The following is a 49827-nucleotide window of genomic DNA, read 5'->3' on the forward strand; positions in this document are numbered from 1 at the left end:
GAGCTGCTCGACCTGCACCATCGGCCGCGCTTCGGGAAAGTTCTGCTTGGTCAGAATGCGCTTCTCGGCGAGGGAGACAGTCAGCTTCCAAACGCCCGGCCGGTCACGATGGGAGACGCCAACGCGGGCCACGCGTTCCATCGCTTTGCCGGCGATGTGGTCGCGGAAAATCTCGGGTGTCGGCTCGCGAAGCTCGATCGTCTCGAAGAGCGCGCCTTCGCCAAGTTCGGCATCGGCCTTGACCACGGCCACCACGGCGACGATTTCCGCGGCTGTCAAAGGCGCCAGGGCCTGCAGGTAGGCAGGCGGCGGCGGCGCCGCGAAGCCAGCCTCGGGATATGCCGTCTGATCGATATCGTTCATAGGAATGTCCTTGCCCGCATCACCCTGCTCGTACCGCAACTTTAGCAGGTCTGTGAGTATGTCAACAAACGTTAAATACAGCGCCAGGACTTCATCGAGCGCGACATCCCGCCGCTCGCCGCTCCGCCGCCCTAGCCCTTCACGCCGCCGGTCGTCAGCCCAGCCACCAAGGCCCGTTGCAGGAAAATACCGATGATCACTGGCGGCAAAGCGGCGAGGATCCCGGCCGTCGCCAGCAACCCGTAGTCGGAAACACGGCCATTCGCGAGATCGGCGATCACAACCGTCAGCGTCTGTGCGCTCTGGTCGCTGGTGAAGATCATCGCATAGAGGAACTCATCCCACACGATCAGCACACCAAACAGAATCGTCGTACTGATGATGGGCCGCGCCAGTGGCAGCGTGATCATGATCCAGATCCGCCACAAATTCGCGCCGTCGATTGCCGCGGCCTGTTCGAGCTCGGCCGGAATGGAATCGATGCCGCCCTTGAGGAGCCATGTCGTGAAGGGCAGCACGATGGTGCTGTCAGCGATCATCAGCCCCCAAGGCGAATTCAGCATCGAGAAGCCCGACAAGATGCGATAGAGCGGCACGACGAAAAGCAGCGGCGGCAGCATGTAAGTCGCGACAACAAGCAACAACAGCCGGTCCAGCTTGCCCTCGCGCCGTGAGATCAACCACGCCGCGGGCATCGCCAGCAGGAAAGACACCACGACCGCGCCAGCCGCGACCTCCAGCGTGTTGCGCAGCGCGAATAGAAAGATCTGCCCGTCGCTATTGGTCGCGAGACTCAGTAAGCGATGATACCGCGAAAAATCCAAGCGTTGCGGAATCCAATGCAGCGGCAAGCTGGTAAGATCACGCGTGCTGCTCACGCTCATAATAACGAGCCACAACAGTGGCGTGACGACAACGATACCGACCAGGATCATCGCGAGATAGCCGAGAGCCCGGCCGAGCGGGGTCATCCTCATACGTCAGGCCGTCGCCGGTTGCGCGCGCGAGACGCGCATATAGCCGCCGATCAACACCACGCTGATCGCGACGGAAAGCAAGGCGATGGCGGCGCCATAGCCCGCATTGCCGAACGAAAACGCTTGTTCATAGACCATGATGCTCAGCGACTTGGTGGCATTGGCCGGCCCGCCGCGCGTCATGATCCAGATAATGTCGAAGACCTTGATCGTGTCGATAATCCGCAGCACCGCGGCGATCGTCAGCGGAGTGATGATCGCCGGCAGGATCACCGCGCGGAACCGCCCCCAGGCGTTCGCGCCGTCGATCAATGCGGCTTCCTTCAACTCTCGCGGCACGTTCTGCAGCCCGGCCAGCGTGATGAGTGCGACGAATGGAAAGGTCTTCCAAATATCCGCCGCGGCAATCGCCGTAAGCGCGACCCCTGGTTCGCCAAGCCAGCTGCGATAAGCGCCGATGATCCCGGTCTGCGTCAGAAGCGCGTTCAGCGCGCCGAAGTCGGGATTGTAGATCACCCGCCAGGCCATTGCGTTAATGACGGTCGGGAGCGCCCAGGGAATCAACAACAGCCCGCGGAGAATGTTCCGTCCGCGCAGCGGCAGGTCGAGCAACAGCCCGATCAGCAGCCCCAGGATCATCTCGATAATAACTGTCGAGAGGCTGAAGGTGAGGGTGACTTGCAGGGCATGTCGAAAACCATGCGACCGCAGCGCGTGAGCGTAATTGGCAAGGCCCACGAAGTTGCCGGTCGCGTCACCCAGCTGCGCGTCGGTGAAGCTTAGCCAGACGGTCTGGACCAGCGGCCATCCGATGACGGCGAGCAGGCCCAGACCCAGGGGCAACAGCAGAAGAAGGGTGCGTCGCCCCAGCATCGCCTGCGATCAGTCGCCGTTGATGCTGTCGGCGGCTGCCTGAAGCGCTGCCTTCGGCGTAACCTTGCCGAGCAGAGCCTGCTGGATGTTCTGCTGCAACGCGGCCGAGAACTGCTGGTAGTTCGGCACGAAGGGGCGGGGGAAGAGCTGGCCTTCGGCTTGCTCCATGGCGCGCGCCATCGGACCCTCGTCGCCATCCATCAGCTTCGGATCCTGGAACGACGCCTTCCAAGACGGGATGGCGTCGGCGGTATAGGCGTCCTCGACCGGCTGCGAGGTCAGGTAGGTGATATAGTCCCAGGCGGCATCGGCATTGGTGCTGCTGGTGGGAATGCCGAGACCCATGGCGCCGTTGACCGACGAGATCTTGCTGCGGCCCGGCACGCCCGGACTCACCTCAACGCCGACCTGCCCGGTGACCTTGGATTCCTTGGCATTGTACTGCGCGAGCGACCACATATAGGACCAGTTCAGCGCAAAAGCCGCCTGGCCCGCCGAGAAGACGCGGCGCACATCTTCTTCCAAGTATTCGGTGGAATGCGGATTGGTGGTGCCGTCCTTCATCGTGGCTACCATGAAGTTCAGCGCGTCCAGGCCGCCGCCGGTCTGGAAGGCGGGGGCGCCATCGGCCGTGAGGAAGCTGCCATTATAGGCGGACATCAGCACGGTATAGTCGCAGATCATCGCCTCGGCCTGGCTCCAGCTCCAGACCAGCGGATACTGCAGAATGCCCTTGTCCTTGATGATCTTGGCGTCCTTGATCACGTCTGGCCAAGTCGTCGGCACTTCGGTGATCCCGGCCTTGGCCATGATCGCCTTGTTGTAGAAAAGAAACTTGCTGTCGACGAGCCAGGGAAGACCGTAGCGCTTGTCCTGATAAGTAACGGTGGTCCAGGAGCCAGGCTCGAGCCCATCATTGATCGCGGGCGACACGCGGCTCGTGACATCCATCAGGATGTGCTTCTTCGCGAATTCCGCCGGCCAGATCACGTCGAACAGCACGACGTCATAGCCGTGCGAGGAGCCCTTCGAGAGCACGATTTTGTCGTGCAACGACTCATAGGGAACGAATTCGAGATCGACCGTGACGTCAGGATGCAGCTTGGTATAGGCGTCGGTCATCTTCCGCACGTCGGCTTCGCTGTAACCGGCCTGAGCCATGAAGAGACCATGGAGAACCGTATTGGCGCGGGCGTGCTGCGCTCCGGCGACGGCCAGTCCAACGAGACACGTGCAGGCGAGCCAGGCTGTCCTCGACATTTTCCGGTCCTCTCGGTTTGAGCGGCGATCTGGGCCGCCATTAAATCAATTTGCTTGGCTAAAGGGTGGCGGACCGATCAGGCTTTTGTCAAGGATGTCTTCACCATTTCGCTCTCGACGCCCCTCGACAATACAATCGCCGAAGCGGAGCGTGGCGCAAGCCGGTTGAGCGTCCAGTGAAATGCAGTGTTCTCTCGGACGCAGCGGGCGTTTCACAAACATACGAAACGATTTGGTTAATCGAACAGCTTCTATCGCGAGCCAAGCACGGTCTGAGCCTGGCTCAACTTCGCATTGCCTTCCGTCGGCCGCGATTTCCACAATAGGTCCAAACTCGGTTGCACCATGATCGAAATCGGAAGCGCTGCGGCCCCAAGCGCAGGCATGTCCTGCGCACGAGCGAGCGATAGGCGTGGTAACTGTCGCTGCGCATCGGGATGCACCGATGGCAACAACGGCTCGGTCTCGGAGATCAAGGCGTCCCGTACAGTGTCAGGCAGGTCGCCGCCAATCACCACGGTCTCCGGATCGAACATGACCTCGATATTGTGGATGGCGAGACGCAGATACGGCGCCGCATCGGCGATCCATCCAAGCAGCAGCGGGTCACGCGCGGCCATCCGCTCGGCAAGCTCCTCCATCCGCACGCTATCGGGCACGCGGTCCGGTCCGCTCACCGCCTCGGCGGCCGCGTAGATCGAAACATACTGTTCCAGGCAGCCCCGATTGCCGCAGGAGCAGGGGCGGCCCCCGGGCTTGACGATCATATGCCCGATTTCGCCCGCGCCGCCCGATCCGCCGCGATAATGTTCGCCCGCAACGACCATGCCGCCGCCGGTGCCCAGCCCGAAATGCAAATAGAAGAAATGCCGAGCGACACGCCCGACGCCATGTAGCCGCTCGCCGATGGCCCCGGCGCGCGCGTCGTTTTCGGCGATCACCGGCAGGCCGAGCCGGGCGCTCAGCACCTCGGCGAGAGGGTATTGCAGGTCCTGCACCCCCGCCATCATCGTCTCGACTGTCAGCACGCCATTCCGCACCAAGCCCGGCAAACCACAACCCACGCCCCATAGCTTTGCGCGCGGCAATGCGGCTCGTTGCAGCAGTGTCTCCACCGCCGCCTCCATCTCATCCACCAGAGTCTCCAATGGCAGCACGACCTGTGCCAAAGGACGAGATTCCGTCGCAACAACATCCCCTGCAAGGTCCACGAGCACGCCGCTCAGCGTTTGGTGGCCCAGGTTGAGGCCGATCGCGAATCCGCCCTGGGGATCGAGCGAAATCTCCGTCGCCGGCTGCCCGCGCTGTCCACGCCTCAGAGCCCCCTCGCGGATGAGCCCGGCTTCGGCCAACTCCGCCGAGATATTGGACACCGCCTGAGCCGTGAGCCCCGTCAGCCGCGCGAGATCCGCCCGCGTGATCGGGCCGCTCCGTCGCACAGCCTCCAATATCACGCGGCGATTGAGCGCCTTCGCGTGCTCGATGTTGGTGCCTTGCAGCACGTTTCCCTCTCCCGTGGCGATGACCTCGCCTCTTGGTTAATTCATTCAAATGGATTTATTCTAGGATGAACAGCCCACCCGACAGGGAGATGACGATGAAGATCGACGGCTACATCCGCGAGCAGCCCGCCATTCTCTCGGCGCTGCCCGACCTCGTCGCGCCCAAATTGGCGGCGCTCCCGAGCCTCGCGAGCCGGCCCGAGCGTCTCATCCTCCTCGGCACCGGCTCCTCGATGAATGCGCTCATCGCCGCCGGCCCTGCGCTCGAGCAAGCGACCGGTGCCACGCTCTCCTTCAAAGAGCCTGAGGCCTTCCTGAGATACTCGCCGCGTGCCCAAGGCCCGAAGGCATTGGTTCTCGCCCTTTCCCAATCCGGCCGCAGCACGACGACAGTAGAGGCGGTGCGCCAGTCGGTCACGCTTGGTCTGCCGACCGTCGCCGTCGTCGGTGAGGAGGGCAGTCCGCTCGGCCAAACCGGCGCCGAGATGGTGCTCATGCCGATCGGCGAGGAAAAAGCCGGCCCGAAGACCAAGGGCTATACCGCGAGCGTCCTGACCTTGCTCACCATCGCCGGCCACCTCGGCGGCGAGAAGCCGGACACGGCCGGGCTCGAAGCCACGCTCGAAACCACAGTGCGGCAATCCGAGGCCGCCGCCGTCGATCTCCTCGCCCGCTACGGCGTGCCCGACTACATCCAGGTCGCAGGCCAATTCGGCCATGTCGGCAGTGCCATCGAGGGCGGCCTCAAGATCGCCGAGATCACCGGCGTCCCGACCTCCGGCTATGACATCGAGGAAGCGCTGCACGGCCACGCCTATGGCACCAACGACCGCAGCCTCGTCATCGTCATCGCCCGTGACGTCGATGAGGCCCGGGTCGCCGCGAATCTCGGTGAGGCCCTGACGGCACTCGGCCCCAAGCTCGCCATCGCCAACCTATCTGACTTCGCCACGCGTTTCGACCTCGCGATCGACTGGCCGAAGACGAAGGCGGGCTGGGCGGATGCAACCTGGGTGCTATTCCCCTTCCAATGGATCGCCTTCCACATCGCTCGCGCGAAAGGGATCGAGGTTCCGGGTATGATCTATCCCGATCTCGGCAAGCGGCTGAACGTCAAGATCCGGGCTGCCTGATGTCCGAAGGCAGGCTCCGCCACGCCATCGGCGTTGATGTCGGCGGCACCTCGGTTAAGCTCGGCCTGGTGCGAGGGGATGGCCATATTCTCACGCGCCGCGCCCTGCCACTCGACCGTGCGCTGCAGTTTTCGGCCTTCGCGGCGCAGATCGGCGGCGAGATCGAGCGAATGATCGATGCGGATCCGGCCCCGGTGGCGATCGGTGTCGGCATCCCCGGCTATGCTAATCCGCGGACAGGAGCGATCATGAAGCCTGTGCCGAATGCCCCGCCGCTGGCCGGTGGATCCCTCAAGGCAAGCTTCGAGGAGCGCTTCGGCCTGCCGACCGTAGTCGGCAACGACGGCGTATGCGCCACAGCGGGCGAATTGGACTGCGGCGCCGGCCGCGCTTTCCAGCGCTTCGCCGTCCTAACCCTCGGTACCGGCATCGGCGGCGCCGTGGTGATCGATGGGCAGGTGATCGAGGGGCCGGACGGCCTGCCGCCCGAGATCGGCGCGATCTGCCTGGATCCCAACCGCAGTGACCTGCCCAGCCGCGTTCCCGGCACCTTCGAATTCCTCGCCAGCGCGACGGCGCTGCTGCGGCGCTACCAATTTCTCGGCCCGGACGGTCATGACGTGACAACCACGAAGCAAGTCTTCGATCTCGCGAAATCGGGCGACGAGATTGCACTGCGCGTGGTGCGGGAAGGGGGCCGCTGGATCGCTCAGGCGATTGGCATGATGTCGAATATGCTCAACCTCGAAGCCGTCATTCTCGGCGGCGGCCTATCGCTCGCGGGAACCTTCCTGCTCGATACGGTGAGGCCTTTCCTCGAAGGCTTCTACTGGGCGCCCTTCGGCCGGCCGCCTCAGCTCCTCCTCGCCGAAACCGGCAATGACGCAGGAATCATCGGCGCGGCCGCATTGGGGTTGCGCGGCCTGAGCCGTTAGATCTGATACCCCGCGAGGCGCAGCTTGCGATCCGTCTCCCACTGGTTAAGGGCATAGACGGACCAGATCGCCGCCGGCACCCAGCCGATAATGGTCGCGTGCAAGAAAAGGCAGAGTATCCCTGCCCAAGGCCGTCCGATCGTGAAAAACGAAATGCCGGGAAGCAGCAAAGCGAGCAGCAGGCGCATGACGGTGTTCTCCGGAGACGTCACGAATCAGATAGCGCGCTACTCCTTGCCGTCCAATGAGCAACCGACGTTACCGCACGTGGTCCCACGGCAAGAACGCACTCTAAAAGTCTGGCCCTAGGCAGCATCCTGAATGTCGAAGCGAGCCACCTTGCCCTCTCGAAAACGAAAAACGTGCCCGACCGTCCTGTCTTTCAGCCCGTGCGCCTGCCCCCGGAGCGGTTTGCCCTCGAGATCGCGGACGGATTGCCGGACCTCCGCGACGATCGCGCCATCCTCAGCCCGATGAAAGCCCACAGGCTCAACACACGGACTGACCAAGGCCCACTGGCTTGTCCAGTACCCGCGAATGGCCTCGTGGCCGTGGACATGGCCACCATCCATGCCATTGGCCCAGGCGACATCATCGGCGAGCATGGCCAGCACGCCGTCGATATCCCGCGCGTTGAAGCGATCGTAGATGTGTTCGAGGGTTTTGACGTCATCGTCCATCGGGATTCTCCTTGCATAGTGCGGGCGCTGTGTGAGAGGTCAATTCAATTACATATGCACATATGCATCAGCAAGACAGTAGGTGCAAGGAATGAGGGCGATGGACCTGGATGTGCTCTCGACGCCGGGGCACCTGATCAGCCTCGCGGCACGCGGCTTCGCCCGCCTCAGCGAAGCGCGGCTCAAGCCGCTCGGCTTCGGCGTTGGACATCTGCCCGTGCTGGTCGCACTTCAGGATGGCCGGGCAAGCACGCAACGTGATCTCGCCCGCTTCGCCAAGATCGAGCAGCCGCCGATGGCGCAGATGCTCGCCCGCATGGAGCGGGACCGGCTGATCGAGAGGACACCTGACCCTGCCGATGGCCGCAGCAGCCGCATCACGCTGACCGAGGTCGCGGAAGCGCGCCTGCCCGACGCGGTTGCTGTCCTCCTTCAAGGCAATCGCGAAGTACTGCGCGACTTCACGGACGAGGAGGCCGGGCAGCTCGTCAACCTGCTGACGCGCCTGATCGCGAACCTCGATCGGGTCGCGAGCGCCGAACCACCGGCGCGCCAGTTTTAGAGAAGGAGGAGTGACCTGATCGTCTGTTGGCAGGCTGGCTGAGTCCGGACCCTAGATCATCGCTGCGAGCTGACCCTCGCGCCGCGCCGCGTCGCTTCCGCCAGACTGTCGCTGCCACAGTGACGCATAGATGCCGCCCCGCGCGATGAGCGCGTCATGGGTGCCCTCTTCCGCGATGCGGCCCTGATCCAGCACCACCAGGCGGTCCATCTGCGCGATGGTGGAAAGCCGATGCGCGATGGCGATAACCGTGCGGCCCTCCATCAGCCCCGTGAGCTGCTCCTGAATTGCCGCCTCGACCTCTGAATCCAGCGCCGAGGTCGCTTCGTCCAGCACGAGAATCGGTGCGTTCTTGAGAATGACCCGCGCGATGGCGATACGCTGCCGCTGGCCGCCGGAAAGCTTCACGCCGCGCTCCCCCACATGGCTCTCGAAACCCACGCGGCCTTCATTGTCGCGCAACCCCTCGATGAAGCTCAGCGCATGAGCGCGTTCGGCGGCACCACGAATCTCAGCCTCCGTCGCATGCGGCCGTCCGAAACGAATATTGTCGCGGATCGAGCGATGCAGCAGCGACGTATCCTGCGTCACCATCCCAATCGCCGCGCGCAAACTCTCCTGCGTCAAACCCGCGATATCTTGCCCGTCGACGAGAATGCGCCCCGTCGCGGGATCGTAGAAATGCAGCAGCAGGTTGACGAGCGTCGATTTGCCCGTGCCCGACCGTCCCACCAGCCCAATCCGCTCGCCCGGCGCGATATCGAGCGAAACGCCGCGCAGCACGCCGCCGAGGCGGCCCTGGAAATTGATCTCCGGCGTGCGGCCATAATCGAAGACCACATTCTCGAAGCGGATGGCGCCATGGTCTAGCCTTAGCGGCACGGCGTCTGGCGCGTCGGGCATCTGCAACGGCTGCGCGATCGAGCGCATGCCATCCTGCACCGTGCCGACATTCTCGAAGATCGAGGTGATGTTCTGCGACACCCAGGCCGAGATATTCGCGATCTGCCACGCCATCGGGATCGCCATCGCGACGGTGCCAACGGGCACCCGGCCATCCAGCCACAGCCACACGCCGATTGTGCCGGTGCCAGTTACCATCAGCGCATTCGTCATCGCCTGGGTGATGTTCCAGACCGTGGTGAGGCGTAGTTGATAGCGAAAAGCATTCGTGTGCTCGTCGATCCCCTGGCGAATAAAGTCATCCTCCGCGCGAACCCGTGCGAACAATTTGACCGTCAGAATATTGCTGTAGCTATCAACCACGCGGCCCGTGAGACCCGAGCGAACCGTCGACATCGCGCGCGACCGTTCCCGCATGCGTGGCACAAACAGACGCAGCATCGTCGCATAGACGATGAACCAGATGAGGATCGGCATGGCGAGCCGCCAATCGGCGCGACTGAGCAGCACCGCCGAACTCGAACCATAGACAAGGATGTACCAAACCGCATTGGTCGCCGAGACCACGCTCTCTCGTAGCGACGGCCCAGTCTGCATGACACGCGTCGCGATGCGGCCGGCAAAGTCATTCTGAAAGAACGTCCAGCTCTGCCGCGCGACGTGCCAGTGATTTTGCCAGCGGATGAGATTGGTCACGCTCGGCACGATCGTCTGGTTGGTCACCAAGTTCTGCGCCAGAAGCGCCGCCGGCCGCACCACCAGCAGCACCACCAGCATGGTGACCAGTTGCCATCCGGCATCGGGGATCAGCGTCTTCGGCGTATGATTGGTCACCAGCGAGACGATGCGGCCGACGAAGACCGGGATCGTCACATCCAGCGCGGCGACCGCTAGCCCGGCGGCGAACAGCGCCAAAACCAGTCCCGGAGTCTGGCGCACGAAATGCCAGTAGAAGCTCGCGAGGGGATGCGGTTGATCCATGGTAGGCGGCGGTCGATCCGGATCGACCTCGGTTGGCTGAAGGATGGCTTCGAAGAAACGGAACATGCCCCTAGGGGTGGCCCCACGCGCGAACGGGATCAACCCCGAGTTGGGGGAGGGAGGCCTGTCGTGCGGTGAAAGGAGTCGTCAATCCTCGCCAACGATCCACTCCGCCAGCCGTCCTTCGATCGCCTCACCGTCACCCGAGAGGATCACCACCTTCAACCGTGACCTCTCACCGGACCTGATTGTCACCGCCCCCTTTCGCAACTCAAGCGCGGTCGCCAGAAAAGCGACGAGCGCCGCATTCGCCGCGCCCTCTACCGGAGGCGCGACCAGCCTAAGCTGAAGCGCCGCGCGCCCCTCCGCGCCGACCACGACACCATCCAGCCCGTTGCGGTTGGCACGAGGCACCAAACGCACCGCCAGCATCACGCCCTCGGGCGTCCGGCGGTACGGAACGGTGGTCACCGCTAAATCCCCAGCGGCGCCAGACGTATCGCCGGCACTATCGCGCCGGCGTCCAGGGCTGGCGCGTGCGGTGGCCGAATGACCAGAGCATCAGCCCGCGCCAGCCGGCTGAGCATCCCGGAATCCTGCACCGGGAAGGGATGCGCGATCCATCCTCCGGCATCCTGGGTCAGCAGGCTCGCACGCACATAATCCTCGCGCCCGTCATTGGCGGGCATCGCGGCCCCGAGCCGCACCGGTTCCGCCATCGGTGGATCACCCGGAAGCCCGGTCAGCCGCGCGATCGCGGGCATCAGGAACAGGATGCCGCAGACCAAAGCAGAAACCGGATTGCCCGGCAGCCCCAGCATCGGCATATCGCCAAGCCGCCCGTACATCAGCGGCTTGCCCGGGCGCATCGCGATGCGCCAGAAATCGAGCACCATCCCCTGCGCCGCCAGCGCCGCCTGCACCAGATCGTGGTCCCCGACGCTCGCCCCGCCCGTCGTCACCAGGAGATCCGCGCCCCGAGCCCCCGCAGCCGCCTCGGCGATCCCTTCGAGCGTATCGGGAGCCGTCGGCAGCAGCACCGGTTCACCTCCGGCCGCACGCACGAGGGCGGCGATCGCAGGACCGTTCGAGGCCACCACGCCGCCGGGCCTCAGCGGCTCACCCGGCAAGGCAATCTCATCGCCGGTGGAAAGGATGGCGACCCTCGGCGCCCGATGTACGGAGAGCCAGGGATGACCCCCGCTCGCCGCGAGACCGACCAGCCGAGCCAGCAGGCGCACCCCGGCCGGGATAAGGGTCTCGCCGGTGGCGAAATCCTGCCCCTCCGGCCGGATATGCCGGTCGGGCGCGGGCGATACGGTGACGATCACCTCCTCGCCGTCGCGCTCCGCGTTCTCCTGGATGAGGATGGTATCGGCCCCCTCGGGCACGACGCTGCCAGTGAAAAGCCGCACGGCTTCCCCGGCAGCCACCTTCCCGGCGAAGGGATGCCCCGCCGGTGCCGCGCCAATCAGCCGCAGCCGGGCGCCTTGCGCCGCATCCGCTGCCCGAACCGCGTAGCCGTCCATCGCGGAAACATCCGCGGGCGGATGGCTCACCCGCGCCACGACCGGCGCCGCGGTCACCCGCCCTGCCGCCTCGGCAAGGCTCACGATCTCAGCCCCTGTCGGCACCAGGCCGCTCAGGATCCGCGTCCGCGCCTCCGCCACCGAGATCATGGCGCGTGGAAATCGCCAGACGCGCCACCGGATTTGGCGACGACGCGCAACCCCTCGACGACCATGCCTCGATCCACCGCCTTGCACATGTCGTAAACCGTCAGCGCCGCGACGGACGCCGCGGTCAGCGCCTCCATCTCCACCCCAGTCCGCCCCACGGTGCGGACGGTGGCGACGATCTCGACCGCCGACCCGCCCGCATCGGTCGTGAGTTCGACCGTCACGGCGGAGAGGGGCAGGGGGTGGCAAAGCGGAATGAGATCGGCCGTGCGCTTGGCAGCCATGATGCCCGCGATCCGCGCGACACCCAGCACATCACCCTTTTTCGCCGTGCCGCCCAAGATGATCGCCAATGTCTCGGCCCGCATCGTAACGCGAGCGCGTGCTGTCGCCTCCCGCTCGGTTACCGACTTGCCGGAAACATCAACCATGATGGCCTGGCCGGCCGCATCGAAATGGGTGAGGGCATCGCCGCTCAAGCGCCGTGCGCCGCCCGCTCGGGGCCAATCAGGGCGCGCACCGCCTGCGTCACATCCGGCTGGCGCATCAGGCTCTCGCCGACGAGGTAGCATTGGATCCCGCCCTCGACGAGCTGGCGCACGTCGGCCGCCGTGCGTATGCCGCTCTCCGCGACAAGAAACTTGTCGGGCGGCACCAGCGGCGCAAGCTTGATCGAAGTATGAAGATCGATCTTCAGCGTCTTGAGATTACGATTATTTATGCCAATGAGCGGCGTCTGCAGTCCCAGGGCGCGATCAAGCTCCGCCTCATCATGCACCTCGGCCAGCACGTCGAGGTCGATCGCCCGGGCCAGCGCCTCCAGCTCACGCGCTTCATTATCGGTGAGCGCGGCCATGATCAGCAGAATGCAATCCGCACCCATCGCCCGGCTCTCGTAAACCTGCCAAGGCTCGAGGATGAAATCCTTGCGCAGAACCGGCAGAGGCACCGCCTCCCTCGCCGCCTTGAGATGCGCCGGCTCACCCTGAAAATACGGCTGGTCGGTCAGGACCGAGAGACAGGTCGCTCCGCCATTCGCATAAGCGCGCGCAAGCTTCGCCGGATCGAAGTCCTCGCGGATCAGGCCGCCCGAAGGCGAGGCTTTCTTGATCTCCGCGATCAGCGCCACGCCGCTGATATTGACGTGGTCCATCAGCGTCCGCCCGAAGCCACGCGGCGGCTTCTGCGCCGCCGCCTTCTGACGCATCGCCTCAATCGAAACCGCCCCACGGCGCCGCTCAGTCTCCGCCCGCGTATGAGCGCAGATCTGGACGAGGAGGTCGGAGGTCTCAGTGGTCATGATTTCGTCTTCGTTTCATCATCGGTCTGGGTTTCCCGCCGCAGAGTCTCCAGCGCGGCCCGTGCGGCCCCGCTATCGATGGCCGCCGCGGCCGCCGCTATACCATCCGTCAGGCCGGTAACAGTCCCCGCTACCATCAATGCACCTGCCACATTCAGGAGTACCGTATCGCGATAGGCGCCGGCCTCGCCCTCCAGCAGCCGCATCAGAGCCGCCGCATTGGCCGCCGCGTCCCCGCCGCGCAGCGCCGACAGAGGCGCGTGAGGCAACCCGACCTCCGACGCTTCCAAGGTGACGTCCTGTACCCGCCCAGCTTCGAGAACCGAGATATGGTTGGTTCCGGACAGCGTCAGTTCGTCGAGGCCCTGGCCATGGACGATCCAGGCATGGCTCGTGCCCAGCCTGCCCAGCGCCTCGGCAACCGGCCGCGTCCAGTGGGAGGCATAGACCCCGGTGAACTGCCGTGCCACCCCGGCGGGATTGGCCAATGGCCCGAGCAGGTTGAACAATGTCCGCGTGCCGAGTTCCGCCCGCACCGGGGCCGCATGACGCAAGGCCGGATGATGCGCAGGAGCGAACAGGAAGGCGCAGCCGGTATCGGCGAGGATTTCCTCAAGCCGCGCCGCCGGAAGATTGATGCGGATGCCGAGATGTTCGAGCACATCGGCGGCGCCGGCCTGGGAACTCAGCGCTCTATTGCCATGCTTGGCGACCGGCACACCGCAGCCCGCCACCACGAAGGTCACGGCGGTTGAGATATTGAGCGTTCCGGCCTCGTCTCCCCCGGTGCCGCAGACATCGATGGCACCCTCCGGCGCCATGATCGACACCATGCGCGCGCGCAAAGCCCGCACGGCGCCGACCATTTCGGCCACTGTCTCGCCGCGCACGCGCATCGCCATCAGCATGCCGCCGATCTGCGCATGCGTCGCATCGCCCGTGATGATCGCCCCGAAGGCAGCCTCGGCTTCAGCCTCGGTCAGCGTCTCGCCTCGGGCGAGCCGGCCCAGCAGCGGCCGGATCCCACCGGTCACGAGCTTGTCGCCCGAGAGCCGGTTAGACCGAGGCGTATCACGAGAAGAGGCGGCGGCTCAGTAATCCGCCGCTCACGCGGCGCGGCGGGATACATCGCCAGGAGCGTTGCGGCCACGCGCGATGGCCAGGAAGTTTGCCAGGATCTCGTGCCCGTATTCGCTCGCAATGCTCTCGGGATGGAACTGCACGCCGAAGATCGGCAGGGTGCGGTGCCGCAGACCCATGATGATCCCGTCCTCGGTAAAAGCAGTCGGCTCCAGTTCGCCCGGCAAGGTCGAGCGCTCCACGATCAGGCTATGATACCGCGTTGCCTGGAATGGGCTCGGCAGCCCCTCGAACACGTCGCTGCCGCCATGCGTGATGGCGCTGACCTTGCCGTGCATAGGCGAGGGCGCCCGCACCACCGCTCCCCCGAAAGCCTGCCCGATCGCCTGATGACCGAGGCAAACTCCTAGCAAAGGAACCTTGCCCGCCGTGGCGCGGATGAGGTCGAGGCAGATGCCAGCCTCGTTCGGCGTGCAAGGACCGGGCGACAGCACGATCGCCTCAGGCGCCATGCTCACCACCGCATCCACGCTGATCGCGTCGTTACGCCAGACCTCGCTGGGCGTGCCGAGGTCGCCCAGGAACTGCACCAGGTTGAAGGTGAAACTGTCGTAGTTGTCGATGAGCACGATCATGCCGATATTGTGCTCCGCGCACCCCCATAGGGTCAATCAGAGCGCACCGCCCACGCCGGGCGGCCGAAGCACGCGGCGCGATGTTGAAGGGCAAAGCATGAGCACCCAGACCGAGATCAAAACCTACCCCGTGACCCACACGGACGCCGAGTGGAAGCGCCTGCTCACCCCCGAGCAGTATCAGGTGCTCCGGCACCACGGCACGGAGCGGCCGGGCAGCTGCGCCCTGCTGCGCGAGAAGCGAGCCGGAACCTTCGAATGCGCCGGCTGCGGGCAGGCCCTGTTCCACGGGGACACCAAGTTCGAGAGCGGCACCGGCTGGCCAAGCTTCAATGTTCCCCTCGCCGGCGCGGTCGAGGCGACAGAGGACCGCAGCCTGGGCATGGTCCGCACCGAGGTTCACTGCAGCCGCTGCGGTGGCCATCTCGGCCATGTCTTCCCCGACGGCCCACCGCCGACCTACGAGCGCTACTGCATGAACGGCGTCGCCCTGAACTTCGTTCCGGACTGATTTCGGCTGACGGCATCATCCGCCACGGCGTCTCGGACCAACTCCGAGGTGACGCGGCGGAGGAAGTTTCCCCAAAACTTGACGACATCCGAGCGCTGCGTCATCTGGAACGCTCCATGCGGGGAGTCTGCCTGATGTCTTTGGCGCGCGCGGCGGTGGTCGGGCGGACGGCGGGAAGCACAGGGGATAGCGGTTTCGTCAGGCTGGTAAACGCGCCGAACGGCTTAGTGGCCCTCTAGCCGTGCCGCCCCCGCGCAACCGGCCACCGACGATCCATGATGTGGCGCGACTCTCGCGGCTGTCGAAATCCACCGTCTCAAACGTCATTCGCAATGTGGCCGGCGTCAACCCGCAGACCCGCGAGCGCGTGCAGTCGGCAATCGTCGCGCTTGGCTATCAGCCCAATATCGTCGCCCGCCAGCTCGTGCAGCAACGCAGCGCGGTACTTGGCGTGGTGGTAGGCGACCTGGCCAATCCCTTCTATGCCGAGATGGCGAAGTTCATCGAACACTTCGCCACGTTCCACGGCTTTCAGGTGATGATCTGCAACACGCAGGTCGATGAGGACGTGGAATTCACCGGCATCCGTAACCTCATCGAGCACCGGGTCGCCGGCCTCCTATTCCTCGCCTACGCGGGCGATGCGGAGGGAGCGCGCACCGTCGTGGGTGACCGTGTGCCGGTCGTCTTCGTCACCTGTTCCGCGAACTGGGGCGATGTGGTCGCGGTGGACGATGTCGCGGCGGCGACCGCGGCCACGCGGCACCTGATTGCGCTTGGGCACCGGCGTATCGCCTATTTCGCGGACTCGGTGCGGGAGGAAAAGGCTGATGTCGATCGTAGGGGCGGCTATGCCGCTGCCCTCACAGAGGCCGGTCTCGCGCCATGTTTTCTGCTTTGGCACGAAAAGCCCGATACCGCGCTGATCGACGGTGTCGTGGCGCCGATTGAGGCGGTGCTAACCGGCGACAAGCGGGTTACCGCCATTTTCGCCGCGAACGACCTCCACGCCATCGAAGTGCTCGACTGCGCCGCGCGCGCGGGTCTGCGGGTGCCGGAAGATCTCTCGGTGGTTGGCTTCGACGATATCGCGCTCGCCCGCTTAGCGCGCATCGGCCTCACCACCATCGCGCAACCGAAACAGGCACTGGCGCGTCTTGCGGTGGAGACCCTGACCCGCCGCATCTCGGGCGAACTTGATGGCGCCTTTTTGCGGCACAGCCCGGACTTCACTCTGATACCCCGCATGACCTCCGCGGCAGCTCCGGACTGGTGAGGGTCCCCGGTGCCCGATCCAAGCAGTGCGCGCTTCCTCCGAAATCTCGTGACTCGCTGAGCGGCTTTCTGGGGGCGGCGCGGCCGCAAGCAGGCCGCGCCGCCCCCGGGCGCGGACTTACTGGGTTCTGGTGTCCTTGGCAGCACTGCCTGCACCCGCGGTCGGCGCAGAACTCTGGCCAGGTGACGCCGTCTCTTTTACCGGCAACTTACGGGCAGGCTCTTGAGCGCAGGCCGCGAGCAGAATTGCGCCGGCGAGAAGGGCGAGGATCGAAGAGGATTTCATTACAGCTCCGGTGGTCGAGAAAGCGGGAAGTCCGCGTTTATTACCTTGAACTGTCGGGCGTGGTTCACAAAGCCGTGCTTCGTGAAGATCCGGTGATAAGTTTCGCTGAACGCATCGCACGGAGCCGTGCCACATGTCCCGCCAGCTCATGCCAAGGCGCGGCGTGCCAGGCACGGCAGGCGAGGCCCGAGGTCGAAGGCAGTACGAAAATCGCGGGAAGTTCCGCCTCCGGCAAATCCTCCTGGCGGCCATAGGCGAGGCGGCCAGTGGGCACGCCAAGGAATGCGGAGGCGGCCCGTTTACTGTTGAAGGCGAGCACTCCGGGCAGGTACCGCCGCAGGCTTGCCGCCAGCCTCGCCCGGTCGAACCCCGTTGCGGGCAGGGTATCGTCCTGCCCGAAGGCGGTCTTGCAGACATCGGTCAGCCCGATGCCGATTGCCAGCATCTCGGGATATTGCTCGGGCCGGAGCAGACGCGGCGTAAGCCCGGTCTCGGCGAGGATCCGCCAGAACCGATTGCCCGGATTGGCGTAATAGGCCTGCCGCGCGGCCGATATCGTCCCCGGAGCAGTGCCACAGATCACAAGGTCGAGGCCGGGCGCCAGCACATCGGGAACGATGTCCGGGAGCGGGGTCAGGGCGAGGTCGGCAACGTCCATGGCGCGCGGTCTAGGACAAAACCCAATCCGCATAAAGCCGCGGCGTCTCGTCGCGGGCTCTGCCATTGCCCCTCGTGCAACAGCCCCAACTTAGTCGCGGACAAGCGGGAGCGGTTGCATGGAATGCCGGGTGGATGGACAAGTCGCGATCGTGACGGGTGCGAGTTCCGGGATCGGCTATGGCTGCGCTGAAGCCCTGGCCGAGGCGGGCGCCGCCGTCGCGATCAACTACAATAGCCAACCGGATCCGGCCGCGGCTCTGGCAAAGAAGATCACCGAGGCCGGCGGCCGCGCCATTGCCATCGGCGCCGACGTATCCAAACCCGAGGATGTCGAAAAACTCTTCGCCGAGACGCTCGCTGCCTTCGGCGCCATCGACATCCTGATTGCCAATTCCGGCATGCAGAAAGACGCCCCGCTGACTGAGATGACGATCGAGGACTGGCGCAAGGTGCTCGACGTCAACCTCACCGGCCAGTTCCTCTGCGCTCAGGCTGCGGTCCGCCAATTCCTTCGCCAGACCGATCGCAAGGTCTCGCGCGCCCGCGGCAAAATCATCTGTATGAGTTCGGTGCACGAGGTCATTCCCTGGGCTGGGCATGTAAACTACGCGGCCTCCAAAGGCGGCATCATGCTGATGATGAAGACCATGGCCCAGGAAGTCTCCGAACACGGCATCCGCATCAACTCGATCGCGCCCGGCGCCATCCGCACCGCAATCAACGTCAAAGAAACCGAAGGCGACAAGGCGAAGGAACTGCTCAAGCTGATCCCTTACGGCCGCATCGGCGAGGCCACCGATATCGGCCGCGCCGCCGTCTGGCTCGCCTCTGACCAATCGGATTACGTTGTCGGCACCACGCTCTTCGTCGATGGCGGCATGTGCCTCTATCCCGAGTTTCGCGGGAATGGCTGAGCCCGTGCCGCCCGAGCGCTCAATCAGCGACCACGGCATCATCGGTGACCGCGCCACCGCGGCTTTGGTTTCCCATGATGCCGCCATCGACTTCCTGTGCTGGCCGCATTTCGACAGCCCGACGATCTTCGCCGAATTGCTCGACCCTTCAGGCGGCGTGTTCACGCTACGCCCTGATCTACCCGGCGCGCGTCGCATCCAGTCCTACATCCCCGATACGAATATTCTCGTCACCCGCTGGCTCTGTACCGAAGGCAGCGCGGAGGTGTTGGATGTGCTGGTGCCCAGGGATGGCCCAGGCGGCGGCCCCACCCGCCTTATCCGCCGCGCCGCCGCCACGCGCGGACGCGTGACCTTTCACCTCCTCTGCCGCCCGCGCCCCGACTACGGTCGCGAAACGCCGGCCGCCGGGGCTGGTGAGCGCTCAGTGACTTTCCAATCCAGCACGCTCGGACCGCTGCGCCTGAGCGGCCATGCCAGCCTTTCCGCCGGCGAGGGCGAAGCGACCGCGGAATTCACCCTCGAAGCCGGTCAAACGGTGGCGTTTCTTCTCGATGGTGCCGATCCCGCGCCGGACGCGCAGGCGCTCGACGTCCTGATTGAGATGGCGACCGAACATTGGCGGAAGTGGAGCGCGCGTTCCTCCTATCGCGGCCGCTGGCGAGAGACCGTGATGCGCTCCGCACTGGTTCTCAAGCTCATGACATCGCGCGATCATCATTCGATGATCGCCGCACCCACCTTCGGTTTGCCGGAATCCCTCGGTGAAGGCCGCAACTGGGATTATCGCGCCACCTGGATCCGCGACGCATCCTTCACTGTCTACGCCTTCATCCGCCTCGGCTATATCGAGGAGGCCAGCAACTTCATGAACTGGGTCGAGAATCGTTTGGCGGATTGCGATTCCGACGGTCAGGTGCAGATCATGTATCGCCTCAACGGTGGCAAGGATTTCCCGGAAAGCGAACTCGATCACATGGCGGGCTTTCAAGGCTCACGCCCGGTGCGTATCGGCAACGATGCTTCGGGCCAAGTGCAGCTCGACATCTATGGCGAGCTGATGGATAGCCTCTACCTCAAAAACAAATATGGTCGCGCGATCAGCTACGAGAGCTGGCGCAATGTCGAGCGCATGATCGGCTATGTTGTGAAGCACTGGCGCGATCCCGACCACGGGATCTGGGAGGTACGCGGAGAACCGCGTCATTTCCTGCACTCGCGGCTGATGTGCTGGGTCGCCCTCGATCGCGCCATCCGTCTCGCCGACAAGCGTTCATTGCCTGCTCCCATCGCGGAATGGGGCAAAGTGCGAAAAGAGATTTATGAGAGCATTCATGGAGAGTTCTGGAACGCCGAGGCCGGACATTTCGTTCAATGCAGCGACAACACCGAAGTCGATGCGTCACTTTTGCTGATGCCTTTGGTCCGCTTTATCGGTGCCACGGATCCGCGCTGGGTCGCGACGCTCGATGTCATCGAGAAACGCCTAACGGATGGCAGCCTGGTCTGGCGCTATCGCGGCGATGACGGGCTGGCGGGCAGCGAGGGCTCCTTCACCGCCTGTTCTTTCTGGTATGTCGAATGCCTGGCGCGCGCCGGGCGGCTGGAAGAGGCGCGCATGAAGTTCGAGCGCATCCTCGGCTACGGCAACCACCTCGGCCTCTTCGCCGAGGAGCTAAGTCCACGCGGTGACGCACTCGGCAACTTCCCGCAGGCTCTCACGCATCTCGCCCTGATCAGCGCCGCCTATTACCTCGACCGAGAATTGGCAGATGGTCGCGTCGAGACATGGAAGGCCTGACACCGCTTCGCGCAAGTGCTACTTTCAGGCGTCGAACGCAGCGTGCGGCTATCCATGATCCTCCCGCAGCGGATACTCTCGCTGCGGCGCATCTTCCTCGATCAGGGCCAGATTATTAACAACCATCGACTACTTCTCGTCGCTGACATCAAACGGATCGGGCTTAAGGGCAGAAGCGGTACATATCCGCGCCATTAATCCACGGCCATCGAAAAGTGCGTAACAGGCTCTAATAATAGCTGCTGGGCCACGCGATTGGAACCGGCTCAATCTGTAGCTCTACAGCTAATAATTGATGAAAATATAGACGCCCCTGATGACTTCCTACTATACGTTCTTGTTTCGGAACTTTCTTGTGGACTCGACCTGATTTCTTCGTTAGATCGTGTTTTAAGCGCCGTAGAATGCGCAGGCAGTTTCTCTGTCGGGAGCGGAAAGATGTCGTCCGATGAAGACGCAAGAATGTTAGAGCCGTTCGAGGTCTTCTACGATAATCTGGCAAAAGCCACTCACAATGATTATAAGACAAAGCAACATTCTAAGGTAAAAGATTCGACCTCGTTCGAAGCGCAGCGACATCATTTACTTAGTCTTTATGATAACGTTATGGTGTCGCACAGTTTCGTAGATACGGGTGGTCAAGTATTCGACTGTGTACCCGTTAAAGAGCAGCCGGCCCTAAAGAGGTCGGGCAGGCCCCTTGCATCGCCGCCGGTTTTGCCGAGGTGCGCGTCCGATCCCGTCCCATCAAATATTCCTAGCTTGGCTCCTTTACGTCCCGGGCGCGCTGACCGTTACGGCAATGCGATGACGTGTCCCGAAGGTTCTGTTCCCTTACGACGCGTTACGTTAGGCGAGATGACCAAATTCGAGGACCTCGAGCATTTCTACAAGAAGAATCCTAGGAGTAACAGAAAACGATCATCTCAGCTCTTTACCCGCCCCGATGCGCCAAGTTCGACAGAACCCCCACACGAGTATGCGCATGCGTATCAGCGGGTCAACAACATTGGCGGACACAGCTTTTTGAACGTCTGGGATCCAACTATCGTGGACCCCCAAGTATTTTCGTTGTCACAACAATGGTATGTCGCAACAGGAAGCGCCGGTCTTCTCCAAACGGCGGAGGTCGGCTGGCAGGTCTTCCCACAAAAATACGGCCACTCGAAGCCTGTCCTGTTCACTTATTGGACCGCCGACGGCTACACAAGCAGCGGCTCTTATAGCGCTGATGCTGGAGATTTCGTGCAGTACAGCCCGACGTGCGCCATAGGTGTTGCACTGGAGCAAGTTAGTGCGCTTGGAGGCGAGCAAGCGGAATTAGAGCTCAGCTTCCTGCTCTCCGAAGGAAACTGGTGGCTTTACGTGAATGGCACCGACGTTGTTAATGCTGTAGGATACTATCCGACCACACTTTACAGAAATGGTCCGATGACGACTGGAGCCACCGAGATAGACTATGGCGGAGAAACTGTCGGCGCGGGTTCATATCCCGCAATGGGAAGTGGAAACTTCGCGGCTCAAGGTAGCGGGCAAGCGGCGTATCAGCGAAATATTTACTACTATCCGTCGGGTGGCAGTATTCAAGACGCTGATCTTCTGCCATCGCAGGACTGGCCGGATTCCTATACGATCATAAATCAACAGTCGGCTGATTGGGGAAAGTACTTTTTCTTCGGCGGTCCAGGAACAGTAGCTCGGCCCACAGGGGTTACATAATCTTAACTAATGCAGGTGGCGTGGTGAACCCTTCTTCGGGCGGACAGCTCCACCGAACTTCGCCTTCATTCAAAATCTAAACAGCGCCTCTCTTCGCGCTAACGTTCGTTGCTCCACTCAAGCCAGTTTGTCAAGCGATCGACGGTCTGCGTGTCCTTAGAGCGACTCTGTGACTTAGGCATGTACAGTTCTCAATACTCAAAAGCATGTCAATGGCGGCGCGATTTAATTAGGATTCATGATGAGCGTCGACGACATCGACCAGATACCCGCGAAAGGAGACCTGCTCAGTGGGCATCGGAGGCGACAGAAAGCAAAGACACTTGTCCCAGCACTGAAAACGAGACGGGGGTGCCAGCGGCGCCGGGCAGCGCACTCGATCCAGCGCCAGAGGGTTTTGTTATCGATGTTATCCTCGGCGCTGCTTGGTATGCCAGGAAATATCGGTCCGCTGAGGCAACTGCTTATTGGTACTTCGCGGCCAACCTGGCGCTTGTCGCGTGCGTTCCACTAGTCCTCTATTTAGTCTCGCAAACTAAGGGAACTGGCGCTTCACAGACCGCGACCGCGGTCGCGCAACTCAGCGGGCTCCTCACCGGCGTCTTCGCGCTGCAGAAGATGTTGTCCGCCTGGTTCCCGTCTTCCGCCGGCACGGCGAGGTGCCCGCCTGTCGACAATGTCGTCAACGCCATTGCCAGTAGCGGTGGTGGAAGCGGGCCGGTTGCGCCCGGCGCCGGGTTTGCGGTTCCTACGTTCGGTTTTGCCCTTCCCAGGCGCGTTGTGCCAGGTCCAGCGCCTGCTCCCGGAGCGCCTCAACTAGCCCAAGGCCAAGCTACCTTTGAGGATCTGGTGGATGTGGGCAAAACGAATCTACAAGTGCTCCCTTCCGAGGTTCAAGACGATAGCGTTACGAACAGGATATTCAGGATAATGATCAAATCCTCGGCGCAGGCTCAGCTTGACAGAGCAAGAGTCCCGGGGCCGCCTGGAGGCGTTCCCAACGACCGCGTGCAAATGGAGCAAGCGAAGTTGGATGCCTTCAGCGTTCCTTCGAGCTTGACGGTCGGCGAGCTCAAATCATTCGCCAAGAAAGCCGCCATCGCAACATTAAACGACACGGTCCTAGCCATCATTACCTGACGGAAGTCAGCATACTGCGCTTCTGTCTCGACCGAATTTTGCTTTAGTTTTTGGGAAGAGGATCATCTTATCGATGCCTTTTTTTCTGGACGAAGATGGCCCGCCTCGCGATGCCATCGCACTTTGTTTCTCAGGCGGTGGCTATCGAGCCATGCTCTTCCATGCAGGCGCGATCTGGCGACTTAACGAGCTCGGCTTGCTCCGGAAGATTGCACTGGTCTCAAGTGTATCCGGCGGATCGATCGCGGCGGGCGTTCTCGCGGTGGCCCTGGCCCGTACGGACCTTCAATGGATTGGGGAACACCTGACAAATCTCGATCAGGTCTTCATCCGGCCTATTCTCAAGCAAGCTGGCGACGGCATCGACTATGAGGCAATCACACTCGGTCTCCTACCTTGGGACCACGCTTTTAGGCATGTGGCCGAATCCTACGGACGCAACTTCGCAGGCACAAGAACGCTGCAAGACCTGCCTAGCCAGCCAGAATTCGTCTTCAATACGACGAACTTGATGAGTGGTCGGGACATGCAATTCTCCCGGAGTCTTGTACTGGATTGGCAGGTCGGCAGCATCCGGAACCCCAGTTTCCCGCTCTCAGAGGTCATCGCTGCCTCCTCAGCCTTTCCGCCGTTCTTTCGCCAGCCGCCTTCGATTTCAGCCACCTGACAGTCGATCCGCCGCAGAACGATGGAGGATTGCACCGGCCGCCTTTCACCCAGCGATGCATGCTGTCAGACGGCGGGGTCTACGACAACATGGGTCTTGAACCCGCCTGGAAGCGTTTCAAGACACTTCTTGTCAGCAACGCTGGGCGCCCGTTCGGCGATCTCGAGGCGCCCCCGACCGACTGGCTCAGCCAACTCCGGCGCGTCGTCGATATAACGATGGACCAGGATCAGGCGCTTCGTGAACGGATCCTGATCGGCGCGTACCGAGAAAATATCAGGACAGGAACTCTCTGGGGATTGAACGTCATGCCGGTGGTGCCGGCACGCTGCCTCCCGGCTTGTCTCAAGCCGAGTATGACAAGGCGAGGGATACGAGGACGCGGCTGAACACCTTCACGACGGATGAGCAGGCTTTGCTGATGAAGGCGGGCTATGCCTTAGCGGAGGAGAGCATCCGCCTTTACTACGCGCCGTCGGCGGGGCTCAGCACGGCGCCGGGAACTACTCCGCCGACGCCATAAAAAAGAACGCTTCAACGCGGCCTCCACACGAGGCCCATCAAGGAGTGACAGAAGCGATGGCGCATCCTCCAAACTCACCGTCTCCTGCCGCCAGTATGCCCACGCGTTACGCAACTCCGACCTATCACTTGCCCCCGCTATGTGGGGGAGTCCCAGCCGCCGCCAGCCACAAACAACTGGTTGATTGGAGCAAAGAGCAACTCGGTTCAATCCCGCCACCAAGCGGCGATGGCAATATCGACCTGGGCGACATCATCGGCGGCGGCGGCGTGCAGGAGATCGAGCAGCTCGGGGAAATCCGCTTCCACGTGCTCGATGACAGCGGCGCCGGCCATGCCGACGAGGCCGAAGAAATCGCCAACGAAATGGCAACTGATTTCAAGCCGAGCGCTGGGGGGCTCAATCCCGCCTTCCTATTTCATCTGGGCGACGTGCTCTACGGTCCCGGCAAAGCCGACCACTACGGCGAGCGATTCTACCGGCCGTATAGCCACTACCCGGGAAAGATCATTGCTATTGCCGGCAATCACGACGGTGAAGCCAAAACCCCAGCCGATAAGCCATCGCTCAGCGCCTTCCGAGCAAACTTCTGCACGACTCAGGCTGTGATACCCCAGCAGGCCGCCGGCAGCGGCATTTATCGGCAGACGATGACGCTGCCGGGAGTCTATTGGTGCCTCGATGCTCCTTTCGCACTGTCGTCGGAAATCCGGCAAGATCAGAGACTCAGATCACGCCGATTTCCGCAGCCTGCGAGCCGGGCTAAAGAACGTGCTGATACTTTACACTGGCACAATCTTACAGAAAAACGGCATGGGAAGAAGGACGCCACGATCTGCATAGCACTCCTTTATGATCTTTTGGTACCTGGGATCGTACAATATGCCGATTATAAAATGCTTGACGGAGTCAAAATGCGCGTAGTTTATCAGTGCCAGTTGTTGGTCCGCGTCGAGTGCCTGCAGAGGAAAAGATGACCGGATTTCGCCAATATCGAAGAACCATGGGAGCGCTTCTTGCCAGGCGGGCCATAAAACTTCGGGCTTGCTAGGACCGGGGAAGAAATTGAAGAACTGGATGAGATTGGGATCCCGCGAGACCGAGCTGTAGCGCATCATGTTCTTAAAGGTGCCAACAGAGAAGGAGGTTACGTCGCGCGTCAGAATCTCAAACTCTTCCCCCTTTCGCTTCCAAACTTGCGCCGCCACTGTTGCATGTTCTGGGCTCTGAAACTCAACTATCAAAGCCCAATCGGCGATCGCGTTATTCAACATCATCTGGGCAACGGGCACCCCAAGAAATTTCTCGATGTGGAGCTGCTCAGCATCATGCAGCGCAGTTTCACAGATGGCCTGGTCGAACGGAACCGCGCCGCCGAGTTCATTCCGCCGGATCTGACGGTAGGCAGTGATATCCGTCACTCCCGAACTCGCGGCCTTAGCGCGTAATGCGGTGGCGAATGCCCTTACCCTGTCGGAAAAGTCGGAGATATGCGGTCCCTTGAGAGTGACGACGGCAAAACCTGCCGGCACCGGCGCTGCCGCAATCCCCTCCGTCAGCGTAGCGGCATGCGGATTGTGCAGTCCCGGATAAGGAAACTTAGTGAAGTCAACAGTCATGGTGCTACCACTCCTCTCGTTACTATGCGTTATGCGCGTTGAAGTTTGAGGGCCGCGTAATTCTCCACGGCGATCCGCACGAGTCACTTGATACCGCAGGCTGACCTTGGGCCTTGATCGACGCGCCAGCGCGCCGGCATCATCCCACATTGCCACCTTAACATAGATAGCCACGCTCACTGCTTCGGTCGCCGCAGGGCCATGATACGCTTTGGTATTTGGGTTGTGAAGTTGCTAGTACGAAACAAAAAAGAATTGTCGCTTCGCATCATCAAGCGAGGCCATGCGGGCGGCGTGCCAATCGGCCGCGCCATCGGTCAGACTGCGCGGGGCACCGCCTACATCAAGCGCAATCCGCGCTGTATCAGCATAGCACATGTGCTTGGCGCCCATGCCAATCACACGGCGCACTTTCAGATTGCTGGAAAAAACGGGAGTAAGGTATGAATCACGACGATAGTGTTAGACAGCAAACTCTTAAGAAACTTCTAACTACACGGGACAGCGAGGCTCAAACCTTACCCCGCGACCATCGCCCAAACATCGATACCAAAATGGTCGAGCACGCTATGCGCGCCCTCCCAGATCATGCGCAAAGACACAAAGAATACGACGAATAACCCAACCCAGGCGATCCACCGCCGCTTCTCCAACTGCGTCGCAATCAAACTAGCGGCAACCCCCATCAGCACCACCGAAAGCAACAGGCCGAGGGCCAGGATCCAGGGATGGTCATGCGCGGCCCCGGCAACCGCCAGCACATTGTCCAGGCTCATTGATATATCGGCGATGGCGATCTGGATTGCCGCCTGCAACACGGTCTTGCTCTTCGCCACGCCACCCGCCCCATGAGCCGGCCGGCGCCGCAGTTCGCGGAACATCTTCCAGCAAACCCACAGCAGCAGCAGCCCGCCCGCCAGCGTCAATCCGATGATCGCCAGCAGCCGTAGCGCCACGAAGGCCATCGCCACGCGGATGACCACGGCGAAGCCCACGCCGAACAGCACCGCCCAGCGCCGCTGCCCGGCCGAAAGGCCGGTAACGGCCATGCCGATGACCACGGCATTATCCCCGGCCAGCATGAGGTCGATCACCAGCACCTGGGCCAGGGCGGCAAGCTGGGAGAGCAGCAGATCGTTCATCATCCCCTACCTCATGATCCGCCCCCTCCTTGTCAACGCCGCCCCCTGACGTTAGGGCGACCGGGCACCGCAGCCGGAACACCGCCATGGTCCCCCGCTATTCCCGCCCCGAGATGGCCGCCATCTGGTCGCCCGAGAACCGCTATCGCATCTGGTTCGAGATCGAGGCGCTGGCGGCCGAGGGCATGGCGCTCACTGGCGCGATCCCCGAGGAGGCGGCCCGCGTCATCCGCGAGAAGGGCGACGCCCGCCTCGCTACAATCGGCCCCGCCGATGTCGCCCGGATCGATGAGATCGAGCGCGAGACCCGCCATGACGTGATCGCTTTCCTCACCTGGCTCGCCGAGGGCATCGGCCCCGAGAGCCGCTACGTCCATCTCGGCATGACGAGTTCGGACGTGCTCGACACCTGCCTCTCGGTGCAGCTCGTGCAATCCACCGACCTGCTCATCGCCGATGTCGATGCGGTGCTGGCGGCGCTGAAGACCCGCGCGATCGAGCATAAGCACACCCTGACCATCGGCCGCAGCCATGCCATCCATGCCGAACCCACCAGCTTCGGCCTCAAGCTCGCCGGCCATTACGCGGAATTCGCCCGCAACCGGGCGCGGCTGGTCGCGGCGCGGGCCGAGATCGCCACCTGCGCCATATCCGGCGCGGTCGGCACCTACGCCCATCTCGACCTCGCGGTGGAAGCCCATGTCGCCGGGAAGCTCGGCCTGGCCATCGAGCCCGTCTCCACCCAGGTCATCCCAAGGGACCGCCACGCTGCGTGGTTCTCCGCCCTCGCCGTGGTGGCGAGTGGGATCGAACGCCTCGCGACCGAGGTGCGGCATCTGCAGCGCTCCGAGGTGCGGGAGGCGGAGGAGTTCTTCCACCCCGGCCAGAAGGGGTCGAGCGCCATGCCCCACAAACGCAACCCGGTGCTCAGCGAGAACCTCACCGGCCTCGCCCGCATCGTCCGCGCCGCCGTCGTGCCGGCGCTGGAGAACGTCACCCTGTGGCACGAGCGCGATATCAGCCACTCCTCGGTCGAGCGCGTCTTCGCGCCGGATGCCGCCATCGCACTCGACTTCGCGCTGGTGCGGCTGGCCGGGATGATGGCGAAGCTGGTCGTTCACCCCGAGCGGATGGCGGCCAATCTCGATGCGCTGGGCGGCGTCGTGCATAGCGGCGAGGTGCTCCTCGCGCTGGCCCGCGCCGGCATCCTGCGGGAGGACGCCTATCGCATCGTGCAACGCAATGCGATGGAGACCTGGACCAAGCTCGGCACGCCCGAGGGCCGCGACTTCCGCACCAACCTAGACGCCGATCCGGAAGTTGCCGGCCGCGTCCCTTCCGCGATCCTGGACGAGGCCATGCGACCCGAGGCCCATCTGCGCAACATCGACCGTCTCTTTGAGCGCGTCTTCGGTGAAAAGAGCGCAGGCGACAAATGATTGCGTCGGCCTCCGGTCAACGCGGCCCCATCTGAATTGCAATCCCGCGCACTCACGAAGCCGGGTTGCGTTCCATCGCGCCCTGGCATTTGACGGGAATCGCGCGGCACGACGAAGACCTCGAGCGCGTTACGACTTTGCAGGTACTGCGCGGTAATTTGGTGTTTCGTCCGCCGACACTTGGCAGTCGAAGAATTGAGTTTAATTGATTTTGAGTTAACAACGACTGTAGATAGTCCACCCCTCAGCGGAAGCGTGGAACATCGATGTCCGGGCATTTTGTCTTTCCGCCGTCGCTCGATCGTCCCCGCTCTCTCGTCCCCGCCTGGACACTGACGGGCGCAACCCTCTCAAGCCTTCTCGCGGGCGCCGACGTTTTGGCTGTCCTCGTCACCGGTTTGGTCTGCCGCCGCCTCAATCCGCTCGGACATACAGGCCATACGCTGCGCGAGATTCTCGTGATTCTCGCGACGGGTGCTTTGGTTGCCTGGCTCATACAGGAGAGGGGACTCTACCGCCGCCCCATGCGCGGCGAGACAATGCGCCTGCAGCAAGCCTTGGCACCGGCGCTTAGCGCTTTCGCATTTGTGGTGCTGGCCTTGCTGGTTTGGGACGGCATCGCAAGTCTAGCTACGCACGCACCATCTTTGGCGACCCTTGCCAACCGCAACTGGCTTTGTGCCTGGGCGCTCCTTTCGCCCTCAGCCGTGCTCGCCCTCCACGCCGTGCTCCATCCTTGGACATGGGAACATGTCGCGGGGGCGGAGCATCGGCGCCGCGCCATCATCATCGGCGGCGGAGATCACGTGCGCCATCTCGCCGCCCATCTCGCCGAGAACCCGCAAGACGCCTTCAGGGTCGTGGGCTTTCTGCCGACCACCAAGGGCGCGAGAGCCTTGGCTTTGCCGACATGGTCATTGCTGCGGGACCTGCTCGCCGTTCGAGACACCATCCGCGCGGGGGATGTCGATCTCATCGTGATCGCCTTGCCCGGCGCCGCCTCTTGGCGCATCCGGGAGATCGTCGGGCGCATGTCCGCGCTGCCGATCGACATTCGGCTCGCCCCGGATCTCGGCAGTTTCCATTTCCGCAATGCCCGCGTGTCCTCGATTTGTGGTCTCCCTTTCCTCCATCTCCGCGATCGTCCGATTTCCGGAACCGCCGCGGCAATCAAGCGTGCCGAGGATCTCGCGCTCGCCGCGGCGTTTCTGTTGCTACTTGCGCCGTTGATGACGCTGATCGCCTGCGCCATTCGCTTGGACAGCGCGGGACCGGTCTTCTTCAACCAGCCGCGTCTCGGCTTCAATCATCGCCTGATCCGCGTGAGGAAGTTTCGCACGATGCGGCCAGGCGCGCAGGATCTAGCGGGCTGTCGCCAGGCCGTCCGGGATGATCCGCGCGTGACACGCATCGGCCGGCTTCTCCGCCGCACCAGCCTCGACGAACTGCCGCAACTCTTCAACGTCATCCGAGGCGACATGTCGCTGATAGGACCGCGCCCGCATGCCTTGGGCACCGAGGCTGCCGGCCAGCCCTTCGACAAAGCGGTAGCCGACTACGCCGCGCGACACCGCGTCAAGCCGGGCATCACCGGCTGGGCGCAAGTCCATGGCTGGCGCGGCGAAACCGATACCGTCGAGAAGCTGCGTCAACGCGTCGCGCACGATATGTACTACATCGACAACTGGTCGATCCTTCTCGACCTCCGCGTCCTCGCGATGACCGCGCCGTCTTTGTGGTCGGAGCAAGCTTACTGAGATGAGCTCGTCCAAAGCTATCGTCATGCTCGGCGAAGGCCGAGCATCCACGCCTTCCTTCGCCGCCACAAGCAAGGCGTGGATCCTCGGCCTTCGCCGAGGATGACGTCACGGAGTCATTGCCACTGCGTCACTGCAAAGAAACGAGGTGAGCGTCCACCGTCGCACCCGCCGCACCGGCTGCCTGGAAGCTGAAACTCGTCGTGCCGTGTGCCACAATCGCGCCATTCGTCGTGGCATTGCCCAGCATGTAGACGTTGCCGACATGTGAGAGGATCGTCCCACCCGACAGCCCCGTGATGGCAGAGGCCGTATCGATCTCGACCCGCCAGGCATGCGAGGCCTTGTCGCTATCGTCGTTCACCGTCACGGTCGCCGTCCGCGCGCCGTTTGACACGTCTCCAATCGCGGCGGTGACATGGCCCGCGAGGCTCGTCGTCACGCTCGTATTCGTCGCCATTGTGCTGCTGCCATTGGTATTCACAACAGCCGCCTTCGCGGCCACAGTCGCCGCAGCACCAGGCACAAGCGTCGCCGTCGCGCTCGCGCGGCCAAGCGTCGTGGCCAGAGGATCACTCAGCGCCAGCATGAAGGTCAGCTTGCTCGTGGCCGCGCTGCCGAGAAGATGCACGGCGACAATTTCGCTCGTGGTGCCTGGCGCGAATGTCAGCGTGCCTGAGGTCGCGGTGTAATTGGTTCCCGCATGCGCCGTGCCGTCCTTGGTGGCATAGGCGATCGTCACGGTCTTCGTGGAGGCGGCCGAAAGCGTCACCGTGAAATCGACCCCGCTCGGCGCAAGCACGGTGGTGCTGTCCGCCGCGTGATAGAAACCCGGTGTGATCGCCGCGATCTTCGCTGGATCGACTGTCGCCCAATCATCTTCCAGGATGCCTCCGGTATCGCCGGAGGTCGGGTTCCAGTCCCAATATCCCCAGCTGATACCCTGCGCGCCGCCAACCCCGCCCGGCGCTTTCATATAAGCGACGAGTTGCTGCATCCATTGCTGGTCGCTCGTGGTTTGCAGCTTGGACCCGTATTCACCGACGAAAACCGGCGCCGTGCCTGTCTGATAGAGATTGCCCCAATACTGGTTCCACACCGCGGGCAGGTTGTTCGGGTAATTCGCCGCCGAGAACCACGGCTGCCCGCTGACGGAAGCCGGATAGTCATGCGGCGAATAGACCACCTTGTTGGCGGCCGTCAGAACCACCGGGTGAGCCTTCGCGCCCATAAGATTGCCGCCCCACCAAGTGTTGTTGCCCTGGTAGCTCTGCACGCCCTCGACGAACATCAGCCAGCTTTTGTTGACCGTTTGGATCGCGTCGCCCGCCCGCGTCGCGGCGGCCTCCCAGTCATTCGCGCTGCCATCGCCCCAGGTCGCGGCGCCATGCGGCTCGTTCGAGAGATCCGCGCCGATGACCGTATTGGTCCCGGCATAGCGCGTTGCCAGCGTCTTCCAGTCGGCGATCCACTGCGCCTCGGTATAGCCGCTGTCGTACCATAGCCCGTTGTCGTTAGGGCCGGAGCCCGCCGCGCTGCGATGGTCGTCCAGGATGATCTTGAGGCCGAGGGTCCCGGCATAGGCCACAATCTTATCCATGACCTGCAGGCCGTTCAGCCCCTGGAGATCCGGGTTCTTCGTGTAGTCGATGCCATTCGGCACGCTGGCGCTGTTGAGTAGCTGCAGCGAGAAGGGCAGGCGGATCGTGTTGAAGCCGAGCGAAACCATCTGCTTCATCATGGTCTGGTAGCTCTGCGCCCAGAGACCCTGCGGCGCGAAGGATGACGTCTCCAGCCCGAACCAATTCACCGCCGCGATCTTCACCGCGTGCCCGCTGGCATCGACGATCTGGTTCCCGCTGGTGCTGAGCGCTCCCGCCGGCAGCAACGTGCTTCCGGTCGCCGTTGTGTTGTTGGTTTCGGTGACGCTGACATCGGCCACGGTCGCGCTGGGCGGAACGTAAGGTGCGGGCGTCACGATGCTGCCGGTGGCGGTCGGGCGCGCGATCACGGCTCCACTCGGCTGGGAAAGCGTGAGGCTATAGGCTTTCGTGCTGCCGGCGGTGCCGGGATGCGTCGGCACGGTGATGGTCTGGCTCGTGACGCCGGGGGCGAAGGTCAGCGTGCCGCTGGCGGCGTTGTAATCCTTCCCGGCAGTGCCCGTGCCGTTGGCGGTCTTATAGCCGACGGTCACGGCGGTCTTGGCGGCGGCGGAAAGCGTTACCGTGAAGCTCTCGTTCAGCGTCGCGGCGGTGCCCTCCGTGACACTGCTATCTGAGACGGACAGGCTCGGCACGATTGGAGCGGAGGAGAGGGTTGCTCCATTCAGCGTGGCGCTGGTCGGAAAAACCGGGCTGCCGCCGGTCGCCTGGAAGCCGAAGGCGACATTGCCGCCCACCGCGATGGCGCTGTCATAGGGTAGATTGCCGATCACGTAGTTCGTGCCCGCGTGGCTGATGATCTGAGCATTCCAAATATTGGTAATCGCATTGGCGAGGTTGAAACTGACCGTCCAGCCGTTGACCGCCGTTTTCCCGGTATTGGTGATCGTCCCGCTGCCCGTAAAGCCTGTGTCCCAGTCGCTCGTATCGGTGATCGCGAAGGTTGCGCCTGTGCCGGCGAGCGTGGCGGTGGGAGTAGCGGCCATGGCGAATGAAATCCTGAGAACGAGATTTGTCGCATTAGCCGATAGCAGTATGTTAACTTTTGTTACAGTCTAAATTTCGTGATGAGTCCGCGCCAAATCCTCGGCAACTCGGTGCCCGTAGCGCCGCGCCGGACGCTCTATGAGGCGCAGGTTGGCCTCGACGAGCAGGATCAGCAGCGCCGTCGCTACGGCGATCACGAAGACGTCCGGCGCCCAGCCTCTAGACGCCACTGGCGGCAGAACCCGCGCCAGCATCGCCCGGGCGATCCAAAAGCTTGGCAAGTGGATGAGGTACAGGCTGTAGGACCGCTCGCCGATCCAGCCCATGAGGCCACGCCACCGGCCCACGCGGCGGAGATAGCCCCGGTCGAAACTGGCGATCCACACCAGACCCGCCGCCAGCACCGCCACCAGACCCATATGAAACGGCACGATCGCGTATCGCGCCGCCCCCACCATCAGCACCAGCAGCGTGAAGGGCAGGGGCCGCCAGATCCGGCTCTCCAGAAATCGGGGCGCCAGTGCCCGAGCCATCGGGCCGCCCTCCGCGAGTGCGATGAGCACCCCCAGCATGATCGCATCCGTCCGGACGAAGGACAGCAAGGAACCGAATTGCGGCCGGGGAAGGAGCAGCTGCAGCACCACGCCAAACCCGAGAACCTGTGGCAGAAGCCGCCCGGCAAACACCGCCACGAAGGGCAACACGAGATAGAACTGCTCCTCCAGCGACAGCGACCAGTAGACCGACAGCACCCCGCAATGTGCCTGACCTGCCACGCAGGCGGCCCAGTGGAAATTCGCGACATGCAGCACCGCCGCCGTCGCATCGGCGAGATCGAGCTGGATATGGCCAAAAAGATCAGTCCGGCGGGTGACGGCGGAGAGCAGAATGGGAATGGCGAGCCATAGCCAGGCGCTCGGCGCTAGCCGGAAGAAGCGGCGGATCCAAAATGCCCCGGCCTCGCGCCAGAATGCCTCACCGCTCGCGCCGCGCAGCCGCGGCAACAATGAGCGCGCGATGACATAGCCGGAAATGCAGAAGAACAGATCGACACCGCACCACAGCCCACCACCGAAATCCCAGCCCAATCCGTGATGCCATGGCAGCAGCACCTCGACATGGTTCAGGATCACCAACATCACCGCGACGCCCCGCAACACCTCGATCTCCGGGTTGCGCCCTGATGAGGCCTCCATCGCGTTGCTGCTACAACAAGCCCTCCCGGCGGAAACTCAGCCACCGCCCATTGCCGACGATGACGTGATCATGCAGCACGATGGAAAGCGGCTCCGCGGCCTCGCGGATCGACCGCGTCATCGTGATATCCTGCTGCGACGGCGTGGGATCGCCGCTCGGGTGGTTGTGCACCAGGATCAGCGCAGTGGCGCTGAGCTCCAAACCGCGCCGCACGATCTCGCGCGGATAGACAGGCGTAAGGTTAACCGTACCGCGCCCCTGCGCCTCATCCGCCAACAAGCGATTGCGCGTGTCGAGATAGAGCACACGGAAATGTTCCACCCGCTCGCGCGCCAGCACGGCATTGAGATATTCCATGAGCCGATCCCAGCTTTTGAGAACCGGCTGATCCATAACCTCGGCCCGCATAAGCCGCAGAGCCGCCGCCTGTATCGTCTTCAGCGCCGCGATTCCCGCGTCGCCCATACCCTCGACCTCGCGGAGTTCCTGCGCCGACGCCGAGATACATCCGGCATAGCTGCGAAAACGCGCGAGCAGAGCACGCGCGATTGCCTTGGTGTCCCGCCGCGGCAACGCCAGGAACAGCGTCATTTCCAGTACTTCGTGATCGGCCAAAGCCTCCGGCCCCGCTCGCAGCAACCGCAATCGCATGCGGTCGCGATGCCCTTCCGAGCCCACCGGCGCGGAAGCCGCGGACTGCGCAGAGAGCGGAGGACACAGCGTGCCTAGCAGATCTCCGGCTTCAGAGAGTTCGGACTGTCGTGGCTTTGCCATTGCGGCAGCCTGCCACGGCGCCACGTCAAGGCAAAGATGTTTCGATAACGAATCGTAAGCCGCTCGTGCGCCTAAGCCAGAGCCAGCTCCACCGCCGCCTCGACATGCAGTCCCGTCGTATCGAACATCGGGATGCCGGGTCGGTCGGATTGCGTGATGAGCAGCGGGATCTCGGTGCAACCGAGAATGACGCCCTCGCTACCCTGCGCCGCCAGCCGATCGACGACCGCAAGGTAAGTCGCCCGCGCGCTATCGGTGAACTGCCCGCGGCAAAGCTCGTCGAAGATGATGCGGTCGAGCACGTCCTGCTCCTCGGGCACCGGCACGTCGATGCGGATCCCGAACTGCTCCGTGTAGCGGCGCCGCAGAAATTCCGTCGCCATCGTCGGCTTTGTTCCGAGCAAGGCAATGCGCGAGAGCCCAGCCGCCTGGATCGCCCGCGCGGTCGGATCAACGATATGCAGAAACGGAATCGCGCGGCCCGCCGTGAAAACATCCGCCAGGCGATGCAGCGTGTTCGAGACGCAAAGGAAGAAATCGGCCCCGGCCGCTTCCAGCGCCGCCGCGCGATCCGCGAGGTAGGCGCCCATCACCTCCCAGCGGCCGTTGTGCACGCAGTCCGTGCAGAAAGCGAAATTCATCGAGGTCATCACAAGTTCGGCGGTATTCCAGCCTCCCAGCCGAGCATTCACCGCCGCATTCAGCCGCCGGTAGTAATCGGCCGTCGCCACATCGCTCGATCCGCCGATGATACCAATGCGCTTCAACCGCCAGCTCCGCCGCCGCCGAGCGCCCAGATGAGGATCCCCTTCTGTGCATGCAGCCGGTTCTCCGCCTCGTCGAACACCACCGAATAGGGGCCGTCGATCACCGCCGCCGTCACCTCTTCTCCGCGATGCGCGGGGAGGCAGTGCATGAACAGCGCATCCGGCGCCGCCTGCGCCATCACCGCCTCCGTCACGCGGAACGGCGCCAGCAGATTGTGGCGGCTCTCCCCCGCATCATCGGCCATGCTGACCCAGGTATCGGTCACCACGCACCGAGCATCGCGCACCGCCGCCAGCGGATCCTCCCCGAGCTCCACCCGCGCCCCTTCCGCGCGTGCCCAGTCCAGCACCCTGCGCGGCGGGGCGAGTTCGTTCGGCGTCGCCAGCCGCAGGTGGAAGCGGAAGCGCGCGGCGGCCTCGATCCAGCTACGCGCGACATTATTGCCGTCGCCCAGCCAGGCGATGGTCTGGCCGGAGATCGGCCCGCGATGCTCCTCGAAGGTCAGCACATCCGCCATGATCTGGCAGGGATGAGACGCCGCGGTGAGACCGTTGATCACCGGCACCGTCGCATGCCGCGCGAGTTCCTGCAGCTTCTCGGGTTGATCGGTCCGCAGCATGATCGCATCGACATAACGCGACAGCACCCGCGCCGTATCCGCGACAGTCTCGCCCCGGCCGAGCTGCATCTCGCGCCCCGACAGCACCACCACATCGCCGCCGAGTTCGCGTACGGCGAGTTGAAAGCTCACCCGCGTGCGGGTACTCGGCTTCTCGAAAATGAGAGCCACGGTCTTGTCAGTCAGCGGCTTGGCATGCCCGCGCCTGTCGGATTTGCAAACGGCGGCACTCTCCAGCATTCCCCGCAGGGTCGCGCTGTCGATATCGCTGAGATCGAGGAAGTGGCGCGGCCTGCCGCTCATGGCGAAGCCGCTTCCTTCGCCGGCAATGTGCATCGCGCGGCGGCGCGCGCGAGGCGGCTAAGCGCTTCGTCGCATTCCGTATTCGAGATAATGAGCGGAGGCACGAGACGCAGCACATTGTCCCCTGCGCCCACCGTCAGCAGACCTTCGGCGAGGCAGGCCGCCTGCAACTCGGTATTGGGCACGCCGCAGCGCAGACCGATCAGCAGACCCTGGCCACGGATCTCGGTAATGATGCCGGGGTGCTCGCGCATCAGCTTGCCCAGCCCCGCGCGCAGATACTCGGCCGTGCGCGCGACCCCATCGAGGAAGCCCGGCGCGAGCACGACATCCAGCACCGCGTTGCCGGCGGCGCAGGCGAGGGGGTTGCCGCCGAAAGTCGTGCCATGACTGCCGGGGCGCAGATGCTGCGCCACTTCCTCGCGCGCCAGCACGGCGCCTATCGGAAAGCCGCCGCCGAGACCTTTTGCCAGCGAAATGGCATCCGGCGTGATGCCCGCCCACTCATGCGCGAAGAGCTTGCCTGTGCGACCCATGCCGGTCTGGATTTCGTCGAGCCCCAGGAACAGGCCAAACTCGTCGCAAGCCGCACGCAGGCCGCGCAGAAAATCGGGCACGGCATTGCGGATGCCGCTCTCACCCTGGATCGGCTCGGCGATGATGCCGGCGGTCTCCGGCCCGATCGCGTCGCGCAGTGCGTTGAGGTTGTTGAACGGCACGTGGTCGAAACCATCCACGGGCGGCCCAAAGCCCTTGATATAGGCCGGGTTGCCGGTGGCGGAGATCATCGCCAGCGTGCGGCCGTGAAACGCGCCATCGAAGCAGATGATGCGCCAGCGCTCGGGATGGCCAGTTTCGGCCTGCGCCTTCCGCAGCATCTTGACCATGCCCTCGTTCGCCTCGGCGCCCGAGTTGCAGAAGAACACGCTGTCCGCGAAGCTCGCCGCCACCAGCCGCGCCGCGAGCCGCTCGGCTTCGGGCACGCGATAGAGGTTGGAGACATGCATGACGCGTCCGGCCTGCGCCGCGATGGCGGCCGTCAGACCCGCATGACCATGGCCGAGCAGCGAGGTCGCGATGCCCGCGCCGAAGTCGAGGAATCGTCGGCCATCCGTCGCATACAGCCAAGCGCCTTCGCCCCGCTCGAAAGCGAGGTCGGCGCGGTTGTAGTTCGGCATCAGCGCAGCGATCATGCGAACCTTCCAGGCACGGAAAGCAGCGATGTATGGGATCCGGGACCTATGACGTCAATCAATCCCCCGATGGCAGGTTAATGCATGGCGCGCAGCGAGCCGGGACGCATGGACGAGGCGAGTCTGCGGGAGGGGGCGCTCGCCCATATGCTGCGCTACGGCGGCACGGGCGCGTCCCTCACGCGCGCGCTCGACAAACGGATTCATCGCTGGGCGGAGGCGATGGGCGCGGCGGAGGGCGCCGATCGCGAGACCTTGGCGACGCAGGCGGAAAGCTGGCGAGCGGTGGCGCGGCAGGTGGTGGAAAGCCTCACCAAACTCGGCGCGGTCAATGATGCCGCCTTTGCCGAAAGCCGCGCGAGGCGCCTGCGCCGCACCGGCGGCTCCCGCCGCGCCGTCCTGGCCCATCTCGGCGCCAAAGGCGTGGGAAGCGAGACCGCCGCGACGGCCGTGCCGGAGAACGAAACCGCGGAACTGGCCGCCGCCCTGATCTTCGCCCGCCGCCGAAGGGTCGGGCCCTATTCCACAGAAGGCGGTCGGGCCCTCGAGCCAATGCGCGTCATGGCCGCCTTCGGCCGTGCCGGTTTCGGCTCCGCCGTGACCCGCCGCGTGCTCGCCTGCGACAGGGACGAGGCGGAGGACGTCATCCGCCGCGCCGCCAGCGGCGAGCCGCTCGCCGATCCCTTTGGCTAGGGTATGATGTCTCCAGATTGAACCGCGCTCATTCCACCACGTCATCCTCTCCGAGGATCAACGCCTTGCCTGCGTGACGAAGGCAAGGCTTGGATGGCACGGGGTGCCGAACGCCTTCGCGTGCCGTGACGAATCCGTTGGGTCGCCGCTCACTCCTGGATCTTCACCCGTGGCCTCCCTCAGGCAGCCGATGGGCTAAGCTGGCTGCTCGCCTTGTTGATGAAGACCGACAGGAAGGCCGCTCCCACCGCCAGCAATCCCGCAACAATAAAAGCCGGCATGTAACTGCCGTCCAACGTCCGCACGGCGCCGGCGAAGAAGGCGGCGCTGGCGGCACCAAGCTGGTGCCCTGCCACCACCCAGCCGAAGATCAGCGGCGCCCGCGTCTCCCCGAAAGCATCATTCGCGAGACGCAACGTCGGCGGCACGGTCGCGATCCAGTCCAACCCGAAGAACACGGCGAAGGTCGAAAGCCCGATTACGTCGAAGCCGGAGAAGGGCAGGTAGATCAGCGCCAATCCGCGGAGCCCGTAATACATGAAGAGCAGTTTTCGGGAATCGAAACGGTCGGTCAGCCAGCCGGACCCCGTTGTTCCGATCAGGTCGAAGATCCCCATCAGCGCCAAAAGCCCGGCCGCACGAACCTCGGGAATGCCGTGGTCGCTGCAGAGCGCGATGAGATGGGTGCCGACGATGCCGTTGGTCGTGAAGCCACAGACGAAGAAGCTCGCGAAGAGCAGCCAGAAGGTGCGGCTTTTCACACCCTCTGCCAAAGCGCCGAAGGCGTTGCGCAGCGGCGGCACGAGCGGTGGGGGAGGCGGCAGGTAGCTCGGCTCGGCGCCCCAAGGCACCAGCCCGATCGAAGCAGGCCGCTCCGGCACCAGCAATGCGAAGAGGGGCGCCACCAGCAGGGTCGCCGCCGCGACGGTCAGAACCACCGGCCGCCAGCCGGCGGAAGTCGCGATGGCGGAGAGGGCAGGGGTGAAGATAAGCGTTCCGGTCGCCGTGCTCGCCGTCAGCAGCCCCATCGCCAGGCCGCGATTGGTGGTGAACCAGCGGTTGACGATGATGGCCCCCAGCACATTGGCGACGCAGCCGGTCGCGATGCCGGACAGCACACCCCATGTGGCAACGAGCTGCCAAGGCACCGTCATGAAGGAGCTAGCACCCGTCGCGGCCGACATGCCGATGAGCGCGATGGTCACCACCCGCCGGACGCCAAACCGCTGGATCAGCGCGCCTGCGAAGGGACCCATCAGCCCGTAGAGGAAGATGCCGATCGCGGCGGCCAGCGCGATAATGGCGCGGCTCCAGCCGAAGCTGTGTTGCAGCGGCACCATCAGCACGCCCGGCGTGCCTCGCAAACCCGCAGAGACAAGCAGCGCCAGAAAGGCAACGCCCACCACCACAAAGATATAGCGCTTGCCGAAAGGGCGGCGCGCTGGCGGCACAGTCAGGGGAACGGCCGAACTGGATTGCATGACGCAATCCTAGGCCGGGTGGAGCGGATAGTAGAAGAGGCGATAGCGCAGCCGGAGGGTTGCTTAACTGTCGGCCTTATGAGCCTCGGCTGCCCCTTCGGCGCCCACAGCGATGGCATAGGCGGTATTGACCACCGCGACATGCGAAAAGGCCTGCGGAAAATTGCCAAGCTGCCGCTTGAGGCTGGGCGCGTATTCCTCCGCGAGCAGCCCGACATCATTGGAGATGGCGAGCAGCCGGTTGAACAGCGCCTCCGCCTCCTCCGCCCGGCCCTGCAGGGCGTAGTTGTCGGCCAGCCAGAAGCTGCAGGCCAGGAACACGCCCTCACCGGGCGGCAGCCCATCGGTGCTGCGCCGCGTGTCATAGCGCAGCACAAGCCCGTCCTCCACCAGCCCTTGCTCAATGGCCGCAACGGTGCCGAGCATGCGCGGGTCGTGCGCGCTCAGGAATCCGGTGCGAGGAATCAGCAGCAGGCTGGCATCGAGCTCATCGCCGCCATAGACCTGCACGAAGGCATTCAAACTCTTGTTGAAACCCTTCTCCAGGATCTCCACCCGCAGCGCCTCCCGGTTCTCCCGCCAGGTCTCCAGATCGCCTTCCATCCCATAGGTCTCGGCGTCGGAGATGCAGCGGTCCAGCGCGCTCCACGACATGATCTTGGAGAAGACGAAGGGCTGGCGGCCGCTGCGCACCTCCCAGATACCGTCATCGGGATCGCGCCAGATCTGACAGAGGTGGTTGGCGAGGGCCCGCTGCATCCCCCAGCCGGCGGGCAGGTCGGCAAGACCCAGGCGGCGGCCTTCCGACAAAACCGCCATGACCTCGCCATAGACATCGAGCTGAACCTGCTCCGATGCGGCGTTGCCGATCCGCACCGGGGCGGAATTGGCATAGCCAGGCAGCCAGGGCGCTTCCCACTCCGTCAGCCGCCGCTCGCCGCCGATGCCATACATGATCTGGATCTGGTCCGGCATCCCGGCAATCGCCCGCAGCAGCCAGTCCCGCCAGGCTTTCGCCTCGGTCAGATACCCGGCGCGCAGGAAAGCACCCAGGGTCAGCGTCGCGTCACGCAGCCAGCAGAAACGATAATCCCAGTTCCGGTTGCCGCCGAGCTGCTCCGGCAGCGATGTGGTGGCGGCCGCCACAATGCCGCCGGTGGGCGCATAGGTCAGCGCCTTGAGGGTGAGCAGCGAGCGTTCGACGGCGGCGGACCATTTGCCCTCGTAAACGGCCGAACCCGCCCAATCGGTCCAGAACTGCTCGGTGCTGTGATATTCCGCCTCGAAGTCCGGCCGTTCGGGCGGATCGAGATGCGACGCGTTATGGACCAAGGAGAACACCTGCCGCTCGCCGGCGCGCAGCGTGAAACTCACGGTGGTCGCCAGATGGTCGTTGAGCAACTCGATGGCGGAAAACAGGCTGACCCGGTCAGGCCCGCAGATGCCTTGGATACCCGTATCGTCCGGTAGGCGCGTCACCCAAGGGATCGCGGAGCCATAGTCGAAGCGCAAAGTGAGATCGAGCCGCAGCTCGACTTCCCCGCGGATGCCCTCGGCGATCCGGATGATGGCCGTCTCATTATGGCCAACCGGCATGAAATCAAGAACGCGAGCCTCGCCCTGATCCGTCACGATTTTAGTCTCGAGGATCATGCTGTGCGGCAGATAGACGCGACTAACCCGTGCGCCCTCAGCCGCGGCGCCCAATCGCCAGGAGCCATGCTCTGGGGTCCCCAGCAGTGCAGCGAGGCAGGCATCGCTATCGAAACGGGGGAGGCACAGCCAATCAATCGACCCGTCGCGGCTGACAAGGGCGCAGGTGTGGCAGTCCCCGATGATCGCATAATCCTCGATCAGGGGCTCGCGCCCGGTCACTTCCACCATCCGTCACGCTCCCGCTCTATGGTCAGCCTAGCTGGCAACGGCCAGCCATGGTTCGCCAGCGGGAAAAAAGTTCGTATCGGAACCGGACCGGCCCACGAAAGCCCGCGAGGGTGGTGGGCGCACAAGGACTCGAACCTTGGACCCGCTGATTAAGAGTCAGCTGCTCTACCAACTGAGCTATGCGCCCTCGGGCCGCCGTATAACAACGCTAACCCAGTCTGTGAAGCCTCCCCCCGGCGATATGTCGCGCCACGGGACTCGTAGCCTTTTATCGCTGAGATTCACTGACGTTGCGGAGAAGTCTGAACGGCGACCCATCGGCCCCCGTCATCTCAGCCGGCAGCGGCGCGTCTTGTCGCGGCCTCGTGACCGGCGGCCTTGCCGTTCGCCGCCTCGTTCATCACAACGCGCAAATCGCGAAGGAAGGCGGAACCCTTCAGGGTTTTTTGCACGAGCACGCTGCGACGATCCGCGGGATCGAGTTTGCGCCGCACCAGTTCGAATTCGGTCAGGCGATCAAGCGCGCGCGTGATGGCTGGCTTTGAGACCTCGAGATCCGCCGCCAAACCACGCACGGTATGCGCTTTGTCGGTCAGATAGCAGGTTAGGAATACTCCGAGCTGCCGCGCTGAGAGATCAGGCCCATCCCGACGGACAAGAGCCACAATCGTATCGCGAAGAACGCCAATAAGCTGGTCCGATGACTGACCGGCTACCATTTCTCAACCCTTTCATGGCAGGACGGTTTGAACCCCCGCCAAATACTTCGAGACCCCGAGGGTCCCCTTTGGCTGCCTAGCCTCGCCGTATGACTAGCGAAACTGGGGACAACCCAGTGTATGTTGTGCCTTGCTGAAAAGACAGCAATTTTCAGGTGGCATTACCCGATTTTAATACAACTCCGAAACCGTTCTCCATACGTAAGAAAATCAACTAGTTTAGTGACCCGCAGAACACCTCTCCTCTGCAAACTGGCGTATCGCGGCAGCAATGCTGCGAACACCCGGCGCTTCACCTCCCTCCGGACGGGCCGGACGAGTGGTGTCGTTCCACGCGTAAAGATCGATATGCGCCCAAGGAATCCGTTGCGGAACAAACCGCTGCAGGAAAAGGGCCCCAACAATGGCGCCTGCAAGAGGTGATGCCGAAACGTTGTTCAAGTCCGCGACGGCGCTATCAAGCCATCCTTCATAGCCTGGCCAAAGCGGCAGCTGCCAAAGCGGATCGTCCTCGCTGGATGCAGAGTGCACTAGACGGTGAGTCCATTTCTCATCCGACGAGAACAGGGCTGGGATATCTGGACCAAGTGCCGCGCGTGCGGCCCCTGTCAGGGTAGCAGCGTCAAGAATGAAATCTGGCCCTTCAGCCACTGCGTCGGTGAGAAGATCACAAAGAACGAGACGTCCTTCGGCATCGGTATTGCCCACTTCCACGGTTTTCCCGCTGCGTGTCCTGAGAACATCGAGCGGGCGCATCGCAGAGCCCGACACGCTATTCTCGACGCAGCCGATGCGCAACGTCATCTCGATCGGTAGATCCTCGGCCATAATTACGGCAGCGACCGCCATCAGCACGGCGGCTCCCCCCATGTCCTTCTTCATGCGCAGCATGGAGGAGGACGGTTTCAAATCATAGCCGCCGCTGTCGAAACAAACGCCCTTGCCGCAGAGTGCGATCTTAGGAGAATGCTCATCCGCCCGGCTACCGCGCCACCGCAGGATCGCGACGCGCGGCTTCCGGTCAGATCCACGACCGACAGCAGCAATTGCCGGATAAGATTCGCTAAGCTCCTCTCCTGCAACGATGTTAGCCTTCGCACCAAAACCTTGCGCTAAAGTTACCACGACCTCCGAAAGCTCCTCAGGGCCGAGGAGGTTTGCAGGCATGTTGACGAGATCCCGTGCCATCCAGATAGCGCGTGCCTGCGTGCCTGCGCTGCTCATCATAGGGTGTTCCAGCAAAGCGGGGCGCTTCACCTCGGACTTGAGATCGTTGTAGCGGTAGGCTCCTAGACAATACCCAAGTGCAGCGGCGGAGGGATCAGCGGTTCCCTCTGCCAGGCGCCAGCGGGAGAGGGCAGGCAGCGCGTAGGGCAGTGCGCCGAAAGGCGCGCCGCCAACCGTTTCCCCCAATCCGAGCAAGGCTGTGACACGGCCGTCGGCCGCCAGCGGAAGGATTTGCACGGTGCCGCTTTTCGCGGCGAAGCCCGTGAGCTTCAAGAACGCCGACTGCGCTGGCGCCAAACAATCAAGGGCTGCGGCAAGCTCGTCGGGGCGCAGCGCACGGATGAGGTGAACGGGCGCGTTCTCCGAGTCGCTGTCCACGGGCGGATCGAAGAGGCAATCCAAAGGGCGCAGCATCAGCCAGCATCTCCAGGCGCCGAACCGGTCACTTTTGCGGTCATCGCAGCGACGACACGGCGGATGAAGGCCGCCGGGGCGCGCGGCGCATCGCCCTCCTGCACCAGCGCTAGGTCGAGCAGCAGGCGCGCTTCCTCAGCGACCGACTCGCCGCCGGCGGCGCGAGAGGCGAGGGCGGCGATCCAGGGATGACCCGCATTGACCTCCAAAACCTGCGTTGCGCCCCAGGTCGGCCGGCCCGCGCGGCGGAGCAGCCTTTGCATATGGAGATCGGCACCGCCCTCGGCGCTGGCCAGCATCACCGGGCTCTCGCTGAGGTGCGCAGCCTGCCGAACCTCGGAAACCTCGTCGCCCAGCTCGGCCTTGATCGCCGCGAGGAGTGGCGCAATCGCCTCGTTCGGCTCTTTCTTCGCCCCGAGATCGGCCCCCGCCTGACGAGCATTCCGGACAGGCTTGTCGGCATAGGTCCCGAGTCGCTCGGGCCAAAACGCATCGATAGAGTCCGACAGCAGCAGAACCTCGTAACCGCACTTTGTGAATCCTTCGAGAACGGCGGCGCCGCGCAGCGACTCGATATCCTCGCCCGCCAACAGATAGATCGCCGGCTGGTCCGGTTTCATGCGCGAGACATAATCGTCGAAGGAGGTCCAGCCGGTTTCCGTCGAGGAACGGAAGCGGAGCAGAGGAGCGATATCGGCACGAGCGGCGCCATCCTCCCAAAGCCCCTCCTTCAGAACGCTACCGAAATTCTCCCAGAAACTCAGATAGCCGTTGGCGTCGGCTTTCTGTGCATCCTCACTCTCTTCGGTTGTCGGCGCGGCCGCAGCGGGGGGCGTCTTGGCGCGCGTCTTCAGTTCCGTGAGCACGCGGTTGACGATCGCCTTCCGCATCCGTGCCATCAGCGGCGTCGTCTGCAGCATTTCGCGCGAAACATTGAGCGGCAGATCCTCAGTATCCACCACGCCCTGAACGAAGCGCAGCCAAGGCGGCAACAGCTCCGCCTCATCGGTGATGAACATCCGCCGGACATGGAGTCGCAGCTTGCTCTTGCGATCGCCCTCAACAGGATCGAAGGGCTTGCTGTCGGGAATGAAGAGCAGAGCGGTATATTCCAGGGCTCCTTCCGCCCGCCAATGCATCGTTGCCCAGGGCTTGTCGAAGATATTGCCCAGGTGGCGATAGAAGCCGAGGTAGTCCTCCTCGGTCAGCTCGCTCTTCGGCCGCCGCCACAGCGCTGTGCCCTCGTTGGCGGCCTCCGTCTTGCCGTCATGAACAAGCTTGAGGGGCACGCTAATGTGATCCGCCCAGCGGCGTATGATTGTCTGCAGCCGCGAGGGCTCCAGGAACTCCTCCGCATCGGACTTCAGATGTAGGATGATATCCGTTCCCGCCGTCGCACGCTCCGCCGCGGAAAGCTCGAAACTGCCGCGCCCCGCGGATCGCCAGCTCCAGGCTGCCGATTCGCCGACCCGGCGAGAGATCACCTCGACCCGCTCCGCCACCATGAAGGCCGAGTAGAAGCCGACGCCGAATTGGCCGATGAGGCTGGGGCGTTCCTCCGGGTTCGCGTCCCGGATGGTGTCGCCGAAAGCGCGCGTTCCTGACCGCGCGATGGTGCCGAGGTTGCTCGCGAGTTCCTCCCGGGTCATACCGAGACCGTCATCCGAGATCGTGATCTGCCGTGCCGCCTTGTCCGGCGCGATGATCACCGCCGTATCGGGCGGCAGGGCCAGAGCGGGCTCGGTGAGCGCCTGAAACCTCCTGCGATCGATTGCATCCGCTGCATTAGCAACCAGCTCCCGCAAGAAAATTTCACGTTCCGAATAGAGTGCATTGACCACCAGGTCGAGCAGCCGGCCGACCTCCGCGCTGAAGGCGCGGGTCTCGGTGCCGCCCTCGGCGCCCGCCGCATTTCCGTCCCGCATGGTCTCCGCCGTCCCGTCGCTCATTCTTTCCATCCTTAGGCTCAGCGTTCTATGTGCCGCTGGTCGTTGTCATTTCAACCTGATTCCTGCGGCGCGCCATATCAATCTGCTCGCACTTGCAAACTCTTCGTTAAGCACCCAGAAAAGAAGCCATGCAGGGATTTTCCCCGCGAGTCCGCGCGGTTCTAGGTCCGACCAATACGGGCAAGACGCATCTCGCCATGGCTCGCTTGCTGGCCCACGCCTCCGGCATCATCGGCTTTCCCTTGCGACTCCTCGCGCGAGAAAATTACGACCGGATGGTCGCCGAGAAGGGCGTGCGATTCGTTGGACTGATCACCGGCGAAGAGAAGATCATCCCGCCAGAGGCGCGGTGGTTCTCCTGCACGGTGGAAGCCATGCCACTTGATCGCGCTGTGGAATTTGTCGCGATCGACGAGATTCAACTCTGCGCCGACCCGGATCGCGGCCACGTCTTCACTGACCGGCTCCTGCGCGCCCGCGGCCTCGTCGAGACCATGGTGATGGGGGCGGAGACCATCCGCCCGCTCATTCAGCGCTTGGTCCCCGATATTCAGATCGAGACCCGGCCGCGCCTCTCGAAGCTGGTCTATAGCGGCCCGGCCAAGCTCACCCGCCTGCCGCCGCGCAGTGCCGTCGTCGCCTTCTCGGCCGCCGAGGTCTATGCGATCGCCGAAATGATCCGCCGCCGCCGCGGTGGCTGCGCTGTGGTGATGGGCCGTCTTTCCCCGCGCACGCGCAACGCTCAGGTGGCGCTGTATCAGGAGAAAGAGGTCGATTTCCTTGTGGCCACGGATGCCATCGGCATGGGCCTCAATATGGACGTGGATCATGTCGGCTTCGCCGGCATCTCCAAATATGATGGCCACCGCCTGCGTCGCCTGACCGCGCCCGAGACGGCGCAGATCGCCGGCCGCGCCGGTCGCGGCATGCGGGACGGCACCTTCGGCAGTACCGCCGATTGTCCAGCGCTCCCCGAGGAACTCGTGCGAGCCGTCGAGGCGCATGACTTCGAGCCGCTCGACCAGCTCTGCTGGCGCAACAGCGACCTCGACTTTGCCTCGATCGATTCGCTCCTCGCCACGCTGCAAACCCCGCCGCCGCGCCGTGGCCTGGTGCGCGGCAACGATTCCTCCGACCTGCAAACTTTGGCCGCCCTGTCGCGGGATGACGCTGTGCGCGCGAAAGCCCGGGGACCCCGTCGCGTGCGGCTATTGTGGGAAGCCTGCCAGATCCCGGACTTCCGCAAGATCACCGATGACAGCCATGTCCAGCTCTGTGCCCGCATCTTCGGCCATGTCGCTGATGGCGGGCACCTGCCGGTCGACTGGATCGCCGCGCAGATGGACCGCCTCGATCGTGTCGAAGGCGATATCGACACCCTCATGCAGCGCCTCTCGGGCGTGCGTGTCTGGTCCTATGTCGCGGCGCGCGCCGACTGGGTAAAGGACGCCGCCCATTGGCAGGCGCGGGCGCGCGAGATCGAGGACCTCATTTCCGACAGCTTGCATGAGAAGCTCATGCACCGCTTCGTTGACCGCCGGGCCGCGCTCCTCATGCGCCGGCTGGAGGAAAGCGAGGGCCAGGATCTCCTCTCCGCCGTCACCGCCCGGGGCGAGGTGGTGGTCGAGGGCCATTCGGTCGGCCATGTCGCGGCCTTCACCTTCATCCCCGATCCGGCGGCGGTCGGCGGCGAGCGCCGCATGGTGCTGCGCGCCGCCCGCCGTGCCCTCGGCGAGGAAATCCCCCGCCGCGTCGCCCGCCTCGAAGCCGCCGGCGACGAGGCTTTCACAAGAACCCCCAACCACCGTCTGCTCTGGCAGGAACAGGAAATCGCGCGGCTGCGGCCGGGCCATTCGGTGCTGCGGCCGATGGTCGAGGTGGTGGCAAGCGAATTCCTCGACGGCCCGATGCGTGAGCGGATCCGGCGACGACTGCAAAGCTTCGTCGATGCCGAGATCGCCAGGGTTTTCGCGCCGCTCTTTGTGGCGGTCGGCGCCCCCGTGCCCCCCGCCGCGCGAGGTTTGCTGCACCGGCTGAGGGAAGGGATGGGCCTCGCGGCCGCGCAAGGCGAGGACGAGCAGCACGGCGCGCTACGTCTCGTCGGCGGCCGCTTCGCCTGGTTCCTGCCGGCTCTGCTGAGGCCTGCGGCGATGGCATTGCGCGCCTCGCTTCTCGCTCTGGCCAAAGGCGTCGAAACGCCCGCGCTCCCTCTGCCGAGCCTGACATCCATCGCCGCTGAACAGCCTTGGCCGGAGGGCTTCGCAACCGCCTTGGGCTGGGTCTCGGCCGGACCGGTACTTCTGCGTCTCGATGTCGCCGAGCGGCTGGCGGCCGAACTCCAGCGCGCCGCGGGCAGGCGCGGCAATCAGGCGCCTCTCCCGCCAGGACTCGCCTCGCGTCTTTCCCTCCGCGCGGAAATGCTGCCGGCGGTGCTGCGTGGCCTCGGTTTCCGCCTCCAGCCGGCGGCGGGGCTCAGTCCCGAGACCTACGGTCCGCCGATGTCGCCCGTTGTCACCTGGCGGCCCCGTCCGCGCATCACCCCGGGCACGGATCGCGCTCAGTCGGGCGCCGGTCCCTTCGCGTCTCTTGCCGTCCTTCGCCAGAGCGGCCGCCGTTGAGCTCGTCGCGACCCGCTCTCGCCGAACGGCAGCTCGAGGGCCGCGACTGGCAGCGCCTCGACCTCTGGCTATGGTGCGCGCGCGTCATGAAGGCGCGCTCGGATTGCGCGCGGCTGGTGGAATCGGGCGGCGTCCGCCTCAATTCGCAACCCACGGCTAAGGCCCATGCCCGAGTGCGGCCGGGCGACGTAATCACCCTTGGCTTGCGACAAGAAGTGCGAGTGCTGCGAGTTATCAGTTTAGCCGAGCGGCGAGGACCTGCGCCAGTGGCGCGCATGCTCTACCGGGAAATTGCTGAGTTGACGCCAACATCCGAGCCCGATGTCGCTGATCGCGAAGACTACGGACCCCGCGAAGTCACCGAGATTTAACCTCCTGATCGTTATCATTGCGAAGCCGCCCAATCGCGGAATAGCAAGCATACGCCGCCTGTTTTGCGTTCCACCTTTGGCTGCAACGTAAAAACGAGGAAGGCACAACCGTGGTTCAGCCCATTGACCGGAATGACGTACGCAACGCATTCAACAAAGAAGCACCGACCCAATTCGAAACCAAAAAAAGACAAATCAGCCTAAACTAGTCGACAGTGGCAGGCAGGTTGCATCGGCTGGTGGAAAGCAACGATTTAAGGAAAGACCCGAAGGGCCTAAAGACGCAATGGGGAGAGCTTCGCAGATAGTGCCGGAGTTAGCTCTGGAGGATTCGCCACTGCTGAAGAAAGAAGAAGATCATTTAAAGGAAATAATGTTTAAGATATCGACGAAATATCCACTTGTACATATCGCGCAATTTCTTCCCGGAATGGCCTCCTTAACCGACTTGACTCCACCGCGCGACATCCGCGCATTCATTAGAAATTTTGATGCTTGGGAGTATCGGCTCGCAATTGGGGGTATCCCCCGACGGGGGTACCACCTTCCAACGCTACCGCTTTGATCCCGGAATCGCGCTAGTGTCCTGGCCGAGAAATAACTAGACACCTTCGCGTGGCTATGATTCGCTGAGTTCCTGGCAGCGCAGGAGA

General features: G+C 63.6%; 45 protein-coding genes, 1 tRNA gene and 1 pseudogene (1 of these 47 cut by a window edge). 17 read left to right on the plus strand and 30 right to left on the minus strand.

The window, feature by feature from the left end:
* The 5 genes from GSQ92_RS05910 to GSQ92_RS05930 all read right to left on the minus strand — a co-directional run.
* Positions 1-363: the start of a primary-amine oxidase gene (locus tag GSQ92_RS05910; protein ID WP_159013122.1), read on the minus strand. The gene continues 1608 nt to the left of window position 1, outside the view; 363 of the gene's 1971 nt are visible here — the first part of the coding sequence; the start codon lies at positions 361-363; its stop codon lies beyond the left edge, outside the window.
* A 131-nt stretch (positions 364-494) separates the two neighbouring features.
* Positions 495-1340 (minus strand): carbohydrate ABC transporter permease, encoded by an 846-nt coding sequence (locus GSQ92_RS05915; protein ID WP_158805533.1) that lies wholly within the window; start codon positions 1338-1340, stop codon positions 495-497.
* Between the two features lie 3 nt (positions 1341-1343).
* Positions 1344-2213, minus strand: coding sequence for a carbohydrate ABC transporter permease (locus GSQ92_RS05920; protein ID WP_158805534.1), 870 nt, complete (start codon positions 2211-2213; stop codon positions 1344-1346).
* A 9-nt stretch (positions 2214-2222) separates the two neighbouring features.
* Positions 2223-3473, minus strand: coding sequence for an extracellular solute-binding protein (locus tag GSQ92_RS05925; RefSeq protein WP_158805535.1), 1251 nt, complete (start codon positions 3471-3473; stop codon positions 2223-2225).
* 251 nt (positions 3474-3724) lie between these two features.
* Positions 3725-4975, minus strand: coding sequence for an ROK family transcriptional regulator (locus tag GSQ92_RS05930; protein WP_158805536.1), 1251 nt, complete (start codon positions 4973-4975; stop codon positions 3725-3727).
* A 65-nt stretch (positions 4976-5040) separates the two neighbouring features.
* On the opposite strand from GSQ92_RS05930, the gene GSQ92_RS05935 reads away from it, so the two are divergent.
* Positions 5041-6108 (plus strand): SIS domain-containing protein, encoded by a 1068-nt coding sequence (locus GSQ92_RS05935; protein ID WP_159013123.1) that lies wholly within the window; start codon positions 5041-5043, stop codon positions 6106-6108.
* Positions 6108-7043, plus strand: coding sequence for an ROK family protein (locus tag GSQ92_RS05940; protein WP_158805538.1), 936 nt, complete (start codon positions 6108-6110; stop codon positions 7041-7043). The genes GSQ92_RS05935 and GSQ92_RS05940 overlap by 1 nt, the downstream gene beginning before the upstream one ends.
* On the opposite strand, the gene GSQ92_RS05945 is transcribed toward GSQ92_RS05940, so the two are convergent.
* Both GSQ92_RS05945 and GSQ92_RS05950 read right to left on the minus strand, forming a co-directional pair.
* Positions 7040-7231 carry a YqaE/Pmp3 family membrane protein gene (locus GSQ92_RS05945; protein WP_158805539.1) on the minus strand — a complete coding sequence of 64 codons (192 nt, stop codon included), beginning with the start codon at positions 7229-7231 and terminating at the stop codon, positions 7040-7042. The genes GSQ92_RS05940 and GSQ92_RS05945 overlap by 4 nt on opposite strands.
* A gap of 117 nt (positions 7232-7348) precedes the next feature.
* Entirely contained in the window at positions 7349-7723 is a 375-nt protein-coding gene (locus tag GSQ92_RS05950; RefSeq protein WP_158805540.1) for a nuclear transport factor 2 family protein, read from the minus strand.
* Positions 7724-7823: 100 nt separating this feature from the next.
* Here GSQ92_RS05950 and GSQ92_RS05955 point away from each other — a divergent pair, with 100 nt between their 5' ends.
* Positions 7824-8285: a MarR family winged helix-turn-helix transcriptional regulator gene (locus GSQ92_RS05955; RefSeq protein WP_158805541.1), complete on the plus strand. Its 462-nt coding sequence runs from the start codon at positions 7824-7826 to the stop codon at positions 8283-8285.
* Positions 8286-8336: 51 nt separating this feature from the next.
* On the opposite strand, the gene GSQ92_RS05960 is transcribed toward GSQ92_RS05955, so the two are convergent.
* The 7 genes from GSQ92_RS05960 to GSQ92_RS05990 form a co-directional block, all read right to left on the minus strand.
* Positions 8337-10235, minus strand: a complete 1899-nt coding sequence (locus GSQ92_RS05960) for an ABC transporter ATP-binding protein (protein WP_158805542.1) — start codon at positions 10233-10235, stop codon at positions 8337-8339.
* Between the two features lie 81 nt (positions 10236-10316).
* Positions 10317-10640, minus strand: a complete 324-nt coding sequence (locus tag GSQ92_RS05965) for a DUF167 domain-containing protein (protein WP_216850561.1) — start codon at positions 10638-10640, stop codon at positions 10317-10319.
* A 2-nt stretch (positions 10641-10642) separates the two neighbouring features.
* Entirely contained in the window at positions 10643-11848 is a 1206-nt protein-coding gene (gene glp, locus GSQ92_RS05970) for a gephyrin-like molybdotransferase Glp (RefSeq protein WP_158805543.1), read from the minus strand.
* Entirely contained in the window at positions 11845-12327 is a 483-nt protein-coding gene (gene moaC / locus GSQ92_RS05975; protein WP_256367077.1) for a cyclic pyranopterin monophosphate synthase MoaC, read from the minus strand. Before moaC ends, glp begins: the two co-directional genes overlap by 4 nt.
* Positions 12324-13148, minus strand: a complete 825-nt coding sequence (gene trpC, locus GSQ92_RS05980) for an indole-3-glycerol phosphate synthase TrpC (protein ID WP_158805545.1) — start codon at positions 13146-13148, stop codon at positions 12324-12326. The genes moaC and trpC overlap by 4 nt, the downstream gene beginning before the upstream one ends.
* Positions 13145-14182 carry an anthranilate phosphoribosyltransferase gene (trpD, locus tag GSQ92_RS05985; RefSeq protein ID WP_158805546.1) on the minus strand — a complete coding sequence of 346 codons (1038 nt, stop codon included), beginning with the start codon at positions 14180-14182 and terminating at the stop codon, positions 13145-13147. Before trpD ends, trpC begins: the two co-directional genes overlap by 4 nt.
* Before the next feature lie 72 nt (positions 14183-14254).
* Positions 14255-14863 carry an aminodeoxychorismate/anthranilate synthase component II gene (locus tag GSQ92_RS05990; protein WP_158805547.1) on the minus strand — a complete coding sequence of 203 codons (609 nt, stop codon included), beginning with the start codon at positions 14861-14863 and terminating at the stop codon, positions 14255-14257.
* Between the two features lie 97 nt (positions 14864-14960).
* On the opposite strand from GSQ92_RS05990, the gene msrB reads away from it, so the two are divergent.
* Positions 14961-15374 carry a peptide-methionine (R)-S-oxide reductase MsrB gene (gene msrB / locus GSQ92_RS05995; protein WP_158805548.1) on the plus strand — a complete coding sequence of 138 codons (414 nt, stop codon included), beginning with the start codon at positions 14961-14963 and terminating at the stop codon, positions 15372-15374.
* Between the two features lie 241 nt (positions 15375-15615).
* Entirely contained in the window at positions 15616-16650 is a 1035-nt protein-coding gene (locus GSQ92_RS06000; protein ID WP_216856747.1) for a LacI family DNA-binding transcriptional regulator, read from the plus strand.
* A 349-nt stretch (positions 16651-16999) separates the two neighbouring features.
* Here the strand turns inward: GSQ92_RS06000 and GSQ92_RS06005 are convergent, their stop codons facing one another.
* Positions 17000-17593, minus strand: a complete 594-nt coding sequence (locus tag GSQ92_RS06005) for a mismatch-specific DNA-glycosylase (RefSeq protein ID WP_158805550.1) — start codon at positions 17591-17593, stop codon at positions 17000-17002.
* 130 nt (positions 17594-17723) lie between these two features.
* Between GSQ92_RS06005 and GSQ92_RS06010 the strand changes: the two genes are divergently transcribed.
* From GSQ92_RS06010 to GSQ92_RS06035, 6 genes are all read left to right on the plus strand, one after another.
* Positions 17724-18509, plus strand: a complete 786-nt coding sequence (locus GSQ92_RS06010; RefSeq protein WP_254065890.1) for a glucose 1-dehydrogenase — start codon at positions 17724-17726, stop codon at positions 18507-18509.
* Positions 18502-20310 carry a glycoside hydrolase family 15 protein gene (locus tag GSQ92_RS06015; protein ID WP_158805552.1) on the plus strand — a complete coding sequence of 603 codons (1809 nt, stop codon included), beginning with the start codon at positions 18502-18504 and terminating at the stop codon, positions 20308-20310. The genes GSQ92_RS06010 and GSQ92_RS06015 overlap by 8 nt, the downstream gene beginning before the upstream one ends.
* A gap of 438 nt (positions 20311-20748) precedes the next feature.
* Positions 20749-22029 carry a neprosin family prolyl endopeptidase gene (locus GSQ92_RS06020; protein WP_158805553.1) on the plus strand — a complete coding sequence of 427 codons (1281 nt, stop codon included), beginning with the start codon at positions 20749-20751 and terminating at the stop codon, positions 22027-22029.
* 351 nt (positions 22030-22380) lie between these two features.
* A complete protein-coding gene (locus GSQ92_RS06025; protein WP_158805554.1) occupies positions 22381-23169 on the plus strand; it encodes a hypothetical protein in 789 nt (262 codons plus the stop codon).
* A 73-nt stretch (positions 23170-23242) separates the two neighbouring features.
* Positions 23243-23836: a patatin-like phospholipase family protein gene (locus GSQ92_RS06030; RefSeq protein WP_158805555.1), complete on the plus strand. Its 594-nt coding sequence runs from the start codon at positions 23243-23245 to the stop codon at positions 23834-23836.
* Positions 23837-24176: 340 nt separating this feature from the next.
* Positions 24177-24359, plus strand: coding sequence for a hypothetical protein (locus GSQ92_RS06035; RefSeq protein WP_158805556.1), 183 nt, complete (start codon positions 24177-24179; stop codon positions 24357-24359).
* Positions 24360-24565: 206 nt separating this feature from the next.
* Here GSQ92_RS06035 and GSQ92_RS31390 read toward each other — a convergent pair whose 3' ends face one another.
* Positions 24566-24694 carry a hypothetical protein gene (locus GSQ92_RS31390; protein ID WP_256367078.1) on the minus strand — a complete coding sequence of 43 codons (129 nt, stop codon included), beginning with the start codon at positions 24692-24694 and terminating at the stop codon, positions 24566-24568.
* A gap of 30 nt (positions 24695-24724) precedes the next feature.
* On the opposite strand from GSQ92_RS31390, the pseudogene GSQ92_RS31575 reads away from it, so the two are divergent.
* Positions 24725-24967 (plus strand): annotated as a pseudogene (locus GSQ92_RS31575) (metallophosphoesterase family protein); the annotation flags it as partial.
* A 174-nt stretch (positions 24968-25141) separates the two neighbouring features.
* Here the strand turns inward: GSQ92_RS31575 and GSQ92_RS30755 are convergent.
* The gene (locus tag GSQ92_RS30755) at positions 25142-25978 is read right to left on the minus strand and encodes a hypothetical protein (RefSeq protein WP_254065891.1); all 837 of its coding nucleotides are present in this window, start codon (positions 25976-25978) and stop codon (positions 25142-25144) included.
* 518 nt (positions 25979-26496) lie between these two features.
* Positions 26497-27123: a YjbE family putative metal transport protein gene (locus GSQ92_RS06050; protein WP_254065892.1), complete on the minus strand. Its 627-nt coding sequence runs from the start codon at positions 27121-27123 to the stop codon at positions 26497-26499.
* An 83-nt stretch (positions 27124-27206) separates the two neighbouring features.
* Between GSQ92_RS06050 and purB the strand changes: the two genes are divergently transcribed.
* Both purB and GSQ92_RS06060 read left to right on the plus strand, forming a co-directional pair.
* Positions 27207-28559: an adenylosuccinate lyase gene (gene purB / locus GSQ92_RS06055; protein ID WP_158805559.1), complete on the plus strand. Its 1353-nt coding sequence runs from the start codon at positions 27207-27209 to the stop codon at positions 28557-28559.
* A 266-nt stretch (positions 28560-28825) separates the two neighbouring features.
* On the plus strand, positions 28826-30316 hold the full coding sequence (locus GSQ92_RS06060) for an undecaprenyl-phosphate glucose phosphotransferase (RefSeq protein WP_158805560.1): 1491 nt from the start codon (positions 28826-28828) through the stop codon (positions 30314-30316).
* A gap of 130 nt (positions 30317-30446) precedes the next feature.
* Here the strand turns inward: GSQ92_RS06060 and GSQ92_RS06065 are convergent, their stop codons facing one another.
* From GSQ92_RS06065 to GSQ92_RS06090, 6 genes are all read right to left on the minus strand, one after another.
* The gene (locus GSQ92_RS06065; RefSeq protein WP_159013124.1) at positions 30447-32963 is read right to left on the minus strand and encodes a cellulase family glycosylhydrolase; all 2517 of its coding nucleotides are present in this window, start codon (positions 32961-32963) and stop codon (positions 30447-30449) included.
* A gap of 69 nt (positions 32964-33032) precedes the next feature.
* Positions 33033-34160 carry an acyltransferase gene (locus tag GSQ92_RS06070; protein ID WP_158805562.1) on the minus strand — a complete coding sequence of 376 codons (1128 nt, stop codon included), beginning with the start codon at positions 34158-34160 and terminating at the stop codon, positions 33033-33035.
* Between the two features lie 10 nt (positions 34161-34170).
* Complete coding sequence (gene radC, locus GSQ92_RS06075; RefSeq protein ID WP_158805563.1) at positions 34171-34935, minus strand: DNA repair protein RadC; 765 nt, start codon at positions 34933-34935, stop codon at positions 34171-34173.
* Positions 34936-35006: 71 nt separating this feature from the next.
* Positions 35007-35702, minus strand: coding sequence for an aspartate/glutamate racemase family protein (locus tag GSQ92_RS06080; RefSeq protein ID WP_254065893.1), 696 nt, complete (start codon positions 35700-35702; stop codon positions 35007-35009).
* The gene (argF, locus tag GSQ92_RS06085; protein ID WP_159013125.1) at positions 35699-36625 is read right to left on the minus strand and encodes an ornithine carbamoyltransferase; all 927 of its coding nucleotides are present in this window, start codon (positions 36623-36625) and stop codon (positions 35699-35701) included. The genes GSQ92_RS06080 and argF overlap by 4 nt, the downstream gene beginning before the upstream one ends.
* Positions 36622-37818, minus strand: coding sequence for an aspartate aminotransferase family protein (locus tag GSQ92_RS06090; RefSeq protein ID WP_158805565.1), 1197 nt, complete (start codon positions 37816-37818; stop codon positions 36622-36624). The genes argF and GSQ92_RS06090 overlap by 4 nt, the downstream gene beginning before the upstream one ends.
* Positions 37819-37902: 84 nt before the next feature.
* On the opposite strand from GSQ92_RS06090, the gene GSQ92_RS06095 reads away from it, so the two are divergent.
* Complete coding sequence (locus tag GSQ92_RS06095; protein WP_158805566.1) at positions 37903-38511, plus strand: regulatory protein RecX; 609 nt, start codon at positions 37903-37905, stop codon at positions 38509-38511.
* Positions 38512-38690: 179 nt separating this feature from the next.
* On the opposite strand, the gene GSQ92_RS06100 is transcribed toward GSQ92_RS06095, so the two are convergent.
* The 6 genes from GSQ92_RS06100 to htpG all read right to left on the minus strand — a co-directional run bounded on the left by GSQ92_RS06100 (position 38691) and on the right by htpG (position 46161).
* Positions 38691-39992, minus strand: coding sequence for an MFS transporter (locus tag GSQ92_RS06100; RefSeq protein WP_158805567.1), 1302 nt, complete (start codon positions 39990-39992; stop codon positions 38691-38693).
* A gap of 63 nt (positions 39993-40055) precedes the next feature.
* Entirely contained in the window at positions 40056-41876 is a 1821-nt protein-coding gene (locus tag GSQ92_RS06105; protein WP_159013127.1) for a glycoside hydrolase family 15 protein, read from the minus strand.
* A gap of 111 nt (positions 41877-41987) precedes the next feature.
* Positions 41988-42063: transfer RNA gene (locus GSQ92_RS06110), tRNA-Lys, on the minus strand.
* A gap of 145 nt (positions 42064-42208) precedes the next feature.
* A complete protein-coding gene (locus tag GSQ92_RS06115; RefSeq protein ID WP_158805569.1) occupies positions 42209-42595 on the minus strand; it encodes a MarR family transcriptional regulator in 387 nt (128 codons plus the stop codon).
* Between the two features lie 219 nt (positions 42596-42814).
* Positions 42815-44236, minus strand: a complete 1422-nt coding sequence (locus tag GSQ92_RS06120) for a leucyl aminopeptidase family protein (protein WP_159013128.1) — start codon at positions 44234-44236, stop codon at positions 42815-42817.
* On the minus strand, positions 44236-46161 hold the full coding sequence (gene htpG / locus GSQ92_RS06125) for a molecular chaperone HtpG (protein ID WP_158805685.1): 1926 nt from the start codon (positions 46159-46161) through the stop codon (positions 44236-44238). The genes GSQ92_RS06120 and htpG overlap by 1 nt, the downstream gene beginning before the upstream one ends.
* A gap of 152 nt (positions 46162-46313) precedes the next feature.
* Between htpG and GSQ92_RS06130 the strand changes: the two genes are divergently transcribed.
* Together GSQ92_RS06130 and GSQ92_RS06135 are read left to right on the plus strand one after the other, a co-directional pair.
* A complete protein-coding gene (locus GSQ92_RS06130) occupies positions 46314-48803 on the plus strand; it encodes a helicase-related protein (RefSeq protein WP_158805571.1) in 2490 nt (829 codons plus the stop codon).
* Entirely contained in the window at positions 48800-49174 is a 375-nt protein-coding gene (locus tag GSQ92_RS06135) for an RNA-binding S4 domain-containing protein (protein ID WP_371418074.1), read from the plus strand. The genes GSQ92_RS06130 and GSQ92_RS06135 overlap by 4 nt, the downstream gene beginning before the upstream one ends.
* Positions 49175-49827: the final 653 nt, after the last annotated feature.

It is taken from the genome of Acidisoma sp. S159 (assembly GCF_009766125.1).
In the GTDB taxonomy this organism is placed as follows: Bacteria; Pseudomonadota; Alphaproteobacteria; order Acetobacterales; family Acetobacteraceae; genus Acidisoma.

Coding starts and splice junctions, on each gene's coding strand:
- GSQ92_RS06070 (WP_158805562.1), bottom strand. CDS start 34,160: ATGGAGGCCTCATCAGGGCGCAACCCGGAGATCGAGGTGTTGCGGGGC.
- GSQ92_RS06020 (WP_158805553.1), top strand. CDS start 20,749: ATGTCGTCCGATGAAGACGCAAGAATGTTAGAGCCGTTCGAGGTCTTC.
- GSQ92_RS05950 (WP_158805540.1), bottom strand. CDS start 7,723: ATGGACGATGACGTCAAAACCCTCGAACACATCTACGATCGCTTCAAC.
- trpC (WP_158805545.1), bottom strand. CDS start 13,148: ATGACCACTGAGACCTCCGACCTCCTCGTCCAGATCTGCGCTCATACG.
- GSQ92_RS30755 (WP_254065891.1), bottom strand. CDS start 25,978: ATGACTGTTGACTTCACTAAGTTTCCTTATCCGGGACTGCACAATCCG.
- GSQ92_RS05990 (WP_158805547.1), bottom strand. CDS start 14,863: ATGATCGTGCTCATCGACAACTACGACAGTTTCACCTTCAACCTGGTG.
- GSQ92_RS06095 (WP_158805566.1), top strand. CDS start 37,903: ATGGCGCGCAGCGAGCCGGGACGCATGGACGAGGCGAGTCTGCGGGAG.
- GSQ92_RS05935 (WP_159013123.1), top strand. CDS start 5,041: ATGAACAGCCCACCCGACAGGGAGATGACGATGAAGATCGACGGCTAC.
- GSQ92_RS05915 (WP_158805533.1), bottom strand. CDS start 1,340: ATGAGGATGACCCCGCTCGGCCGGGCTCTCGGCTATCTCGCGATGATC.
- GSQ92_RS05920 (WP_158805534.1), bottom strand. CDS start 2,213: ATGCTGGGGCGACGCACCCTTCTTCTGCTGTTGCCCCTGGGTCTGGGC.
- msrB (WP_158805548.1), top strand. CDS start 14,961: ATGAGCACCCAGACCGAGATCAAAACCTACCCCGTGACCCACACGGAC.
- radC (WP_158805563.1), bottom strand. CDS start 34,935: ATGGCAAAGCCACGACAGTCCGAACTCTCTGAAGCCGGAGATCTGCTA.
- GSQ92_RS05945 (WP_158805539.1), bottom strand. CDS start 7,231: ATGCGCCTGCTGCTCGCTTTGCTGCTTCCCGGCATTTCGTTTTTCACG.
- purB (WP_158805559.1), top strand. CDS start 27,207: ATGGTCCCCCGCTATTCCCGCCCCGAGATGGCCGCCATCTGGTCGCCC.
- GSQ92_RS05955 (WP_158805541.1), top strand. CDS start 7,824: ATGGACCTGGATGTGCTCTCGACGCCGGGGCACCTGATCAGCCTCGCG.
- htpG (WP_158805685.1), bottom strand. CDS start 46,161: ATGCGGGACGGAAATGCGGCGGGCGCCGAGGGCGGCACCGAGACCCGC.
- GSQ92_RS06050 (WP_254065892.1), bottom strand. CDS start 27,123: ATGATGAACGATCTGCTGCTCTCCCAGCTTGCCGCCCTGGCCCAGGTG.
- GSQ92_RS31390 (WP_256367078.1), bottom strand. CDS start 24,694: ATGGCCGGCGCCGCTGTCATCGAGCACGTGGAAGCGGATTTCCCCGAG.
- GSQ92_RS06120 (WP_159013128.1), bottom strand. CDS start 44,236: ATGCTGCGCCCTTTGGATTGCCTCTTCGATCCGCCCGTGGACAGCGAC.
- GSQ92_RS06060 (WP_158805560.1), top strand. CDS start 28,826: ATGTCCGGGCATTTTGTCTTTCCGCCGTCGCTCGATCGTCCCCGCTCT.
- GSQ92_RS06100 (WP_158805567.1), bottom strand. CDS start 39,992: ATGCAATCCAGTTCGGCCGTTCCCCTGACTGTGCCGCCAGCGCGCCGC.
- GSQ92_RS05925 (WP_158805535.1), bottom strand. CDS start 3,473: ATGTCGAGGACAGCCTGGCTCGCCTGCACGTGTCTCGTTGGACTGGCC.
- GSQ92_RS06065 (WP_159013124.1), bottom strand. CDS start 32,963: ATGGCCGCTACTCCCACCGCCACGCTCGCCGGCACAGGCGCAACCTTC.
- GSQ92_RS06015 (WP_158805552.1), top strand. CDS start 18,502: ATGGCTGAGCCCGTGCCGCCCGAGCGCTCAATCAGCGACCACGGCATC.
- GSQ92_RS06105 (WP_159013127.1), bottom strand. CDS start 41,876: ATGGTGGAAGTGACCGGGCGCGAGCCCCTGATCGAGGATTATGCGATC.
- GSQ92_RS06090 (WP_158805565.1), bottom strand. CDS start 37,818: ATGATCGCTGCGCTGATGCCGAACTACAACCGCGCCGACCTCGCTTTC.
- argF (WP_159013125.1), bottom strand. CDS start 36,625: ATGAGCGGCAGGCCGCGCCACTTCCTCGATCTCAGCGATATCGACAGC.
- GSQ92_RS06115 (WP_158805569.1), bottom strand. CDS start 42,595: ATGGTAGCCGGTCAGTCATCGGACCAGCTTATTGGCGTTCTTCGCGAT.
- GSQ92_RS06030 (WP_158805555.1), top strand. CDS start 23,243: ATGCCTTTTTTTCTGGACGAAGATGGCCCGCCTCGCGATGCCATCGCA.
- GSQ92_RS06005 (WP_158805550.1), bottom strand. CDS start 17,593: ATGGACGTTGCCGACCTCGCCCTGACCCCGCTCCCGGACATCGTTCCC.
- GSQ92_RS05960 (WP_158805542.1), bottom strand. CDS start 10,235: ATGTTCCGTTTCTTCGAAGCCATCCTTCAGCCAACCGAGGTCGATCCG.
- GSQ92_RS06130 (WP_158805571.1), top strand. CDS start 46,314: ATGCAGGGATTTTCCCCGCGAGTCCGCGCGGTTCTAGGTCCGACCAAT.
- GSQ92_RS05940 (WP_158805538.1), top strand. CDS start 6,108: ATGTCCGAAGGCAGGCTCCGCCACGCCATCGGCGTTGATGTCGGCGGC.
- glp (WP_158805543.1), bottom strand. CDS start 11,848: ATGATCTCGGTGGCGGAGGCGCGGACGCGGATCCTGAGCGGCCTGGTG.